50 protein-coding genes and 1 tRNA gene are annotated in these 57,604 nt (G+C 46.1%); 17 read left to right on the forward strand and 34 right to left on the reverse strand.

What is annotated here, in order from left to right; translation table 11 throughout:
• Window positions 1-291: 291 nt before the first annotated feature.
• The 4 genes from ACE3T3_RS12475 (at window position 292) to ACE3T3_RS12490 (ending at window position 4,589) form a co-directional block, all read left to right on the forward strand.
• Complete coding sequence (locus ACE3T3_RS12475; protein WP_374667406.1) at window positions 292-1,851, forward strand: hypothetical protein; 1,560 nt, start codon at window positions 292-294, stop codon at window positions 1,849-1,851.
• A gap of 195 nt (window positions 1,852-2,046) precedes the next feature.
• Complete coding sequence (locus ACE3T3_RS12480) at window positions 2,047-3,027, forward strand: hypothetical protein (protein ID WP_374667408.1); 981 nt, start codon at window positions 2,047-2,049, stop codon at window positions 3,025-3,027.
• A 100-nt stretch (window positions 3,028-3,127) separates the two neighbouring features.
• Window positions 3,128-4,207, forward strand: coding sequence for a patatin-like phospholipase family protein (locus tag ACE3T3_RS12485; protein WP_374667409.1), 1,080 nt, complete (start codon window positions 3,128-3,130; stop codon window positions 4,205-4,207).
• A 64-nt stretch (window positions 4,208-4,271) separates the two neighbouring features.
• Window positions 4,272-4,589, forward strand: coding sequence for a hypothetical protein (locus tag ACE3T3_RS12490; protein ID WP_374667410.1), 318 nt, complete (start codon window positions 4,272-4,274; stop codon window positions 4,587-4,589).
• A gap of 52 nt (window positions 4,590-4,641) precedes the next feature.
• Here ACE3T3_RS12490 and ACE3T3_RS12495 read toward each other — a convergent pair whose 3' ends face one another.
• Window positions 4,642-7,005 carry a Tex family protein gene (locus ACE3T3_RS12495; protein ID WP_374667412.1) on the reverse strand — a complete coding sequence of 788 codons (2,364 nt, stop codon included), beginning with the start codon at window positions 7,003-7,005 and terminating at the stop codon, window positions 4,642-4,644.
• A 330-nt stretch (window positions 7,006-7,335) separates the two neighbouring features.
• Here ACE3T3_RS12495 and ompR point away from each other — a divergent pair, with 330 nt between their 5' ends.
• The 9 genes from ompR to ACE3T3_RS12540 all read left to right on the forward strand — a co-directional run bounded on the left by ompR (window position 7,336) and on the right by ACE3T3_RS12540 (window position 16,705).
• The gene (ompR, locus tag ACE3T3_RS12500) at window positions 7,336-8,100 is read left to right on the forward strand and encodes a two-component system response regulator OmpR (protein ID WP_180059384.1); all 765 of its coding nucleotides are present in this window, start codon (window positions 7,336-7,338) and stop codon (window positions 8,098-8,100) included.
• A 293-nt stretch (window positions 8,101-8,393) separates the two neighbouring features.
• Entirely contained in the window at window positions 8,394-9,854 is a 1,461-nt protein-coding gene (locus ACE3T3_RS12505; RefSeq protein ID WP_374667416.1) for an ATP-binding protein, read from the forward strand.
• Between the two features lie 206 nt (window positions 9,855-10,060).
• On the forward strand, window positions 10,061-11,578 hold the full coding sequence (locus tag ACE3T3_RS12510) for an acetyl-CoA hydrolase/transferase family protein (RefSeq protein ID WP_374667418.1): 1,518 nt from the start codon (window positions 10,061-10,063) through the stop codon (window positions 11,576-11,578).
• Between the two features lie 219 nt (window positions 11,579-11,797).
• Window positions 11,798-12,484, forward strand: a complete 687-nt coding sequence (locus ACE3T3_RS12515) for a DsbA family oxidoreductase (protein ID WP_374667420.1) — start codon at window positions 11,798-11,800, stop codon at window positions 12,482-12,484.
• A gap of 320 nt (window positions 12,485-12,804) precedes the next feature.
• Window positions 12,805-13,035, forward strand: coding sequence for a DUF456 domain-containing protein (locus ACE3T3_RS12520; protein WP_374667423.1), 231 nt, complete (start codon window positions 12,805-12,807; stop codon window positions 13,033-13,035).
• Between the two features lie 227 nt (window positions 13,036-13,262).
• The gene (locus ACE3T3_RS12525; protein ID WP_374667425.1) at window positions 13,263-13,454 is read left to right on the forward strand and encodes a hypothetical protein; all 192 of its coding nucleotides are present in this window, start codon (window positions 13,263-13,265) and stop codon (window positions 13,452-13,454) included.
• 336 nt (window positions 13,455-13,790) lie between these two features.
• Complete coding sequence (locus tag ACE3T3_RS12530) at window positions 13,791-13,970, forward strand: hypothetical protein (RefSeq protein ID WP_374667427.1); 180 nt, start codon at window positions 13,791-13,793, stop codon at window positions 13,968-13,970.
• A 14-nt stretch (window positions 13,971-13,984) separates the two neighbouring features.
• Window positions 13,985-15,463, forward strand: a complete 1,479-nt coding sequence (locus ACE3T3_RS12535) for a hypothetical protein (protein ID WP_374667429.1) — start codon at window positions 13,985-13,987, stop codon at window positions 15,461-15,463.
• 93 nt (window positions 15,464-15,556) lie between these two features.
• Complete coding sequence (locus ACE3T3_RS12540; RefSeq protein WP_374667431.1) at window positions 15,557-16,705, forward strand: hypothetical protein; 1,149 nt, start codon at window positions 15,557-15,559, stop codon at window positions 16,703-16,705.
• A gap of 78 nt (window positions 16,706-16,783) precedes the next feature.
• Here the strand turns inward: ACE3T3_RS12540 and htpG are convergent, their stop codons facing one another.
• The 5 genes from htpG to ACE3T3_RS12565 form a co-directional block, all read right to left on the reverse strand.
• Window positions 16,784-18,703 (reverse strand): molecular chaperone HtpG, encoded by a 1,920-nt coding sequence (gene htpG / locus ACE3T3_RS12545; RefSeq protein ID WP_374667433.1) that lies wholly within the window; start codon window positions 18,701-18,703, stop codon window positions 16,784-16,786.
• 96 nt (window positions 18,704-18,799) lie between these two features.
• Window positions 18,800-19,144, reverse strand: coding sequence for a lysozyme inhibitor LprI family protein (locus ACE3T3_RS12550; RefSeq protein WP_374667493.1), 345 nt, complete (start codon window positions 19,142-19,144; stop codon window positions 18,800-18,802).
• Window positions 19,145-19,327: 183 nt separating this feature from the next.
• Entirely contained in the window at window positions 19,328-19,951 is a 624-nt protein-coding gene (locus ACE3T3_RS12555) for an OmpW family protein (protein ID WP_374667436.1), read from the reverse strand.
• A 746-nt stretch (window positions 19,952-20,697) separates the two neighbouring features.
• Complete coding sequence (locus ACE3T3_RS12560) at window positions 20,698-22,065, reverse strand: Na+/H+ antiporter family protein (protein ID WP_374667438.1); 1,368 nt, start codon at window positions 22,063-22,065, stop codon at window positions 20,698-20,700.
• Window positions 22,066-22,170: 105 nt separating this feature from the next.
• Window positions 22,171-23,043, reverse strand: a complete 873-nt coding sequence (locus ACE3T3_RS12565) for an alpha/beta fold hydrolase (protein ID WP_374667440.1) — start codon at window positions 23,041-23,043, stop codon at window positions 22,171-22,173.
• 116 nt (window positions 23,044-23,159) lie between these two features.
• Here ACE3T3_RS12565 and ACE3T3_RS12570 point away from each other — a divergent pair, with 116 nt between their 5' ends.
• The gene (locus ACE3T3_RS12570) at window positions 23,160-23,642 is read left to right on the forward strand and encodes a DUF4442 domain-containing protein (RefSeq protein ID WP_374667442.1); all 483 of its coding nucleotides are present in this window, start codon (window positions 23,160-23,162) and stop codon (window positions 23,640-23,642) included.
• A 40-nt stretch (window positions 23,643-23,682) separates the two neighbouring features.
• On the opposite strand, the gene ACE3T3_RS12575 is transcribed toward ACE3T3_RS12570, so the two are convergent.
• From ACE3T3_RS12575 to ACE3T3_RS12660, 18 genes are all read right to left on the reverse strand, one after another.
• A complete protein-coding gene (locus ACE3T3_RS12575; RefSeq protein WP_374667444.1) occupies window positions 23,683-24,039 on the reverse strand; it encodes a DNA transfer protein p32 in 357 nt (118 codons plus the stop codon).
• Between the two features lie 110 nt (window positions 24,040-24,149).
• On the reverse strand, window positions 24,150-24,698 hold the full coding sequence (locus tag ACE3T3_RS12580) for a hypothetical protein (protein WP_374667445.1): 549 nt from the start codon (window positions 24,696-24,698) through the stop codon (window positions 24,150-24,152).
• Window positions 24,699-24,786: 88 nt separating this feature from the next.
• A complete protein-coding gene (locus tag ACE3T3_RS12585; RefSeq protein ID WP_374667447.1) occupies window positions 24,787-25,050 on the reverse strand; it encodes a hypothetical protein in 264 nt (87 codons plus the stop codon).
• Between the two features lie 18 nt (window positions 25,051-25,068).
• Window positions 25,069-25,518 carry a prolyl oligopeptidase family serine peptidase gene (locus tag ACE3T3_RS12590; protein WP_374667449.1) on the reverse strand — a complete coding sequence of 150 codons (450 nt, stop codon included), beginning with the start codon at window positions 25,516-25,518 and terminating at the stop codon, window positions 25,069-25,071.
• A gap of 245 nt (window positions 25,519-25,763) precedes the next feature.
• Entirely contained in the window at window positions 25,764-29,966 is a 4,203-nt protein-coding gene (gene rpoC, locus ACE3T3_RS12595) for a DNA-directed RNA polymerase subunit beta' (protein ID WP_374667451.1), read from the reverse strand.
• A gap of 172 nt (window positions 29,967-30,138) precedes the next feature.
• Complete coding sequence (rpoB, locus tag ACE3T3_RS12600) at window positions 30,139-34,227, reverse strand: DNA-directed RNA polymerase subunit beta (RefSeq protein ID WP_374667453.1); 4,089 nt, start codon at window positions 34,225-34,227, stop codon at window positions 30,139-30,141.
• Between the two features lie 306 nt (window positions 34,228-34,533).
• Window positions 34,534-34,902: a 50S ribosomal protein L7/L12 gene (gene rplL, locus ACE3T3_RS12605; RefSeq protein ID WP_374667455.1), complete on the reverse strand. Its 369-nt coding sequence runs from the start codon at window positions 34,900-34,902 to the stop codon at window positions 34,534-34,536.
• Between the two features lie 48 nt (window positions 34,903-34,950).
• On the reverse strand, window positions 34,951-35,457 hold the full coding sequence (gene rplJ / locus ACE3T3_RS12610) for a 50S ribosomal protein L10 (protein WP_374667457.1): 507 nt from the start codon (window positions 35,455-35,457) through the stop codon (window positions 34,951-34,953).
• Between the two features lie 348 nt (window positions 35,458-35,805).
• Window positions 35,806-36,501 (reverse strand): 50S ribosomal protein L1, encoded by a 696-nt coding sequence (gene rplA, locus ACE3T3_RS12615; protein ID WP_374667459.1) that lies wholly within the window; start codon window positions 36,499-36,501, stop codon window positions 35,806-35,808.
• A 3-nt stretch (window positions 36,502-36,504) separates the two neighbouring features.
• A complete protein-coding gene (gene rplK, locus ACE3T3_RS12620) occupies window positions 36,505-36,933 on the reverse strand; it encodes a 50S ribosomal protein L11 (RefSeq protein ID WP_004868049.1) in 429 nt (142 codons plus the stop codon).
• Between the two features lie 116 nt (window positions 36,934-37,049).
• Entirely contained in the window at window positions 37,050-37,583 is a 534-nt protein-coding gene (gene nusG / locus ACE3T3_RS12625) for a transcription termination/antitermination protein NusG (protein WP_005006980.1), read from the reverse strand.
• 7 nt (window positions 37,584-37,590) lie between these two features.
• Window positions 37,591-38,031, reverse strand: coding sequence for a preprotein translocase subunit SecE (gene secE, locus ACE3T3_RS12630; RefSeq protein ID WP_374667462.1), 441 nt, complete (start codon window positions 38,029-38,031; stop codon window positions 37,591-37,593).
• A 76-nt stretch (window positions 38,032-38,107) separates the two neighbouring features.
• Window positions 38,108-38,183 (reverse strand) — tRNA-Trp (locus ACE3T3_RS12635).
• Between the two features lie 49 nt (window positions 38,184-38,232).
• Window positions 38,233-39,423 (reverse strand): elongation factor Tu, encoded by a 1,191-nt coding sequence (gene tuf / locus ACE3T3_RS12640; protein ID WP_374667464.1) that lies wholly within the window; start codon window positions 39,421-39,423, stop codon window positions 38,233-38,235.
• A gap of 95 nt (window positions 39,424-39,518) precedes the next feature.
• Window positions 39,519-41,654 (reverse strand): elongation factor G, encoded by a 2,136-nt coding sequence (fusA, locus tag ACE3T3_RS12645; protein WP_374667466.1) that lies wholly within the window; start codon window positions 41,652-41,654, stop codon window positions 39,519-39,521.
• 130 nt (window positions 41,655-41,784) lie between these two features.
• Window positions 41,785-42,255, reverse strand: coding sequence for a 30S ribosomal protein S7 (rpsG, locus tag ACE3T3_RS12650; RefSeq protein WP_005011815.1), 471 nt, complete (start codon window positions 42,253-42,255; stop codon window positions 41,785-41,787).
• Window positions 42,256-42,434: 179 nt separating this feature from the next.
• A complete protein-coding gene (gene rpsL / locus ACE3T3_RS12655; RefSeq protein ID WP_000246374.1) occupies window positions 42,435-42,809 on the reverse strand; it encodes a 30S ribosomal protein S12 in 375 nt (124 codons plus the stop codon).
• A gap of 156 nt (window positions 42,810-42,965) precedes the next feature.
• Window positions 42,966-44,447 (reverse strand): EcsC family protein, encoded by a 1,482-nt coding sequence (locus ACE3T3_RS12660; RefSeq protein WP_374667469.1) that lies wholly within the window; start codon window positions 44,445-44,447, stop codon window positions 42,966-42,968.
• Window positions 44,448-44,717: 270 nt separating this feature from the next.
• Between ACE3T3_RS12660 and ACE3T3_RS12665 the strand changes: the two genes are divergently transcribed.
• Together ACE3T3_RS12665 and hemJ are read left to right on the forward strand one after the other, a co-directional pair.
• Window positions 44,718-45,947, forward strand: a complete 1,230-nt coding sequence (locus ACE3T3_RS12665) for a beta-ketoacyl synthase N-terminal-like domain-containing protein (RefSeq protein WP_374667471.1) — start codon at window positions 44,718-44,720, stop codon at window positions 45,945-45,947.
• A 66-nt stretch (window positions 45,948-46,013) separates the two neighbouring features.
• A complete protein-coding gene (gene hemJ / locus ACE3T3_RS12670) occupies window positions 46,014-46,466 on the forward strand; it encodes a protoporphyrinogen oxidase HemJ (protein WP_374667473.1) in 453 nt (150 codons plus the stop codon).
• A gap of 49 nt (window positions 46,467-46,515) precedes the next feature.
• Here the strand turns inward: hemJ and ACE3T3_RS12675 are convergent, their stop codons facing one another.
• The 6 genes from ACE3T3_RS12675 to ACE3T3_RS12700 form a co-directional block, all read right to left on the reverse strand.
• On the reverse strand, window positions 46,516-47,793 hold the full coding sequence (locus tag ACE3T3_RS12675; protein ID WP_374667475.1) for a hypothetical protein: 1,278 nt from the start codon (window positions 47,791-47,793) through the stop codon (window positions 46,516-46,518).
• Window positions 47,794-48,010: 217 nt separating this feature from the next.
• The gene (locus ACE3T3_RS12680; protein WP_374667477.1) at window positions 48,011-49,114 is read right to left on the reverse strand and encodes an acyltransferase family protein; all 1,104 of its coding nucleotides are present in this window, start codon (window positions 49,112-49,114) and stop codon (window positions 48,011-48,013) included.
• Window positions 49,115-49,374: 260 nt separating this feature from the next.
• Window positions 49,375-50,802 (reverse strand): amino acid permease, encoded by a 1,428-nt coding sequence (locus ACE3T3_RS12685; RefSeq protein ID WP_374667479.1) that lies wholly within the window; start codon window positions 50,800-50,802, stop codon window positions 49,375-49,377.
• 128 nt (window positions 50,803-50,930) lie between these two features.
• The gene (locus ACE3T3_RS12690; RefSeq protein ID WP_374667495.1) at window positions 50,931-51,293 is read right to left on the reverse strand and encodes a RidA family protein; all 363 of its coding nucleotides are present in this window, start codon (window positions 51,291-51,293) and stop codon (window positions 50,931-50,933) included.
• Window positions 51,294-51,406: 113 nt separating this feature from the next.
• Entirely contained in the window at window positions 51,407-52,558 is a 1,152-nt protein-coding gene (alr, locus tag ACE3T3_RS12695; RefSeq protein ID WP_374667481.1) for an alanine racemase, read from the reverse strand.
• Window positions 52,559-52,630: 72 nt separating this feature from the next.
• Complete coding sequence (locus ACE3T3_RS12700) at window positions 52,631-53,890, reverse strand: D-amino acid dehydrogenase (RefSeq protein WP_374667483.1); 1,260 nt, start codon at window positions 53,888-53,890, stop codon at window positions 52,631-52,633.
• 140 nt (window positions 53,891-54,030) lie between these two features.
• On the opposite strand from ACE3T3_RS12700, the gene ACE3T3_RS12705 reads away from it, so the two are divergent.
• Complete coding sequence (locus tag ACE3T3_RS12705) at window positions 54,031-54,498, forward strand: Lrp/AsnC ligand binding domain-containing protein (RefSeq protein ID WP_374667485.1); 468 nt, start codon at window positions 54,031-54,033, stop codon at window positions 54,496-54,498.
• 645 nt (window positions 54,499-55,143) lie between these two features.
• Here ACE3T3_RS12705 and acpP read toward each other — a convergent pair.
• From acpP to rpmF, 4 genes are all read right to left on the reverse strand, one after another.
• Entirely contained in the window at window positions 55,144-55,380 is a 237-nt protein-coding gene (gene acpP, locus ACE3T3_RS12710) for an acyl carrier protein (protein ID WP_067669528.1), read from the reverse strand.
• A gap of 83 nt (window positions 55,381-55,463) precedes the next feature.
• The gene (fabG, locus tag ACE3T3_RS12715) at window positions 55,464-56,198 is read right to left on the reverse strand and encodes a 3-oxoacyl-ACP reductase FabG (protein ID WP_374667487.1); all 735 of its coding nucleotides are present in this window, start codon (window positions 56,196-56,198) and stop codon (window positions 55,464-55,466) included.
• Window positions 56,195-57,181: an ACP S-malonyltransferase gene (fabD, locus tag ACE3T3_RS12720; protein WP_374667489.1), complete on the reverse strand. Its 987-nt coding sequence runs from the start codon at window positions 57,179-57,181 to the stop codon at window positions 56,195-56,197. Before fabD ends, fabG begins: the two co-directional genes overlap by 4 nt.
• Before the next feature lie 205 nt (window positions 57,182-57,386).
• Window positions 57,387-57,569: a 50S ribosomal protein L32 gene (gene rpmF / locus ACE3T3_RS12725; RefSeq protein WP_004279227.1), complete on the reverse strand. Its 183-nt coding sequence runs from the start codon at window positions 57,567-57,569 to the stop codon at window positions 57,387-57,389.
• Window positions 57,570-57,604: the final 35 nt, after the last annotated feature.

Genomic DNA, 57,604 nt, shown 5'->3' on the forward strand with positions numbered 1-57,604 from the left:
AGAAAGTAACTTAGACCAGTGTTGATCATTCAGCATTGTACGAGGCATAGCGAGAAGTAAATTTGGTTTGGCGATTAAATTTTACTTTCTCGCTATTTTTTTGAACAGAAAATGTCAACAGGCCCTAATTATTAATATTTACTGATAAAAAAATATAGAATTAAAATTAGTCAAAATCACTATTTTTAATTCTTAAAATTAAATGAAAAATAAAGCTTAACTTTTTTATAATTTTTTTTTTGATATAAGTAACCAGTCTAAATAATCACCGCTTTAATTTAGGGGAATTTAATGCTTTTTAATAAGTCCATAAAATACACATTGCTAACAACATCCATCATTACCTTGTTAAGTGCTTGCGGCGGCGGAGGCGGCAGTGATAATAGCCCTTCAACGCCGTTTACCCCTAAAGATGTGAGTGGAACTGCTGTCGATTTTTACTTAGCGGATGCCACCGTGCAATTTGATGACTGTAAAGATTCAGCAGGCGCGCCTATTTTTGTTAAGACAAATGCTGCTGGCGAATTTAAATTTACAACCACTGCCAACTGTCAAAATTCAGCTATTACAGTTACTGGCGGTACTGATATTGCAACAGGCTTAACCTTTACTGGGACACTAAAGCTGAAAAAGACCAACTTGCAAGCCATTAATAATACTGCGGTAATCAGTCCGCTCACAACGATCCAATCTTATCTAAACTCAAGCAATAATGCTGATATCAAGCCTATTTTAGAAAAATTAGGGCTTAGTGCTGATACTATTGCAAAACTTCAAACAGCAGATTTTGATTTATCTAAATTTGATCCAGCAAAAGAAGCAAGCGCGCAAGATATGGCCATTATTTTTGCGGTACAGCAGCTGGCTAATCAAATTGAAGACAATTTGCAAGCTGTAAGCAAAGGAGATGGAACTAATCCGCTTAATCAAGCTCAGGCAGCAAACATAGCATTCAGTTCAATCATTGATCAGCTTAAAACTGATCAACTATTTACTGCCGGCAGCCTTTCCATTAATTCTGCAACTCTTGATGCAATTCTAGCCCAAGCAGTTTCGAAAGCAGATACCGCCATTAATGACAGTACAGTTGAAATTGATCCAACGGTCATCACGCAAATCAACGAAAATATCACTGCTATTGCAGATACTCTAGATACTATTGCAAGCAGTGGGTTAACTGCTGCTGAACTGCAGAATGCTATCACCAGCGATCCGAGCATCAAGGACAGTATTACAGATAATCTCAAAACCCCAGTTTACTCAGGTTTTAGCCTTGCAAACTACTCGATAAGCGAATTGAAAGGCTCTAGCAGCGCATTACCGCTAAATATAGATTTAGGTGCGCTCAACACCACACTCAGTATAGATTTTAAACTAGACAATACCAGCACCGAGCTAAGTGATACCGTTAAAGTAGCGTTTAAACTCACAGGTCAAAGCGGTGTTCAGCAGGAAACACTGAATGTAAGCATCAGCAATATCAGCTTAGCCTTTAATGCAGACGGCTCTGTCAAACAAGCAACTATTCCAAGCGGTACAACAGTGAGTATTAATACAACCCTGAAAGGCGTAACACAGTCTTCATTTACCTTAAATTCGCCTGTCAATATCCTTTCATCAAATGGCTCAATTTCATTGCAAAACTTAATTGATAGCAATGCAAAACTCAAAGAATACTACACACAATATGCAACAAAACTGAAAGTAAACGATACCGTACAAGTATCCGCTTATGTTTTGCCAATTACCTATGTCATTGATGCTAGTTTAGGCCTTCAAACCGGCTCTGTGGACTTTGGCGGAGATAACTATTTAGCCAATACACTGACTGCCTATTTCAAACTGAATTAATTGCTTCACCCTTAAGCCAGTTTCCGAACTGGCTTTTTTTATTTTCAAGTTCAATTTTTAGTGATATCCAATATGCACAATAAATTTGCATTATTTTGCGGCTTCGCGCTAGTTTCGCACCAATGCCTGGCGGCACCTAATGATTTATTCCTACAGGCGAAAGACTTAAACAGCACTTCAAATACAGCGCTAAAGGTGACCATTTCAGCTGATGCTGTCAATGATACCCTAGACGTTTTTGACATCCGCAAAAGCGAAGGTGTAACAGATCAATCTGCAGGCGATTATCAAGGATTCAATATCGCAGCGCTTTACCGATTTACGCCCAATTGGGCTGTGGAAGCTTCATTTTGGCAGCGTGAAATTGAATACACTCAAGATACCAATAAGTTACAAAGTGCATTGCTCGGTGTACGCTTTACTCCGCAATTAAGCTTGCAACCTTCAAGCGGCTTAACCTTCCGCGGAAGCATCTGGGCAAACCGTGCAGATGCACTAAGTAAAACCAGTCCGACTCGCGTCAATCAGCATACGTTTAATCAAGTTAATGTTGAGAATCCTGAAGATCTGCAAATCCAACTGGATGCAATATTTTCAAAAAAACTGGATCATATGAACCAGCTCAATGCTTTCGCCAGCGCAGGCTACAGTAAAGTAAAAGTCAATGCTGTGAATATTCAAGCCAAACAGCAAGGCTGTTTAATGAATATTGCCATCGACAGCAGCAATCAATATTTTGGAAATTTAGCGCAGCCCTGTCTGAGCGGCAACATCACACTGACCGATCTTTATGTTCAGGGCAATGCCAATGAATATGGACTGGATATCCAGCAAGACCTGAATTACGACAGCTATTTTGCCAGTCTAGGCGGATCTTGGAACTGGCGTTATGCCAAATTTGAAAGCCAGCTGGCTTATCAATATCAATACTTATGGCGGGATGCCATTGATGACCGCGTCAAAAATTTTGGCAATCAATCCATCAGGGATAATCATAGTTTAGGCTTAAAGCTCAGCTACGATATATACCCCAAAATCACAGGTTTTTTAAAAGGGGAAATGTATCAGCATAACTTTGTTGGGCAAATTCCTTTTTTATATAATGGCATCACTGCATCCCGCCTAGATAAACGCTATGGAATCGCATCGATCGGCCTAAATTTTCACGGTTTCTAAAGTTCAATGACTCCAGAGTCATTGTTGGGCAGTTCCCGCCATTGGGTCGATGATTCATTCCACTACAATAAATGCACATATGTATTTTTCAGGCAATGTCATGACCCAAATTCTGCAGAAGCGGCCTCCTGCCCTGACCATCCGTGCAGGCGCCGCAGCGCGCCAGCTGATTGAACAGGAAGGCTTGCAAGCTGGCCAAGTCGATATTATTCCAGGCGCAGCAGGCGGCCCGAAAGGCATCGGCATACAGGGGCTGGATCAAGCGGTCTTTGGTGATTTTCTGCTGCGCGCGCCGCGGCAGCGGACAGTGATTGGCTCATCCATTGGCGCATGGCGCTTTGCCAGCATTGTCGCCTGGGGCGCAAAAGCAGGAACTGAACGGCTTGCTGAGCTGTATACCCAGCTTAGCTTCCATAAAAAAATGACCCGCGAAGACGTCGCGGCTGTATGCAAAGGCATGCTGACGGACTTGGTCGGCAGCCAGCAGGAGCAATTAATCAATCACCCTGAACTGCATTTAACTGTGCTCTCGGTCAAAGCGCGCCATCTGTTTCAAAGTGATAAAGCCCTGCCCTTGCTGACTTCAGTTGCAGGGATTGTCAGCAGCAATGCTGTTGCCCGCAGGCATAGCCGCTATTTTATGGAACGGGTCATCAGCCAGCCAGCTTCCGGCCAGCAGTTTCAGGTGCAGGATGACTTCACCACACATTATCAGACCTTGAACACAGGCAATGCGCTGGATTGGCTCATGGCTTCCGCTTCCATTCCCGGCGTCATGTCTGCAGTGCGCGGCATTCAGGATGCACCGCAAGGCAGCTACCGTGACGGCGGCTTGATTGACTATCATCTGGACTTGCCTTTTAACAGCCAAGGCATCGTGCTGTACCCGCATTTTACCGACACCATTACCCCCGGCTGGTTTGACAAAATGTTTAAAAACCGCAAAGCCAATCCGGAAAATCAGACGCGTACGCTTTTGCTGTCGCCTTCGGCAGAATATCTGCAAAGCCTGCCTTTGGGCCGGCTGCCGGACCGTAAAGACTTTACCTTAAAAGGCTTAGACCAGCAGCAGCGGATTCAAATGTGGAACCAATGCACTGCAGAAAGCCAGCGCATGGGGGACGAATTTTTAGAGATGGTGGAGAAGCAGAACTTCCTGCAATTTATGCAGCCTTTGTAAGGATTAATGCAGCCGTCGCAATTGGCTTGTATAATTGAACCACTTTTAAATTTTTAAGATGTTTATGCGGATTTTTCTTCTTATTTTGCAGTTTGCCTGCATCGCTTTTGCCCTGTTTCTTTGCTATCAGATGGGCGTAGCGCTAAGTACGCCGCATTATGATTTAATGGAAGTTGTTGCGGATGCCGGCACCATTTTAATCTGTATCGATTTAGCGGTTTTCCTGTTCAGCAGCAAAAAGCAGCAAGGCATGAGCTTGGAAGATTATGCCAAGCAGCTGGAGCAGCCGCCCAATAAGCTGGTCTATGTCACCCGTAAATTGGGCCATTTGGGCATTATGCTGATTTTAGTCAGCTGGATCGTACCGATGATTCACGCATAAATTTGCGCAATAAAAAACCTCCCAATTGGGAGGTTTTTTTAGAGCTTAAAGATTACTTCGAACCTTTAATCCCTGCTTGCAATAACAAGGCACCCAAACCGCCGATTTTATTTTCCTGCGGTTTAGCCGCCTGCGGCTTCTTATGGTGATTCTGCGCACGATCGCCTTGAGGACGCGCATTTTGCGGACGCTTGCCTTGAGGCTTGCGTTCACCGCGTTGCTCATTGCTATGCTCACGGCGCGGCTGACGCTGCGCTTTAGCTGGCGCTGCTGAGCCTTCAGGACGCATCGACAAATTCACGCGGTTGCGTTCAGCATCCACAGTCAGTACACGCACTTGCACGATTTGACCCGGTTTCACCACTTTATGCGGATCAGACACGAATTCATTGGCCAATTCAGAAATATGCACTAAGCCATCCTGATGCACGCCGACATCCACAAATGCGCCGAAGTTGGTCACATTGGTGATCACGCCCTCCAGCTGCATGCCTTCGGTGAGCTGTGATACTTCAGTGATGTCTTCACGGAACTTCGCTGTGCGGAATTCTGGACGCGGGTCACGGCCCGGTTTTTCCAGCTCAGACAGTACGTCCTGAATAGTTGGCAAACCGAATTTTTCATCTGCAAAAGCAGATGCATCCACTTGGCGAATAATTTCGCTGTTGCCGATAATGTCTTTGACTGTCGTTGCTTTCGCTTCAACAATTTTATTCACCAAACCATATGATTCAGGGTGAACAGCAGACGCATCCAGCGGCTCAGAACCTTCTTGAATGCGCAGGAAGCCTGCAGCCTGTTCAAACGTACGTTCGCCTAAACGCGGTACGTTTTTCAAGGCTTGGCGGTTGTCAAAACGGCCGTTTTCTTTACGGAAATCGACAATCTGCTGCGCGATGGATTTATTCAATCCCGCAATGTAGCCCAAAATCGCCGCAGAGGCCGTGTTGACATCAACGCCTACAGCGTTCACACAGTCTTCAACCACGGCATCCAGCGTATTGGCTAAACCAGTTTGATTCACATCATGCTGATACTGGCCCACACCAATCGATTTTGGATCAATTTTCACCAATTCTGCCAAAGGATCTTGCAGACGGCGCGCAATCGAGACTGCACCGCGGATTGATACATCCAAATCCGGCAATTCGTTCGACGCCAATTCTGACGCTGAGTAAACCGATGCGCCTGCTTCAGACACTGAAACGCGGGTCAGCGGCAAATCACTGTTGGCAGCCATCATTTCAGCCACTACAGCTTCCGTTTCACGGCTGGCTGTACCATTGCCAATCGCAATCAGGTCAACATTGAATTCACGGCATAAGCGCGCAAGCTCAGCAATTGAACCTTCTTTATCATCTTTCGGTGCAAATGGGTAAATTGTGCTGTGAGCAACCACATCACCTGATTGGTTTACCACTGCCAATTTCACGCCGGTACGGATGCCCGGGTCAACACCCAGCGTGCAGCGCGCGCCTGCAGGTGCAGACAGCAATAAATGACGCAGATTTTCTGCAAAAACGTTCATCGCTTCAGCTTCTGCAGCCAAACGTTTTTCAGTCAGCAAGGAATGCTCAATGGCAGGACGGACTTTGCCAAGCCAGAACAATTTTGCGGTTTGCTTTAAGTAATCTTGACGGCTTTGCGGCTGAACCGTTTCCAAATCGTATTCCGTTTCAATGCGGGCCAATGGCGCAGTGTCTTCACCATCCACTTTTAAGCCCAAGACATTTTCCTGACGGCCGCGCAGCATCGCCAGCAAACGGTGTGATGGCACTTTGTTTAGATTTTCTGAAAAATCAAAGTAATCACGGAATTTCTTGCCGACTTCTTTTTTCTCATCCGACGCAACCAGGCTTTTCAGCACCGCAGTTTTAGCAAACGTCGATTTCAATTCTGCCGTCAGCGCAATATTTTGCGCCCAGTCATCAATTATGATGTGCTGAATGGCATCCAGCTGGCTTTCTGCATCTGGGTAATCTTCGTGGCTAAAGCCCGCTAAAGCGTCTGCTGGATCAACGGCTTCTGCCAGGATTTTTTCCGCAATCGGGCCAAGGCCGGCTTCTTTGGCTTTAAATGATTTGCTGGTGCGTTTCGGGCGGTAAGGCGCGTAGATTTCTTCTAATGCATTTTTTGTTTCTGCACCGTTCACGCGCGCCAATAAATCGTCAGATAATTTATCTTGTTCTTTCAGCGATTCAATGACTTTTTCACGGCGCTCATATAAATCACGTAAGTATGACAAGCGCGTGTCAAGCTGGCGCAACTGCGTATCGTCTAAGCCTTGAGTTACCTCTTTACGGTAACGCGCAATAAATGGAACGCTGGCACCTTCATCAATTAATTTAATGGCAGCTTCAACTTGATTTGGACGTACGGCAATTTCTTTTGCCAACTGCTGAACTAAGTCAGTCATCGTATGTGATCCCACAAGGATAAGTTCTAAAAGCCATGATTATAAAGACCAAGACTATAAAATCCACAATTGTTTTTATAAATTTGCATGCGGTTTTTATTGCCAATTCACTGCAATTTCATATTTTCGCCTTAAAGTTTTACTGAAACATGAATTTAGCCTCAAAAATGCAAGCAAATTATCCGCCAAACCATGTATACATTTGGTATCTATGTCTTGATTTTATCTGCAATATTTGTTGCTTTAGAGCATAGTCAACCGATACAAATGAATCGTATACTCAAGTGCATTACTTTTGTTACGAAGACAATAAAGAATAAGGAGCACATCATGAGTTTAGTGGTACCTGCTGAAAAGACTGATGCCGTACAAGCCGAAACTGACCGTGTAGAACGCATTCTGGTGGTGGACGATGATGTGCGTCTGCGCACGCTGCTGCAGCGTTTTTTGGAAGATAAAGGTTTTGTGGTGAAGACCGCGCATGATGCGACTCAAATGGACCGCCTATTGCAGCGCGAACTGTTCTCTTTAATCGTGCTGGATTTTATGCTGCCGGTCGAAGACGGCTTAAGCATTTGCCGCCGTTTGCGCCAGTCCAACATTGATACGCCGATCATCATGCTGACTGCACGCGGCAGCGACTCTGACCGGATTGCAGGCCTCGAAGCCGGCGCAGATGACTATCTGCCAAAACCTTTCAACCCGAATGAGCTGCTGGCGCGTATCCGCGCGGTGCTGCGCCGTCAAGTGCGTGAAGTGCCGGGCGCGCCGAGCCAGCAGATGGAAGTGGTATCGTTTGGCCCTTGGTCACTGGATTTATCAACACGCACCCTAACGCGTGAAGGCCAAGTGGTGACCTTGACCACCGGTGAATTTGCCGTATTGAAAGCATTGGTGCAGCATCCGCGTGAACCTTTGACCCGCGACAAGCTGATGAATTTGGCCCGCGGCCGTGAATGGGGCGCAATGGAGCGTTCGATTGATGTTCAAGTCTCTCGCCTGCGCCGCTTAGTCGAAGAAAACCCTGCCCGCGCGCGCTACATCCAAACTGTTTGGGGTGTAGGCTATGTCTTTGTTCCAGATGGCGCTGAGTAATTTTTTAAGTAATTGATGAACTCATTGTTCTGAATTACGTGACAGCTCATTCGCAACTGTTCGAGACAGGAGGCATACGATAAATTTGGTTTCTGCGATAAATAGATTTTATTGCTGTAAGAGAACGAGTTTTGCGAATGAAATGGTTTTGCCTACTTTTGCCGAAACAAAAGTAGGTCGAACCGAAGGTTATTCCATCACATCAAGTCAAATGGCAAGACGCCGCCGTGCTGTGCAATGGCATCTAAAAAATAAAAGCATAAAATAATGATGCATCAATTCAGGATTAATTCGTGAAACTTGAACCCATCGACCCGCAAGAATTTACCGACTACGCGGCCTATCAAGAAAAACACCGCACCCCCTGGGAACGCTTCCTCGACAAAATCAAGCCGCGCTCCGCCGCCATGCGCACTACGGTGCTGGTGCTGTTCATTGTCTTTTTCAGCCTGTTCATGTCGCTGTGGTTCTTTTGGCGCACGCTGTATTTGCCTGAAATTCAGCAGCATTCAAAATACTTGGCGGTAGAGCTGGAGATGATCAACAATCCAGACCTGCGGATTTTTCATAACAATGCCGAAGTCGATGTTGACGACTGGATGAAAAACCGCGTCGGCATTGAATACATCACCGATCCCAAGGAATTTCCGAAGGTCAAAGACAAGGTGATTGCCGAGTTCTTTACCAATCAAATTGAAAAAAAACTGGCTAAAGAAATGCGCATTGAAAATGCCACGGTGTATTTCCAATTCAAGCCCGACCCGCGCATCTGGATTCAAACCCCGGAAATGAATGGCAATTGGGTGCGTGAACCGCTTAAAACCTATGCCAACTACAGCCCTGAACTGATTCTGGGCTGGCTGCTGGGCATTCCATTGATTGCTGCGGTGATTATCTTAACGCTGGTGCGCCAGCTGAACCGCCCGCTGGCGCGCCTGCAGCATGCCGCCAACAGCTACAGCAAAACCGGCACTGCGCCCTATTTGGAAACCAATCACGGCCCGCAGGAAATCCGCGAGGTCAATCAGGCCTTTAACCACATGATCTACACGCTGGATCAAACGGAACGCGACCGGCGCATCATGCTGGCCGGCATTTCACATGACTTGCGCACGCCGCTGACCCGGATCCGCCTCAGTGCAGAAATGATGCCAGATGATGATTTCCTCAAAGAAGGCCTGATTTACGACGTTGAAGACATGGATGCCATCCTGAATCAATTCATTTCTTATATGCGCGACGGTTCGGATGAAGAGCCGCAGGATACTGATATCAATATGCTGCTGCAGGAATTGGTGATTCAGTTCAAACCGCTGGATATCCGATTCGAAGCGCAGGAGCTGCCGATCATTCAAGCGCGCAGCCTGTCCTTAAAGCGCCTGATCGGCAATCTCATCAACAACTCCAAACGCTATGGCGCAGAGCCGATAGAGCTTTCCGCCCATGTGGAAGAAGAACAGCTGATGATCAGCGTGGCAGATCATGGCGAAGGCATTCCGGATGATCAGATAGCCGACCTGATGCAGCCCTTTGTACGCGGCAATGATGCCCGCACAGTGCAAGGCAGCGGCTTAGGCTTAGCCATTGTCAAACGCATTGTGGATATTCATGAAGGTCATCTTTTGATCCATAACCGGCCGCAAGGCGGATTGGAAGCCATCATTTCACTGCCGCTGAAAAAACCCGAAGATGATGAAGTTTTAACCAATAGCCCATTGGAAAAAATTAAGCAAACTTTCAGTGAACGCTTCTAGCAAGCGTTCAAATATTGAACAAACAGTTTTGTTCAATCGTTAATCACCATTAGTTTTTGTTTTTTAAAACAATATCTTAAAATCCATAAAAAAATCTTATACCCGCATTTTTTCAAAAAATTAGACCTTAGCCTAACAGGTATGCAAAATAGCTTTTTTGATCGGTACAATCCGTATCAGTTTTGAGATTTCCCAGAGAGTAAAACATGTCTTTAGATCGCATTCGTTTAGCATCACTTCACGATAAAGTTATCAGCGCTGAACAAGCTGCTGCATTTATCAAAGATGGCATGACGGTAGGTATGAGCGGATTCACACGCGCAGGTGAAGCGAAAGCTGTTCCTCTTGCATTGGTGAAACAAGCAAAAGAAAACCCATTGAAAATCACCTTGATCACGGGTGCATCTTTAGGCAACGATCTTGATAAGCAATTAACAGAAGCTGGCGTGCTTGCCCGCCGTTTGCCGTTCCAAGTGGACAACACTTTACGTAAAGCCATCAACAAAGGCGAAGTGATGTTCATCGATCAGCACTTGTCTGAAACTGTTGAACAAATGCGCAACCTGCAATTGAAAAAACCGGACGTTGCAGTAATTGAAGCGGTTGCGATTACAGAAGACGGCGGCATCATTCCAACAACTTCTGTCGGCAACTCTGCAAGCTTTGCTATTTTTGCCAAAGAAGTGATTGTAGAAATCAACACCAACTTAAGCCCTGCTTTTGAAGGCCTGCACGACATCTACATCCCGTCTTACCGCCCGACCCGCCAACCGATTCCATTGACTCAAGTCGATGAGCGCATCGGTACGCAAGCGATCAATATCGATCCGTCTAAAATTGTCGGCATTGTATTCAACAACGAATTCCACGACTCTCCATCAACTGTGACTTTACCGGATGATGAGACTCAAGGCATTGCCAATCACCTGATCGCTTTCTTTGAAAAAGAAGTGGCGGAAGGCCGCCTGCCGAAAGACCTCGGCCCGCTGCAAGCAGGTATCGGTTCAATCGCAAACGCTGTATTGACTGGCTTGAAAGAATCAAACTTCGAAGATCTTGTCATGTACTCAGAAGTGCTTCAAGACTGTACTTTCGAATTGATCGATGCCGGCAAAATGAAATTCGCTTCAGGCTCTTCAATTACGCTTTCAGCGAAATACGGCGAAAAAGTATTCAACAACATTGAACAGTACAAAGACAAACTGGTTCTTCGTCCGCAAGAAATTTCGAACCACCCTGAATTGGTCCGCCGCTTAGGCATCATCGGCATCAACACTGCGCTTGAGTTCGATATTTACGGCAACGTAAACTCAACTCACGTATGCGGTACAAAAATGATGAACGGCATCGGCGGTTCAGGCGACTTCGCACGTAATGCGCATCTTGCAATCTTCGTGACTAAATCAATTGCGAAAGGCGGCGACATTTCTTCTGTTGTTCCATTTGCATCGCATATTGACCACGCAGAGCATGACGTAGACATTCTGGTCACAGAACAAGGCTTGGCTGACCTTCGCGGTTTAGCGCCGCGTGAACGCGCTCGCGCAGTCATCGACAACTGTGCTCACCCAATGTACCGTGACGCATTGAACGATTACTTTGAGCGTGCATGCGAAAAAGGCGGTCAAACTCCGCACCTTCTTCGTGAAGCATTGTCTTGGCACGTGAACTTTGAAGAAACTGGCCACATGTTAGCTGAAGAAAAAAAAGCTAAATCTGCTTAATGATCAGCAATAAAAAACGCCCTTCGGGGCGTTTTTTATTGCCTGCATCTTCGGCTTTGCCTTCACGAATGCTGTTTTAATGTTTGGAATCATTCAGGCCGCCTTTCACATTGGTTTTGAACCTGTGATGCGGCCCTTTTTGGTTTTTTCCATGTAAATGCGCTTTAAATTAAACAAATTGCCCCCACCATCTTTTTAGATAATCAATAGAGAAAAAATATGCGTGTAGATGTATGGTCTGATGTTGTTTGCCCATTTTGCTATATCGGCAAAAAACGTCTTGAATCTGCAGCTGAAGAAGCTGGCGTTGAACTTGAAGTGCACTGGCACAGTTTCCAGCTCGACCCAGAAGCGCCTGTACGCCAAGAGATTTCAAACTCTGAACGCCTGGCGCAGAAATATGGCCGCACCTTGGCTGAAGTGGAAGACATGCAGCGCAATATTGCCGAAATGGCAAAATCAGAAGGTATCGAGTTTAATTGGGAAAATGCGAACTCCGGCAATACCTTTAATGCCCACCGCCTGATTCATTTAGCGCAGAGCAAAGGCTTAGGCTCAGAAGCAGAAGAAGCGCTGTTCTACAGCTACATGACGCAAGGCTTGCCGATCGGCGAACGTGAAACCTTGGAAGACGTGGCTTCACGCATTGGACTCAACCCTGTAGAAGTCGATGACCTGCTGGATTCAGATGAATATGCAGATTTTGTTAAATTTGATCAGGACATTGCCCGTGATCAGCTAAAAGTCACCGGCGTCCCATTTTTTGTCTTTGATCAGCGCATTGCTCTCGCTGGCGCGCAGCCGAAAGAAGTCTTCCTGCAAGTGCTGGACAAAGCGCAAGAAGCGCCGGCAGCACAGCCAGCGCCAAACTGTTCTGATGATTCATGTGAAACGCCTGAAAAATAAATCTCAGCAGCCTCCATCTCCTGCAAAAAATCCCCGCTTTGTGCGGGGATTTTTTTATAGGCAATGCATGGAGGAACCCAAACGGATATTAAACAGAATGGCAGGGCTCAGCAGCCATTGCCGCACCTCCTGATCAGATGCAAGAGCCATCAGCCCAATATGCATTAGACTGCTCACAGCAAAACTTAAAACAAAAAATAGTTAAGTTATGCTTAATATTCAGCTTACAAATTGCTGCTCCTTTTTACATGCCGAAAACAGCGGCTGGATCTAAAAACCGATACGCTCGAAGTTGGTTTCCATCAGCTTTCGAGGACAGCATGACCACAGATCTTCAATCTCCAGCTTTAGACGGTGATGCGCTGCAAGATGCATCCGCCTCCAATACCACGGTATCCAAAAAATCATCCCGATTTTCACCTACAGTCAAAGGCCTGTTAATTGGCGCCGCTGCAGGCAGCGTATTGCCTGTGTTCGGCACATTCAGCGGCGCGCTGATTGGCGGAATTGCCGGTAAAATTTATCAAAAAAGATGCGCTAAAAACGCATAAATACAGGCTATTGCACACATCCTAAGTGGTCAGGCCGCAGGCTGGCCGCTTAGAACAATTACTCTAAATTATTGTTTTACCATAATAAAAATTATCTATTTTATCTTTTATTGCCGAATTGATCATTTTCTATTAAATGCATTTTGCTATCATTTTACATGAACTTTAAAGCATTAAATGCCTCTCCCACCCAGCACTGCTGGGCTGTCATTTGAAAGGAAATAATCATGAATGCACTTAAATCTGCAATTGCTGTGGCTGCTTTTGCCATGTCTGCAACTGTTTCTGCTCAAATTGTTTATATACCTGATTTTCCGGTTAAAAAAGCTGCGCCTGCCCAAACAGCAAATGCATCCGCTCAAGCGCCTGCTTCTGAAGCAGCTGCGCAAGATCAAGCAAAAGCGGAAAAAGCGGCTTAATTCGACAGCCTGTCCGCCAGATAAAAAGCAGGCCTGAAAACAGCAGGCCTGCTTTTTTCATCTTGATTTATTAACTGAACTTAATACCTATACTCGATTCATGTGCTCAACTGCGCTGAATCGGCATTTACCTTTAAATTTAAATCCAGCTATGCCGGCATTCAAAACATCCAGCAAAAGCTGAAACAGCAGCATTAATTTTCACCAAAACTCACCCTTTTTGGTCATTTCCGTAAACTATTCGTCAAAACATGACCTTTTTTTTCATGCATTTTTTTTCAGAACCCCTATAATCAATTCAACATAACTTTTTTCATCAAATACATAGGTCTTCCTATGCAAAATTTTCAGGCACTGATACAAGGGAAAATTTCTCCGCAAGCCATCGATCTTGATGAATTAATTGAAATGGCCAAAAAATACCAACAGCCGAATTCTGCAGAATATAAATTAATTGAATTGGCGGCCAATCTTGTGTTGGCGGCATATTTAGACAAAGCTCAAAAAGTTCTTTAGGGGAAACGATTAAGATGAATGCGTTAGAAAAAGCGCTTCTGATTAAAGAATTGCATCTATTGACCGCGGCCTTAGAACATCAGGCGCTGTCTTTTTATGAAATCGCCAAAACAAAAAAACGCATCAAAGAGATCTTTGCATTATGCGATGAACCTATTTTTCAAAAGCAGCTCCTGTCTTATAAAGCGCTGACAGAGCCTCAAAGCGCAGCTTATGCATTTGCAGCCGGCACGCCTTTTGCGCAAAGCTTCCGCGGCTATTTCAATGATGACCATGCACTTGAAAAACAGCTGTATTTAAAGCCTGAATCCGGCTGGGGCTTTATGCATCAGCCGCCTAATCACTGGCAAATCTGGCTCATTCCAGCACCGCAGCGCACTGCGCTGATCAGCGATTGGGGCAATTTTGAAGACAATTACGCATGGATGCTTGCAATGCAAAAGCAATATCATTGCTTAAGCACCGATGCTGAACTGGATATGCAAGCCCTGCAGGCCGAAGAACAACCTGCATGCGCGCAGCCTGAACACATGGAAGCAGGCCCTACGCCTCATCCAGACAGCCAATTAACTGAACCCTCAGAGCCTCCTGCGCCGCAAACCCAGCCTTCCCTTGTAGAAGTTTCTGCAGGCCAGGACGTGCTGCTGGAAACCAGCTCTGAGCATAAGGAGGAGCTGCCTGAACGCCGCATAGCCGATCCCGCTGCAGCAAGCGTTCAGCCGGCTCCGCCCGATGCCGAAGCGCCAGAAGCCGTATTGCCCCCTGAAGCGCCTAAGCCGCAGTCCATCCTCTTTCATCAGATGCAGGGCCAATTGCATGCCCTGACTGAGTCAGCAGACCATCCGCTTTACCGTGTGGTTCTACCTCCTGATGCAAAAACCTTGAATCAAAGCGATATTGCGCTGCATGCAGAACATATCGAAACCTGGCAAACGCAGCCGGTCTATATTGCAGAGCAAATCAATGCGCAGGGACAATTCATCCAGCATTTCATCCTGCTGGGCGCGGCTGATCCCGCACAAGCCACTGAACTCTGCCAGTTGTTTGTACAGCTGCATGCACGCCAGCTGGCATCGGTATATGCAATCAGCCTGCATGCTCTAGAGGCTCAGGACCAGACTGCGGATGCACTGTTTAAATGCTGCTATGAACTGGCGAAACCCGTTTGGCAGCAGGAACATTATCAGCGCTTCATTCCTGCGCAAGCGATCCATACGCAAAAATTCATTCAATTTGATGAGCAGGAAGCTGATTTCAGCACGCCGATTTTGCTGCTGGAAGAACGGCAAAAGGTCCGCATCATTCATGGTGAAAAGCGGCTGGCGCTGGCTGATGCAGAACAGGCTTATCCATATTTAATCCTGCACCGCAGGCATGGGCTGAATTGGCAAATGATTCAAGCTGCCATTTCCACCCTGCCAAAACCGGTCAATGTTTTAGAGCTTTACAACGCGATCCAGAATCCGCTTTCCGACACACCGGAAGCAAACTAGCGAAATGGTATTATTATTGCAGCATACGATTGCTTTTTTGCGGCAGATGAACCAAAACTAAGCTTAAATCAAAGATATAAAAGAGCTTAGAATATGATAATAAATAATATCTGTTTTGCTAAAAGTTTTTTGATTTCTGCTGCTCTGGGGATGATCTGCAACGCTGCAGTTGCCGATGAACTTCTAATTTATCCAACCTACTCCAACGCCTATATATTAAGCAATCAAGCGGCAGAGACGGACAAAGAAGATTCTGAACAAGGGCTGCTGTTTTTAATTCCGCGCATGATTGATGCCGTGCCCACCTTTTTGCCCGAACAGTCCGATACCAGCAGCGTTCCCTCGACAGCTGAAACCGAAGAGAGCACCTGGACAGACCGGCAGCAGAAAGGCATCCGCAATTGGGCTGACCGCACGGCCAATAAAATTGACAATTGGTTTGGCGACCCAGACCCTAAGCATCCGGCATCCGCTACCCTGCGGATCCTCGTGGACAGCAGCTGGAATAAGCATGATGGCTATGAAATCAAACCGCGTATTCGCGGCAAAATCAAATTGCCGACACTGGAACGCAAAGTCAGTTTAGTCTTCGGTGATGACTCTCTGGACAATGAGTTAGCCAATAACAATGCGATTACCAACGAAAACATGCCAAGCTCGGCAGATAAAAATTTTGACAAAGAGCGTGTGCGCGAAGACAACAGCTCCTTGGCCCTGCGCTGGTCCAATTTTTCCAAACGCTTGCCTTTCGAAACAGATTTTGATCTGGGCGTCCGTTCCGGAGATGATATCTATGTCCGCATGAAAGCAAAAAAAGATTGGGAACTGGACAATGATTTTAAATTTCATGCAGAACAGATCTACCGCTACGGCATCGACAGCGAAAATTATTTGCGGACCAACTTAGAGCTGGCGCAGCACAGTCCCAATAAAGCCCTCCTGTCCGACCAATTGAACCTGACCTATGCTGATGCTCAGGACGATGACCTGACTTGGGATAATTTCATCTTCCGCCAGCACCGTTTTTTCCATGAACATACCTTCAGCTATGGCGTTTACAGCGGCGGATTTTTAAACAATAAAGATCTGCGCTTAAACAGCTGGGGGCCCTATGTTTCATGGCGCCAGCCATTTTTAAGAGAATGGTTCTATATCCAAGGCGACTTAAACTATTTGAATGATCACCGCGCTGACCGCAGCCATTTCATTGGCGCACTTGTGCGTTTGGAAGCCCTCTTCTAAGCTGGCGGTACGCTAAAGCATAAAAGCAAAAAATAAAAAGCCTCCCGAAGGAGGCTTTTTATTTATGAAATTGCTGGATTATTTCAGCAGCAGGCTGTTGATCCGCTTGAGGTAAGCGGCAGGATCGTCCGGCAATCCGCCTTCCGCAATCAGCGCCTGATCAAAAATCACATTCGCCAAATCATCAAACTGATCGGTTCCGTCCAGTTTTTTCACCAAAGGATGCTCTGGATTGATTTCCAGAATCGGCTTGCTTTCCGGCACAGGCTGGCCCGCCTGCTTCAGCATGCGGATCAGCTGCGGCGACAGTTCACCATCGCCCGTTACTAAACATGCAGGCGAATCCACCAAGCGGGTGGTCACGCGCACTTCTTTGGTTTTGTCTTTCAATGCGCCTGACAATTTATCAACCACAGGCTTGAACTGTTCTGCAGCGGCCTCCAGCGCTTTCTTCTCTTCGGCATCCTGCAAATCACCCAAGTCGACTGCGCCCTTGGCTACGTTCTGCATTGGCAAGCCATCAAATTCATTGACGAATTCCATGGCCCATTCGTCTACACGCTCAGACATCAATAGCACTTCAATGCCTTTTTTCTTGAACAACTCCAGCTGCGGAGAGTTTTTAGCCGCCGCCAGGCTGTCTGCAGTGACATAGTAAATCGCTTTTTGGCCATCCTTCATGCGCGCTTTATAATCCGCCAAAGACGTAGCCACCTCATCATTCACAGAGCTGGCAAAACGCAGCAATTTCAGGATGCGTTCGCGGTTGCCCAAGTCTTCACCCAAACCTTCCTTCAGCACTGAGCCGAATTCGGCATAGAAGGTTTTGAATTTTTCCTGATCCTGCGCATCTTCAGATTTGGCCAAACCATCCAGCAAGTTCAGCACACGGCGCGCATTGCCCTCACGAATGGTTTTAACATCACGGCTTTCCTGCAATAGCTCACGGCTGACATTCAGCGGCAAATCGGCGCTGTCCACCACCCCTTGCACAAAGCGCAGATAATTGGGAATCAGATTATCCGCATCATCCATAATGAAAACGCGCTTCACATACAGTTTGATGCCCGCTTTGGCTTCACGGGTGAAAATATTGCCCGGCGCTTTGCTTGGAATGTACAGCAGCTGGGTATATTCGGTGCTGCCTTCAACGCGGTTATGCGCCCACGCCAAAGGCGCTTCAAAATCATGGGTCGAATTTTTATAAAATTCGATGTACTGTTCATCCGTTACATCATTTTTATTGCGGGTCCATAAAGCGCTGGCCGTGTTAATCGCTTCCCATTCATCGGTTTTTACGTATTGGCCGGGTTTCGCCTCTTCACCCTCAGCCGCTTCTTCCTGCTGCCAAATCTCTTTTTGCATTTCGATAGGCAGGCTGATGTGATCAGAATATTTATTGACGATCTGCTTAACTTTATACGATTCTAAATAATCCAGCGCATCATCACGCAAGTGCAGGATAATATCTGTTCCGCGTGAAGCTTTATGAATCTGCTCCACTTCAAAATCACCGGTACCGCCGCTCACCCAGCGCACGCCTTCAGCCGCATCTAAGCCGGCACGGCGCGATTCCACCGTAATTTTATCCGCAACAATAAAACCTGAGTAAAAGCCGACGCCAAACTGGCCGATCAGCTGCGCATCGGACTTCTGATCTCCAGTCAGTTTCGACATAAAATCTTTGGTGCCTGATTTGGCAATCGTGCCTAAATGATCAATAGCCTCCTGCTCGCTCAGACCGATGCCGTTGTCTGAAATGGTCAGCGTTTTTTGATCTTTATCGAAAAGAATGCGGACATGCAGCTCGGGGTCATTTTCATAATAGTCAGCATGATTGATGCCTTCAAAGCGCAATTTATCGCAGGCATCCGATGCATTGGAAATCAATTCACGCAGAAAAATTTCAGGATTGGAATATAGGGAATGCGTTACCAAATGCAGCAGCTGCGCCACTTCAGCCTGAAAGCTGTGTTTTTTTGCGTTTTGTTCGCTCATCAGTTGCTCCTCACATATGAACAGTCTTTTATTCGCTGCTATATGAATGGAGCGCCTTACGCAATTTTCAATCCCATCTGCATGAAAAATTAAAGATTAAAACGGCCCCTGCTGATAAACCCGTTCCATATAGGTATCCAGCTTCTGCTGGCGCATTTTATAAACATCCGTTAAACAGCTGCTGTTGTCCCGGCACTGATCACGCAGCTGCAGCCATTTCACTTGCTGGTCCTGAATTGCGCCGCGGGTTCCCATAGGCACCAGCCGTTTAATAATCATATAGGTCGTTGCCATTTTGACATCTGCATCATTCAATGCCCGGTGATTACAAACCGCATGTTCGGTCAGCGTCTTTGCCTTATGGCAATCAAAACTGGCCGCACTGGCGCTATAGCTTGCGCAGCTCAGCAGCGTCAAAACTAAAAATTGCTGAATGTTCATCATTCCATCCATACCTTTGAATATGCTTTTAAAATTATTTCTGCAAATGACCTTTTTTTACAATACGGTTAAATACCCGCAGACTCAAGCGCGGGCATTTTGCTATTCGTTATCATTTTGTGCCCGCCATAAAAAAACCCCATCCAAGGATAGGGTTCAAGCGCCGATTTTATTTTTTTATTATTAGAATTTGTAGCTATAGCCAATTGTGTAAACAATTGGATCGATATCTAAATCAAATTTAGTAATACGGTTGCCTGCTGAATCCTTGATATCTACTTCTGGGCTGATTTGAGCATAGCGCACATCTGCGAACACGCCCCAGTTTTTCGCATCAGCAGGCTGGTAATTAAAGCCCACTTGACCGGCAAAGCCATAATCTTCTTTGACATTCACGCTGCTTCCCGCTAAGTCACCAGAAGCGTCTTCATCCCAAGGAATAAATACTGTAGCGCCAACGCCGATATATGGGGTAAAGCCAGTATTATTTTTGAAATTATATTTCGCTGTGATTGTTGGCGGCAAATGCTTAAGTTTCACACCAGCGTTCACACCGCCAGTCACATTAACATCATGGCTGATTGGCGCAGCAAGCAATAATTCGGTCGAAATGTTGTCATTAAAAAAGTATTCAACAGAAGGGGTAAATGCCAGTTCATTATCCGCTTCGACTTTTGCTGCACCATCTAAAATGCTTGAAGATTCAGTTGGCGCAACTGCAGAACCGCCAAGTTTCACCTGCCATTGACCCGCCATAGCCGAAGCGGAAAAACCCAATAGTGAAATAAGAGCAACTTGTTTTAACATTTTTAAAACCCTTTGGAAGAATAATAACACTAAATTTCAAACATTAATTAATGATAAACAATCATATTACAAATGCGCAATAGCTATTAATTATTTAAATTTTTATTTATTTTTAAACTATTGAATATATTAATAATTTATTTTATTCATACCATCTTGGTTGGTTTTAATACCAACTCTATTAATCAGATTAATTATTATATACCAAGTGCACAGCTTGGTTTTATTTTATAGATTATTTAATAAGGTTTATTTTAAATACATATTATAAATTTGGCAACAGCATAAATAAAAAACTCAATTCAAGTGCCCTGGCTGCCATTAAGAAAAACACCAATATAAGATATCAAAATAGATAAAAAACGGGCGCTGCACTGCCTTTCATGCAGTCATGCCGGCCATCCTTCGTTAAAACAGATGTCGGACCGAATATCGAATCAAGCGCAGAAAAAACTGCATCACCGCATTCTAAATAAAGAGCGGCTCATCAATCATCACAGGAATTAATATGCTAGAAAATAAAAACAAAATTATGAATAATTTAAATCATATTTATATTAAATGATTGAATATCATCACAATTTATTTTAATCAGACCAACATGGCTGGTTTTAATTCCAGCCATGTTAATCAGATTAATGATGATACTCCAAGTCTATTGCTTGGTTTTATTATAGGAATTACTCTATAACATGTATTTAAAATAAATATTATAAAGTGCGCAATAAAATAAATAAAAAACTCAATTAAAGCACCATGGCCGCAATCCAGCCAAATACCAATAATGGAATATTAAAATGGATAAACGTAGGCACTACACTGTCTTTCATGTGGTCATGCTGGCCATCCATATTTAAACCGGATGTCGGACCGAGGGTCGAATCAGACGCAGGAGAACCGGCATCACCCAAGGCTGCAGCCGTACCAATTAAGGCAATGGTGGCCATTGGACTAAAACCGAATTGAATGCAGAGCGGTACATAAATAATCGCCAGAATGGGCACAGTCGAAAATGATGAACCAATGCCGAGCGTAATTAACAAGCCAATCAGCAGCATCCAGAATGCGGCTAAACCTTGGCTATTGCCAATCCATTCGACAGATGCCTCCACCAATGCGGGCACTTGATTGGTGGCTTCAATCACGGAAGCAAAACCTTGTGCGGAAATCATGATAAAGCCCACCAAGGCCATCATGCGCATGCCGCTGACAATCACATCATCCGCTTCTTTCCACTTAAAGATGCCGGCAAAGCTTAAGATCCCCACACCGACTAAGCCGGCAAGAATCATGGAATCAGAAATCACCTGAACCGACAGCGTCGCAATCACCGCGATTGCGGCCATGATCAGCGTAAACTTCGCCACCAGAGGCTTGCCATCTGCGTCGCTTTTCACACTGGATGAAATGGTGTGATGAGATGCATTCACATGAAGATCGGCGTATTCACGCGGCTTACGGTAGCTGATGAACATTGCAATCAACAGGCCAACAAACATGCCGGATACTGGAATTGCCATAGCCGCTGGAATTTGCTCATAGCTGATATGGAAACCGTAAGGCTTGCCAAAAGTATTGATGTTTTGACCCAAAATATCATTCAGGAAAATAGCGCCAAAACCAAACGGCACCAGCATATAGGTTCCGACCAGACCAAAGGTCAATACACAAGTAACCAAACGGCGGTCAAGCTTGAGATGATTAAAGACGCTCAGTAAAGGCGGAATCAATACCGGAATAAACGCGATATGAACAGGAATCACGTTTTGAGAACAAACCGCAGCTAATGCGACAGTTGCAAATATCAGGTATTTCACACGATTTTGCGCTTTGGCATTGCTGCTGCCTTTCAGCTTGGTAATCAGTTGATATGCAAGCAAATCAGGCAAGCCTGAACGGGCCAGAGCCAATGCAAATGCCCCCAATACGCCATATGCAAGCGCAATTTGAGCCCCATTGCCTAAACCGCTGTTAAAGGCTTCGATGGTTCCATGAATACCAAGACCGGCCAGCAAGCCGCCTGTAACAGCACCGATAATCAGTGCAAACACCACAGGGACACGGGCCAGTGACAGTCCGAACATGACTGCAATTGCGGCAAGAATAGCGAACATAACAAAAAGAAGGATCTGAAAAAACCCGTATTTTATCAGAGTTTGCTCGCTATTTAGCCCTTACGGGCAAAACTGTAAGAACTATCTGCCCTCGCGGCATTGGCGTTAAGCTGCTTTCGCGAAGGCAAATTGTCGAATGTACTGTGCAATCGTTTCGGGCTGGCTCAAAATCGCCCAATGATTGGCTGCAACTTCAACCACGGACAGATCCTCTACCCATTGCGGCAAGATATCAATCAGCTCAGGGCTGACAAAATTATCATATTTCAAAACAATTGCTTGGACGGGACAAACGGCATGGCGCTGCCGCGGGCGGGTTAAGCAAGGAATAAAATTCGCGCGATATAAGCCGACACCATTTTTTCCATCCTGCTGAATATTGGCATTTAATGGCAGGTGCTTCGTGCGCTCCAATTCAGCAACTACTTTGCCCCAGCGTTCGGGGTTAAAGAACTGCCAAGCGGTCGGCGCTAAAAATGGCAACTGAAAAACTGCGATATACCACGACTTACTGATTTGTTTAAAAAATTTGGATTTTTGATGCTTAAACTGGTCACGCAGCCAAAATGCAGCATGATCCAAACTCGGCCCTGAAATGGTCGTATAGGATAAAATCCGGCCGCGGAATTTAGCCTCTGTGACTGACTCCCAAGACTGGATGGAGCCCCAATCATGCGCAGCCAGATGAAACCCTCGATCGCCCAATACCGCTTGCGTTACACGATCCAAATCCTGCGACAGCTGTTCTAAACGGTAATCTCGGACTTTGCGCGGCACGGAGGACTGCCCTGCACCGCGCACATCATAGGTCACAATATAAAAATCGGAAATGAGCTGTTGAATGACCGGTTCCCAGACTTCCTGATTGTCTGGATAGCCATGGACTAAAACCAAAGCTGGCTTCAGCTCGCTGCCCCATGTTTTCACATAAAGCCGCTGCTGATCTGAAGTATTTATCCACTGTGTGCACGCTTCCATGTCAGGACCCTTTTTATCATTGGCATTTTCTGCTGATGTGCCGGCAATCCGATCAATGCCAGCGATTTTATTCTGATCTAGTATGGTGAACGGACCATAAAAAGAAATTGACCGCTATGCGCTTAAAGCAAAAAATAATGACAATCCCTATTGTCTCTAAATTTTTACTGAATCATTATGCGCCTTATAAGGGCGCCGGCATTGAAATTGACCGCATAGATCTGGCCAATTACCACATCCGGGTCAAAATTCCCCTGACGCGCAAAAACCGCAACGCGGTTGGCGTGCATTTTGGCGGCAGCCTGTATTCAATGGTCGATCCCTTTTACATGCTGCTGCTCATGCATCATTTGGGCAGCAAATATATTGTGTGGGATAAAGCTGCATCCATCCAGTTTCTCTCACCAGGACGCGGCACAGTCTATGCTGATATCCGCCTAGATTTTCAGGAGATCGAACATATTAAAACGTTGGCGGCGAATTACACCCCAGTCATCCGAAATTATTCATTAAATATTTTTGATGATGCCGGACTGCGGATTGCAGAAGTGCAAAAGACCTTATACATCCGCCGCAAGCAATCCAAAGCGCGCGCATAAAAAAGCGCCTGAATATTCAAGCGCTTTTACTTTGCTGGATTTATTTTTTTTGCTCAATGGCAGCGCCTGCACCGCCGCCGATCGCGCCGCCAATCGCAGCGCCCGCGTTGCCGCCCAATACGCTTTTACCTACAGCAGAACCGATGGCACCGCCCACACCGCTATAAGTGGCGTTACGGTTTGAACCATGCTGGGTTTTACTACCGATAGCAGCGCCTGCACCACCGCCAACGGCAGCGCCTACACCGCCGCCGACATTGTTGCCCACACCGCCGCCAATTGCCCCGCCAAGTGCAGCTGCACCAATACGCTGTTCATTCGGTGACATACTTTCACAGCCGGCAAGCATCATAGTTGACATCGCGGCGACAGCCATCACGCTCATTAATTTTTTCATATTCAAATCCCCTTCCTTTTCTGCTTAGGAGTTCAGCATAACTTTATATTATGAAACCAATAACGAATGTGTGTTAAGTCTCAGGCAACATTTGCAGTATTTTGTAACACTTATTCTTCATCATCACTCAGCACAGTGACATCTTTGCTGACTGCGCCATTTTCAGTCAATACTGCATGCGACACTTTTGCCTTGCTGTCTGGGATGCGCTTTTGATCCAATTGCAATGTGCGCTTTACCGGTTCTTGCCCTTTTTTAAATTCCACACCTTCCGCATCAATCTTCTTCGTTTGGGAAATGACTTGGCCATCTTGTTTCAAGGTCTTATCCAGTTGAATTTTTGACGTCGGCACAATGACGCCGCCTTGCTTCAACACAGGGATCGACAGCTGTTTTTCTGAAAACTGGCCTTGATTGTCCTGCAGCTCAATTTCACGCGCGACAATATCTTTGCCTTGATTTCTCATCTCTAAAACCGTTGCCGTCACCTGCCGCACTGGCTCTTGCCCCGCTGTCCGGCGGATCACTTCAGTTTTCAACACCGGTACAACCGCCTTGTCTTGAACCACAATAGTATTCGGCATCGGCGCCGCGAAAGCCAAGCTTGACAGCACCATGGCTGAACAGGCCGCTGATACGATCCATGAACGTGAAAACATAGAATGCCCCTCAAAAATTATTAATTTTTAATGCTATTTTGCAATAGCATCATTTTACTATAAGCAGATTTTCATGTTCAGCCAAGGGTTAATTCGATAACTTTTGATCCAAGGCTTCCTGCATCACCGGGAGAAAAACGTCACCACGCGTCAAGTGCGGATAAATAATCCATTTCGCCTGAAGCTTTGGCTGATGAAGCTTCAGCGCGGCTTGCCGCAGCTGAACAATGCCGTTTGAAGACACATTTGGGCTGCGCAGCACCTGATTCCGCTGTTCTGAATCCCCTTCAATCAGCCGAAGTTTGTTATTTTCTGGATGGCGGATATTGGCCTGCATCGACGGCTTGAACATCCGATGATCCGCCCAGCCCTAAGACGGACTGGCGGCAAAATAATGGGGAAAATAATCACTGTGCAGCAGGCTATCGAGCACAAATAAGCCGCCATATGAATGCCCCCACACGCCTATGCGCTGAGAATCCACTTGAATCTCACTGTGCACCCAGACCGCCACCGGATCTGTAAGCAGATCGTGAAATGCCAAATTTCCGCCGCTCATCCGGCTGGGCGATCTTGGATTAGGTGCAATCTGGCCATCGCCTGTGCCCGGCGTATAATCAGCAGAACGCGCATCCCATAAAAGCGGCAAAGACGTGTCACAGCCTACAGCGACTAAAACGAGCGCATCATCAGCCGCCAGTTTGTTCAATATCGATTCTTCCAGCCAGTCCATCACCAAATTGCCATCCAGCAGATACATTACAACTTGAACTTTATCATGATTTTTAGGCACGGCCAGCCAGACTTTATAGCTGTGCAAATGGTCTACTGACTGAAATGCTTGATTTTAAATTCATAGTAGACCGATTGTTCATCGGCGATATTTTTCCCTAGCGGCGCTAGATTGAGTTTGGCGCCCGTGCTGTGTATGAATGCGCCTAAAATTCAACAGCAAATTTTTTCACTATTGAAGCATTCGCATCATTACAAATAATTCTTATTCTCCTTTATTGTTTTAGGCAAAAAAAAAGCGCCCGCAGGCGCTTTTTTATATTCACTCAGGACTTATAGACCGTTGTTAAACTCTTGGCTGAATGCTTCGCTCAGCGCTTGGTCTACGTCAGAGAAGTCATTGTGAAGCTCAAGCTCTGCAGCTTCCGCTTCCTGACGGCGGCGTTCCAAGTGGTAAGCCAAACCTGTACCCGCTGGGATCAGACGGCCCACAACCACGTTTTCTTTCAGGCCGCGCAAGTCATCTTCTTTGCCTGTTACAGCTGCTTCAGTCAACACGCGAGTTGTTTCCTGGAACGATGCAGCAGAGATGAACGAGTCAGTAGAAAGCGACGCTTTGGTGATACCCATCAATTGACGTTCAAATTTCGCAGGGAACTTGTTTTGCGCCTGAACTGCTTGGTTCTCTTGCATTACACGGATGAAATCCACTTGTTCGCCTTTGATGAAGCTTGTATCGCCGCCATCTGTGATGTCGACTTTACGCAGCATTTGACGCACGATCACTTCGATGTGCTTGTCGTTGATTTTTACACCTTGCAGACGGTATACGTCTTGAACTTCGTTCACGATGTAGTTAGTCAACGCCACTTCACCCTTCAGACGCAAGATGTCATGCGGGTTTTGCGGACCGTCAGAAATGGTTTCACCACGGTTTACATGTTCGCCTTCGAATACGTTGATGGTACGCCATTTCGGAATCAGTTCTTCATAAATTTCAGAACCGTCATCCGGCGTAATCACTAAACGGTTTTTGCCTTTCGTTTCTTTACCAAAGCTGACCACACCTGAAATTTCAGCAAGAATTGCATGCTCTTTCGGTTTACGCGCTTCGAACAAGTCAGCTACACGCGGCAGACCACCGGTAATATCACGGGTACGTGAAGATTCTTGCGGTACACGGCCGATAACGTCACCAACACCGATTGTTTCGCCATTACGGACAGAAAGAATGGTGTTTTGCGGCAAGAAGTAGAACTGTTCGCCGCCATCCACTGTATCCAATACCACAGCCGGACGCATATCTTTACCTGACGCAGGACGTGAAGTCACTGGCAGGATTTCGATCGTGGTCATACCTGTTGCATCATCAGTTTTTGATGTAACCGTCACGCCATCCGCAATTTGGCTGAAACGCACTTTACCGGCAACTTCGGTCACCAATGGATGTGTATGCGGATCCCAAGTCGCTACAATACCGCCTGCTTCTACAGCTTCACCATCTTTAATGATGATCGAAGCACCGTATGGCAGTTTATAGCGTTCGCGCTCACGGCCGATGTCATCAGCAATACCGATTTCACCTGAACGAGATGTTGATACCAAGTGACCTTTTGCGTGCTGTACTGTTTTCACATTATGGAAACGCACTGTACCTTTGTTGCGAACTTGTACGCTGTTGGCAGCAGAAGTTCGGCTTGCAGCACCGCCCACGTGGAATGTACGCATGGTCAACTGTGTACCTGGCTCACCAATAGATTGAGCAGCCATTACACCGACAGATTCACCTGGGTTCACCAAGTGGCCGCGCGCCAAGTCACGGCCGTAACATTTCGCACATACACCGAAAGTCGATTCACATGCAATGACAGAGCGGACTTTCACTTCATCGACACCTTGCTCTTCTAGGAAGTTCGCAAGTTTTTCGTCAATTAATGTGTTACGCGGAAGAACAACCTCATCCGAACCTGGACGTTTTGCATCTTCAGCCAAGACACGGCCCAATACTCGAGTACCTAAGTTCTCGATCACATCGCCGCCTTGAATGAACGGTGTCATAACAAGACCGCCAAGCGTGCCGCAATCCGGCTCAGTAATCACCAAGTCTTGCGCAACGTCTACTAAACGGCGAGTCAAGTAACCTGAGTTCGCAGTTTTCAATGCAGTATCGGCCAAACCTTTACGCGCACCGTGTGTTGAAATGAAGTACTGAAGTACGGTCAAGCCTTCACGGAAGTTGGCTTTAATTGGCGTTTCAATGATCGAGCCATCCGGTTTCGCCATCAAGCCACGCATACCCGCCAACTGACGGATCTGAGCTGCCGAACCACGGGCACCCGAGTCAGACATCATGTAGATTGAGTTGAATGATTTTTGCTTCTCATCTTCACCCTGTTTGTTTTTAACAGTCGTGAATGACAAGTTGTCCATCATCGCTTTTGCAACCTGGTCGTTGGTACGCGCCCAGATATCGACCACTTTGTTATAGCGTTCGCCGGCAGTTACGAAACCTTGCTCAAATTGCTGTTCGATTTCACGAACTTCAGTTTCAGCTTTATCGATAATCGTCTGCTTGGTTGGCGGAATCAGCATGTCTTCCATACCGACAGATACACCTGAGCGAGTCGCCTGACGGAAGCCCAAATACATCAATTGGTCAGCGAAGATAACGGTATCTTTCAGGCCTAATTTACGGTAGCAAGAGTTGATGATTTTAGAGATGTTCTTTTTGGTCATCTCAACGTTGATTTGCTGGAAGTCCATGCCTTCAGGAACAACTTCCCAAAGCAGGCAGCGGCCTGGAGTCGTATCAACAACAATAGTTTGCTGTTCACGGTTGCCATTTTCGTCAATGACCGTTTGGTGCACACGCGCTTTAACGCGAGCGTGCAGATCAACTTGACCTGTTGCCAATGCACGGTTGACTTCGTCAGTATCCGCAAACACCATGCCTTCGCCTTTGGCATTGATCGCATCACGCGTGATGTAATACAAGCCCAAGACCACGTCCTGAGAAGGTACGATAATCGGCTCACCGTTCGCAGGTGACAGGATGTTGTTGGTAGACATCATTAACGCACGAGCTTCTAACTGAGCTTCAAGTGTTAATGGTACGTGTACCGCCATTTGGTCACCATCGAAGTCGGCGTTAAACGCAGCACATACGAGCGGGTGAAGACGGATCGCTTTACCTTCAATCAGAGTCGGTTCAAATGCTTGAAGACCCAAACGGTGAAGTGTCGGCGCACGGTTCAGCATGATTGGATGCTGACGGATCACGTGAGCAAGAACGTCCCAAACTTCTGGAGTTTCACGTTCAACCATTTTCTTCGCAGCTTTAATGGTTGTCGCTTGGCCAGAGGCTTGCAGTTTAGCGAAAATGAATGGCTTGAATAATTCAAGCGCCATTTTTTTCGGAAGACCGCATTGGTGCAAACGAAGTGATGGACCTACAGTAATTACCGAACGGCCAGAATAGTCAACACGCTTACCAAGTAAGTTTTGACGGAAACGGCCTTGCTTACCTTTGATCATGTCTGCCAAAGATTTAAGCGGACGTTTGTTCGAACCAGTAATTGCACGGCCGCGACGACCGTTATCCAGCAATGCATCGACAGACTCTTGCAGCATACGTTTTTCGTTACGTACGATAATGTCTGGCGCTGCAAGGTCAAGAAGACGTTTTAAACGGTTGTTACGGTTAATTACACGACGGTAAAGATCGTTCAAGTCAGAAGTCGCAAAACGGCCGCCTTCAAGCGGAACCAGCGGACGAAGATCTGGTGGAAGTACTGGCAGTACATTCATCACCATCCATTCTGGCTTGTTGTTTGATTCTTTGAACGCTTCCATCAATTTCAGACGTTTAGAGGCTTTTTTCAGCTTCGTTTCTGAAGTTGTGTTTGGAATTTCTTCACGCAGGCGAGAAATTTCAGCTTCAAGATCGATGTCTTTCAACAAGTCCTGAACGGCTTCCGCACCCATTTTCGCTGTGAATTCATCACCGTGCTCTTCTAACGCATTGAAGTATTCTTCATCATTCAGAAGCTGGTATTTCTCAAATGGAGTCATACCTGGGTCAGTGACAACGTAAGATTCGAAATACAATACACGTTCGATATCACGCAGCGTCATGTCTAAAAGAAGACCGATACGGCTAGGCAGTGATTTTAAGAACCAGATGTGCGCAACTGGAGAAGCAAGCTCGATGTGGCCCATACGTTCACGACGGACTTTCGCAGTGGTTACTTCAACGCCGCATTTTTCACAAATGACGCCTTTGTATTTCATACGCTTGTATTTACCGCACAAGCATTCGTAATCTTTTACTGGACCAAAGATTTTGGCGCAGAACAGACCGTCACGCTCTGGCTTGAACGTACGGTAGTTGATTGTCTCAGGCTTTTTAACTTCGCCGTGAGACCATGACTTAATCATTTCTGGTGACGCAAGACCAATACGGATGCGGTCAAACTCTACAGGAGCGTGGCCGTCTGAATCCGTCTTTTTGCGCATGATATCGAGCAAGTCTTTCAATTTTTTTCTCCGTGTGCTGTCAAGATTTTCACTTCACAGCTGGGTCACAAATATTGTTTTTTAACTGAGTAATCCCCCCTCAATTCCGCCTTTTTAAGCGGGAAACTCCCCTTAAATTAAGAGGAGCAAATCCCCCCCTTTAAAAAGGGGGTTGGGGGGATTGAATGGTTACTTAGTCACCATTTTTCAGTTCAATGTTGATACCTAAAGAACGGATCTCTTTGGTCAATACGTTGAACGATTCAGGCATGCCCGGATCCATATAATGGTTGCCATCTACAATGTTCTTATAGATGCGGGTACGGCCTTCAACGTCATCCGACTTAACAGTAAGCATTTCTTGGAGCGTATATGCTGCACCGTAAGCTTCAAGTGCCCATACTTCCATCTCACCGAAACGCTGACCACCGAATTGTGCTTTACCACCAAGCGGCTGTTGAGTTACAAGTGAGTAAGAACCAGTAGAACGCGCATGCATTTTGTCGTCTACCAAGTGGTTCAGTTTCAGCATGTACATGTAACCGACAGTTACAGGACGGTCGAAACGCTCACCTGTACGGCCATCATACAATACAGTTTGACCTGTACGTGAGATGCCGCCAAGCTCCAGCAATTCTTTGATTTGACCTTCTTCCGCACCGTCAAATACTGGCGTTGCCAAAGGTACACCTTTACGCAAGTTGCCAGACAATACCAAGATTTCATCATCAGTCAAGCTGTCAAGATCTTCTTGCTCGCCGCCAACTTTGTTGTAAATCTTGTCTAAGAAGTCACGAAGTTCAAGAACGGTACGCTGCTCTTTCATCATCTTGTCGATCTTATCGCCAAGACCTTTCGCCGCCATACCCAAGTGAGTTTCCAGAATCTGACCCACGTTCATACGCGACGGTACACCCAGCGGGTTAAGCACCACGTCAACTGGAACACCGTTCGCATCATGCGGCATGTCTTCTACCGGCAAGATATTGGAGACCACACCTTTGTTACCGTGACGGCCCGCCATTTTATCACCCGGTTGGATGCGGCGTTTTACAGCCAAGTAAACTTTAACGACTTTCAATACGCCAGTTGTCAGTTCATCACCTGTAGAAAGTTTGCGTTTTTTCTCAGCAAATTTCTCATCAATTTCAGTGCTCTTCTCTTTCAAGAACACTTGAATTTGAGTCAGGCGTTCCGCAACACCTTCATCTGCCGGCTGAATTTCAAGCAGGTCTGCAAGTTCTAAACCAGACAAGACTTCGTCAGTCAGCTTATCACCGCGTTTCGTAGTGCCGCCGCCATTCGACTCTTGACCTTTCAGCAAGCGCACAATACGTTCACGCGCAGCTTCTTCGAAGATTTTGTATTCTTCTTTCAAGTCTTTGCGGTATGCATCTAATTGCGCTTTTTCAATTGCTTGAGCACGTTCGTCTTTTTCAAGACCGTCGCGTGTAAACACTTGAACGTCAATTACAGTACCTTTCACAGATGAAGATACGCGTAAAGATGAATCTTTTACGTCAGCTGCTTTTTCACCGAAGATTGCGCGAAGCAGTTTTTCTTCAGGAGTCAGCTGAGTTTCACCTTTAGGTGTTACTTTACCAACCAAGATATCGCCAGCAGTAACTTCAGCACCGATGTAAACGATACCTGATTCATCAAGCTTAGACAGTGCAGCTTCACCTACGTTTGGAATATCCGCAGTGATTTCTTCAGCGCCCAGTTTAGTATCACGCGCTACGCATGATAATTCTTGGATGTGAATAGACGTCAAACGGTCTTCTTGAAGTACACGCTCAGATAATAAGATCGAGTCTTCGTAGTTGTAGCCGTTCCACGTCATGAACGCGACACGCATGTTCTGACCCAGCGCCAGCTCACCGCCATCTGTTGATGGACCGTCAGCCAATACGTCACCGCGGCCAACTTTATCGCCCAAGTTCACCAGAACTTTTTGGTTGATACAGGTGTTTTGGTTCGAACGGGTATATTTGATCAGGTTGTAGATATCTACGCCTGCTTCACCAGCAACCATTTCGTCTTCATTGACACGGATCACGACACGTGATGCGTCAACAAATTCGATACGGCCGCCACGGTTCGCAATGACGCACACACCAGAGTCATGCGCTACGTTTGCTTCCATGCCTGTACCTACAAGCGGTTTGTCAGCAATTAACGTAGGCACAGCTTGACGCTGCATGTTCGAACCCATCAATGCACGGTTGGCGTCATCGTGTTCAAGGAACGGAATCAATGATGCTGCTACAGAGACAACCTGCTGTGCAGATACGTCCATATGCGTCACTTTTTCAGGAGGCATACGGACGAATTCACCTTGATGACGTACAGAAACGAATTCTTCTTGCAAGTTGCCGTCTTTATCGACGCCTGAGTCGGCCTGTGCAATCACAGTACCTACTTCTTCAATTGCAGATAAGTATTCAACGTCATCCGTTACACGGCCATCAACCACTTTACGGTAAGGCGTTTCCAAGAAACCGAAGTTGTTGCATTTAGCATAAACTGAAAGTGAGTTGATCAAACCAATGTTTGGACCCTCAGGAGTCTCAATTGGGCACACACGGCCGTAGTGGGTTTGATGTACGTCACGGACTTCGAAGCCTGCGCGTTCACGAGTCAAACCGCCCGGCCCAAGCGCTGATACACGACGTTTGTGTGTAATTTCAGACAACGGGTTGTTTTGGTCCATGAACTGAGACAATTGGCTTGAACCAAAGAATTCTTTGATTGCAGCAGCCACTGGCTTCGCATTGATTAAATCTTGCGGAGACAGGTTGTCAGTTTCAGCTTGTGACAGACGTTCTTTAACAGCACGCTCTACACGAACCAGACCGACACGGAATTGGTTTTCTGTCATTTCACCGACAGAACGCACGCGGCGGTTACCCAAGTGGTCGATATCGTCGACTTCACCTTTACCGTTACGGATCGCAACCAATGTTTTGAGTACATCAGTGATGTCGTCGTTAGACAGAATGCCTTCAACTTCACGAGACTTCTGATCTGTACCCACTTCGTAAGGACGGCCCAAACGGCGGTTGAACTTCATGCGGCCTACTGGAGACAAGTCATAACGTTCAGAAGAGAAGAATAAGTTGTTGAATAGGTTTTCAGCCGCTTCTTTTGTCGGCGGCTCGCCTGGACGCATTACTTTATAGATTTCAACCAGCGCTTCTTCACGGCCAGTGGTTGTATCTGCACGCAATGAATCGGCAATGAATGAACCGCGGTCAATGTCATTGGTGAACAGGATGTTGAATTGCTTCACGCCGCCTTCAGCCAATTTCACCATGACTTCATGGCTCAATACAGTATTGGCTGCAATCACTTCACCGCCGCTCAAGGCGACATCTTCAGCAATGATGCGTTCGTACAGGTATTCATCTGGAACAGACAGTTTTTCAAGGCCTGCTGCTTCCATTTGACGCACATGGCGCGCGTTGATACGCTTGCCTTGCTCTACAATCGCTTTGCCGTCGTTATCCACGATATCAAACTGAGCCATTTCACCACGCAGGCGTTCTGGCACAAGATCAATCTGATAGCTGCCCATGTCTAGATATACAGGCACTTTTTCGTAGAACAGATCGAGGATTTGAGAGTTGTTATAGCCCAGCGCGCGCAGGACAACAGTCGCCAGCAATTTGCGGCGGCGGTCAATACGCACATAAACCAGGTCTTTGGCATCAAACTCAAAGTCCAGCCATGAACCGCGGTAAGGAATAATACGCGCAGAATACAGCACTTTGCCGCTTGAGTGCGTTTTGCCTTTATCGTGATCAAAGAACACGCCTGGTGAACGGTGCAATTGAGATACGATTACACGCTCAGTACCATTGATCACAAAAGTACCGTTATCTGTCATCAAAGGCATTTCGCCCATGTAGACTTCTTGCTCGCGCACGTCTTTAATGGATTTGGTTTCGCGGTCTTTTAAGATCAGGCGAATTTTTACACGCATTGGCGCCGCATAAGTTGAGCCGCGGAGAATACACTCACGCACATCAAACTCAGGCTTACCAAGACTATACTCAACAAATTCTAAAGCAGCATTGCCAGAATAACTTTCTATAGGAAAAACTGAACGAAATGCGGCTTGGAGACCGATATCTTCGCGGTTTTTTGGAGTTTTGCCATCTTGCAAGAAAGTTCTGTACGAGTCGACTTGAATCGCGAGCAAGTACGGAACATCCATTACCTTGGGCAATTTACCAAAATTCTTACGGATCCGTTTCTTTTCGGTATATGAGTATGCCATCTGGAGTCCTCGGAAAGTAAACTAAACCCGCCTGCAGAACGGGTTCAGAAGGAATTACGCAGGCCGATATGGCCACCACTTTGACAAATGCTGCAATTTATAGTGGTATTAAAACGCTTAACAATATTTTTGAAAACGGAAAAATATTGGTAAGCGTTTGATATTTATCTTTATTTCTAATTTGTATGATTTTTATATCATGCAAACAAAAATCGAGCCGATTATTGTAACGCAAAAAGGCTGATGACCCAAGGGCCATCAGCCATTTTCTGGAGCCGATTATAAAAAAATCGGCTCCCCTTAAGATTACTTAAGTGTAACTGTAGCACCAGCTTCTTCAAGTTTTTTCTTAAGTTCTTCGCCTTCTTCTTTAGAAACAGCTTCTTTGATCACTGAAGGAGCGCCTTCAACGATGTCTTTAGCTTCTTTAAGACCAAGGCCAGTAGCTTCACGAACTGCTTTAATAACCGCAACTTTGTTCGCGCCGAAAGAAGTCAACTCAACGTTGAATTCTGATTGTTCTTCAGCAGCAGCAGCAGCGCCAGGAGCAGCAGCAACAGCTACAGCAGCAGCAGATACGTTGAATTTTTCTTCGAAAGCAGAAATAAGTTCAACAAGTTCAAGAACAGTTTTTTCAGCAACTGCGTTTAAGATTTCTTCGTTTGTTAAAGCCATGAGATTAACTCCAAATGGGTATTGAATGGTGTGTAAAGTGATTTAAGCTTATGCAGCTTCTGACTCGTTTTTCTCTTTGAGCGCTGTAATAAGACGGCCCAATTTCGAAATAGGAGCTTGAAGAACGTTTGCAAGCATAGTAAGCGCTTTTTCTTGGTTTGGAAGATTCGCGATAACGCTAACTTCAGCACCTTTATAAAGTTTGCCGTCAAATGCAGCAGCTTTAAGTTCAAATGCTTTGTTAGTTTTAGCAAATTCTTCAAACAAGCGAGCAGCTGCGCCCATGTCGTCTTCAGAAGTTGAGAAAGCTAAAATTGTTGGACCAACAAGGTCTTCGCTCAAGATATTGAATTGAGTATCTTGAAGCGCACGTTTAGCCAAAGTGTTACGCACGATACGTGTCTTAACACCTAGTTTACGAGCTTCAACACGTAAAGCAGTTAATTGCTCTACGGTTAAACCTTGGTAGTCAGCAACAACAGCAGCAAATGCAACAGAAGCAACTTCAGTTACTTCAGCTACGATCTGTTTTTTGCCTTCGATAAGAAGAGCCATTGTAAAACCTCCTAACGGTGATTTATGCATTCAAAAAATGCACTCCCAATTCGCCGGTTCATCGCTGAACCAGCACGCGGAGGAGGAACAAATCACACCACCGCGTCTACTCAGGCTGGTTGATTAAGAAGGAAGCATAAAACTCCCCTCGCCCGAGGTCTTTGACGCTGACAAATTTACATTTATCAATTCAAAGTTTGCCTGAGGGGCGATCAGCAAAGCAACGCTTTGCCGACCCGCAAGATGAGAAGCTATGCTTCGAGTGAAGCAAATATTCTTTCTTGCATAAAATTTGAAGCTACGCTTCAAACTTTACTCAGGGCTTTAAAATTCTTTAATAAGTCAAGCTTATTTAGAAACGTTTGCTACATCAACAACAAGACCAGGACCCATAGTTGAGCTCAAAGTGATCTTTTGAATGTAGATACCTTTAGAAGTAGCAGGTTTTGCTTTCTTCAGGTCAGCAACAAGTGCTTCAACGTTTTGACGAACAGCTTCAGCAGTGAAACCTACTTGACCGATCGCAGCGTGGATGATACCCGCTTTGTCTACACGGTAACGTGCTTGACCAGCTTTAGCGTTTTTAACAGCGCCAGCTACGTCAGGAGTTACTGTACCCACTTTAGGGTTCGGCATTAAGCCGCGTGGACCAAGGATTGTACCTAACTTACCTACAACGCGCATTGCATCCGGAGCTGCAATTACTACGTCAAAGTCAAGGTTGCCCGCTTGAATGCTTTCAGCAAGGTCATCAAAACCAACGATGTCTGCGCCTTCAGCTTTAGCAGCTTCAGCAGCAGCGCCTTGAGCAAACACAGCAACACGTACAGTTTTACCAGTACCTGCAGGAAGTGTAGTCGCGCCGCGGACAACTTGGTCAGATTTACGAGGGTCAACACCTAGGTTTACAGCAACATCCAAAGATTCTTTGAATTTTGCAGCAGGAAGGCTGCTAAGAACTTGAACTGCTTCTTCCAAAGTGTAAACTTTGTTTGCTTCTACAGCAGCAGCAATGGCTTTTTGACGTTTAGTTAATTTAGCCATGTCTTATAGCTCCACTTCCAAGCCCATAGAACGCGCAGAACCAGCAATGGTACGTACACGTGCGTCTAAATCAGCACCAGTTAAATCTGGTTCTTTAGTAGTCGCAATCTCTTCTAATTGAGCGCGAGTCAACTTACCAACTTTGGTTTTGTTCGGTACAGCTGAACCCTTTTGGATGCCGGCAGCTTTCTTAAGAAGAATCGCAGCAGGCGGAGTTTTCATGATGAATGTGAACGACTTGTCGTTGTACACAGTGATCACGACTGGAATTGGAAGACCAGCTTCAACTTTTTGTGTCGCAGCATTGAATTCTTTACAGAATGCCATGATGTTAACACCGCGTTGACCTAGTGCAGGACCAATCGGTGGAGATGGATTTGCTTTACCAGCTGGAACTTGCAGCTTGATATAGCCGTCAATCTTCTTAGCCATTTCAATTACCTCTGGGTACAAACGCCGTTAGGCTCCCCATATATTTAAAGTAACGATACCGTTACAACAACAATGCCCGATTCATAAAAAATCGGGCGTTTACCAGCCAGCTTAAATTAAACTGATTTTTCGACTTGGCGAAATTCCAATTCAACTTGCGTTGGACGGTTAAATACATTAATCGTCAGCGTTAAGCGCGATTTTTCGTAAAGAACTTCTTCCACCACGCCTTTAAAGTCGGTGAATGGACCGTCAATTACCAATAATTCTTCGCCTGGCTCAAACATCGTCTTCGGACGAGGCGCTTCACCAGTATTGCGTACACGTGCAAGAATCGCATCAGCTTCTTTTTGCGTAATCGGTGCAGGCTTTTCTGCTGTACCGCCGATGAAACCCAATACTTTTGGACATTCTTTAACAATGTGCCAAGTTTCATCATTCATTTCCATTTCGACTAGGACATAGCCAGGAAAGAATTTACGCTCTGATTTGCGCTTTTTGCCATCCTTCATTTCCACCACTTCTTCAGTAGGGACAAGGACTTCACCAAAGCTATCGGCTACAGCGCTGCGCTGGATTCGATCATTAAGCGAGCGTAACACCTGTTTTTCATAACCTGAATAGGCATGAATAATGTACCAACGTTTCATAGCTCTCTTACCCGATAAAAAACTTCATTAACCAGCCTAAAACATAGTCAAAGCACCATAAAACAATGGATGCAATAATGACTACAGCAAGAACTTGCCAAGATGTGGTCACAGTTTCCTGCTTGGTAGGCCAAGTCACACGACGCAACTCAATCCGCGCATCTTTCAACAGACGGATAAAGCCTTTGCCTTGATGGGTGGCGTATAATAAACCTAAAGCCACGATGATACAAGCCAAAATTACCCCAACGCGCACCCAAATATCATTTGCAGGCGCCCAATACGCTGGAAGGTGCTGATTCGCAAGCATTGCTCCGACCAATAAAGTCAAAGCGATGACCCAGAGAACTATATCTAAGGGAGAACCGGAATTTACCACTTCAGCTGAATTATTTCTTTGAGGAATTGGCGCGTCGCTCAATGCGTCACGCGATTTATCATTCGACATTTTTGTACTCGTCGTAGGATTCGCGACTTATTATATGACCAGTTTAGCCAGCATCAAGCTTCTTTTTAAAAAATTTTGGCAGGCCAGGAGGGACTCGAACCCCCAACATTCGGTTTTGGAGACCGACGCTCTACCAATTGAACTACTGACCTGCAGAATAAATCGAGAGCCTAAGCCCTCGATTCATGTTTACAACTTGTATTATGCAGTAACTTTAGAAACTACACCAGCACCAACTGTACGGCCGCCTTCACGGATCGCGAAGCGTAAGCCAGCGTCCATAGCGATCGGGTGGATAAGCTCTACTGACATTTCTACGTTGTCACCAGGCATAACCATTTCAACGCCTTCTTTCAATTGAATAGCGCCAGTTACGTCAGTTGTACGGAAGTAGAACTGTGGACGGTAACCGTTAAGGAATGGAGTATGACGGCCGCCTTCTTCTTTAGAAAGCACGTATACTTCTGCGTCGAATTTAGTGTGCGGTTTGATTGCACCTGGTTTAGTCAATACTTGACCACGTTGAACGTCTTCACGTTTAGTACCACGAAGAAGAACACCACAGTTCTCGCCCGCACGGCCTTCGTCAAGAAGTTTACGGAACATTTCTACGCCAGTTACAGTTGTTTTAACTGTATCTTTGATACCAACGATTTCAACTTCTTCGCCAACTTTAACGATACCAGATTCAACACGGCCAGTTACTACTGTACCACGGCCTGAAATTGAGAATACGTCTTCGATTGGCATCAAGAATGCTTTGTCGATTGCGCGTTCTGGTTCTGGGATATAAGTGTCAAGCGCTTCAACAAGAGCTACAACAGCATCTTCGCCATACTGGCCAGATTCGCCGTTCAACGCTGCAAGAGCAGAACCGCGGATTACTGGAGTGTCGTCGCCTGGGAAGTCATAAGTAGAAAGAAGTTCACGAACTTCCATTTCTACCAATTCAAGAAGCTCTTCGTCGTCTACAAGGTCACATTTGTTCAAGAATACAACGATGTATGGAACGCCTACTTGGCGAGAAAGAAGGATGTGTTCACGAGTTTGCGGCATTGGACCGTCAGTCGCAGCACATACAAGAATCGCGCCGTCCATTTGAGCAGCACCAGTAATCATGTTTTTAACATAATCGGCGTGGCCCGGGCAGTCTACGTGAGCGTAGTGACGGATTGGAGAATCGTATTCTACGTGTGAAGTATTAATTGTAATACCACGTGCTTTTTCTTCTGGAGCAGAGTCAATCGCTGCGTAATCACGCGCTTCACCGCCGAATTTTTTAGCACAAACAGTTGCGATAGCAGCTGTTAAAGTAGTTTTACCATGGTCAACGTGACCAATTGTGCCCACGTTAACGTGTGGCTTATTACGTTCGAACTTAGCCTTAGCCATGAGATCTTCCTTTTAAACTGCTTATGGAGGGAAAACTCCATAAGCGATTTTGGTTTTTAACTATGAATTAGTTTGGGCTTATAGTAATCGAAAGATTACTCGTCGTCACCTTTTTTACCGCCATTTTGGAATTTAGAAATGATGCCTTCTGCCACGTTACGTGGAGTTTCAGCATATTTAGCAAATTCCATAGAGTATGTTGCACGGCCTTGAGACATAGAACGCATTTGAGTCGCGTAACCAAACATCTCAGCAAGCGGAACTTCAGCGCGGATCGCTTTAGTGCCGCCAGGCAAGTCATCCATACCTTGAACCATACCGCGGCGACGGTTTAAGTCACCCATGATATCGCCCATGTAGTCTTCTGGAGTTTCCACTTCAACTTTCATGATCGGTTCAAGCAGGATAGGATCCGCTTTCATGAAACCGTCACGGAAGGCATAAGAACCTGCCATTTTGAACGATAATTCGTCAGAGTCGACATCGTGGTAAGAACCGTCGAACAATGTCGCTTTGATACCCACAACAGGGTAACCAGCAAGTACACCATTCTTCATGCGTTCTTGAATACCTTTGTCAACCGCGCCAAAGAATTCTTTAGGTACTACACCGCCAACAACTTCTTCAGCGAATTCGTAGTCTTTGCCAGCATCTTCTGCAAGCGGTTCAAGACGTACGTATACGTGACCGAATTTACCTTTACCACCAGTTTGACGAACGAACTTACCTTCTTGCTCAACTGATTTTTTAATCGTTTCGCGGTAAGAAACCATTGGCTTACCAATGTTCGCTTCAACACCGAATTCACGCTTCATACGGTCAACGATGATGTCAAGGTGAAGCTCACCCATACCAGCAATAATTGTTTGGCCAGATTCTTCGTCTGTGCGAACACGGAACGATGGATCTTCTTTCGCCAAACGGCCTAAAGCAACTGACATTTTTTCTTGGTCAGCTTTAGTTTTAGGTTCAACTGCAAGCGCAATTACTGGCTCAGGAAATTCCATGCGCTCAAGCGTAATGATATTGTTTTCATCACAAAGCGTATCACCAGTTGTTGTATCTTTAAGACCAACACATGCTGCGATATCGCCCGCACGAATTTCTTCGATGTCGTGACGGTCGTTTGCGTGCATTTGCACGATACGGCCAATACGCTCACGCTTCATTTTCACTGGGTTATAAACAGGGCTGCCTGCTTGAAGAACGCCAGAGTAAACACGTACGAATGTCAAGTTACCAACGAATTTGTCGTTCATGATTTTGAACGCAAGCGCAGAGAACGGCGCTTCGTCAGACGCTTCACGAGAACCTTCAGTTTCGTCTTTGTCGTCAAGAATACCCTTGATCGCTTCAACGTCAGTAGGTGCAGGCAAGAATTCAATTACAGCGTCCAACATACGTTGAACACCTTTGTTTTTGAACGCAGAACCACACATCATCGGCTGAATTTCGTTCGCCAATGTACGTGTGCGCAGACCGCCAACAATCTCTTCTTTAGTAAGATCGCCTTCTTCCAGGTATTTGTCCATGAGTTCTTCTGATGCTTCCGCAGCAGCTTCAACCATGTTAGTACGCCATTCTTGCGCCAATTCTACTAGGTCAGCTGGGATCTCACCGTATTCAAACTTCATACCTTGAGATGCTTCATCCCAGATAATCGCTTTCATTTCGATAAGGTCAACAACACCTTGGAAGTTTTCTTCAGCACCGATTGGAACAACGATAGGCACTGGGTTTGCACCCAAGCGAGTTTTCATTTGTTCAACTGCGCGGAAGAAATTCGCGCCTGTACGGTCCATTTTGTTAACGAACGCAATACGCGGAACTTTATATTTGTTTGCTTGACGCCATACAGTTTCTGACTGAGGCTGAACACCGCCTACAGCACAGTAAACCATGCACGCGCCGTCAAGAACACGCATAGAACGCTCAACTTCGATTGTGAAGTCAACGTGTCCCGGGGTGTCAATTACGTTAATACGGTGTTGATCAAACTGGTTGCCCATACCTGACCAGAAGCATGTTACTGCTGCTGAAGTAATGGTAATACCACGTTCCTGCTCTTGTTCCATCCAGTCAGTAGTCGCAGAACCTTCGTGAGTTTCACCAAGTTTGTGGCTTTGACCTGTATAGAACAAAATACGTTCTGAAGTGGTTGTTTTACCGGCATCGATGTGTGCAGAAATACCAATGTTACGATAACGAGAAATTGGGGTTTGACGAGCCATGATTTCTTGCATTCCTAAATTTTGTTATTAAAACAGGACGCTTTAAGCTGCATAGCAACTTAAAGCGCTTTGATGACAAAACAGTGACAACTGATTTGCCACCCTCCTGATTAGGGCCTGTTTTATCCGCTTAGAAACGGTAGTGAGAGAAGGCTTTGTTGGCTTCAGCCATACGGTGCACATCTTCACGTTTTTTGATCGCTGCGCCTTTGCCTTCAGCTGCATCAAGCAGCTCGCCAGCAAGACGTAAAGCCATAGTTTTTTCAGAACGCTTAGCAGCAGCATCTACTAACCAACGCATAGCTAAGGCAGTACGACGGGATGGGCGCACTTCCATAGGTACTTGGTATGTAGCACCGCCGACACGGCGAGCTTTTACTTCGACCATAGGACGAACTTTTTCAAGAGTAGTCTCGAAAAATTCAACTGGGTCTACTTTAGATTTTTCTTGAACGCGGTCTAAAGCACCGTAAACGATACTTTCAGCAATAGATTTTTTACCATCTTGCATTACGTGGTTCATGAATTTAGCGATTGTTTGGCTGCTGAACTTAGGATCCGGAAGGATTTCACGAGCAGCGACTACGCGACGTCTTGGCATTTTAATCTACCTAATAAATATGACACTTCAGGTTTATCCAGCATCTGCACAAAGTGTCATGTGCTATTCGCTGGCCTTACTATACGTCGCTTGAATTTCACAAATTAAATGCAGAAATCAGACAAGCGAGACGATAAAGGATTGCAGTTCTAATGAACTAAGAGCTTAATCTCGAAAGATTATTTCTTAGGACGTTTAGCACCGTATTTAGAACGAGACTGGTTACGATCTTTAACACCAGCACAGTCTAAAGAACCGCGAACGGTATGGTAACGTACACCTGGTAAGTCTTTAACACGGCCGCCGCGGATAAGAACAACACTGTGCTCTTGCAGGTTATGGCCTTCACCGCCGATGTAGCTAGAAACTTCGAAACCTGAAGTTAAGCGAACACGGCAAACTTTACGCATTGCTGAGTTAGGTTTTTTAGGTGTAGTTGTGTAAACACGTGTACAAACACCACGACGTTGCGGACAAGCCTTCAACGCAGGAACTTTAGATTTTTCAACTAAAGTTGTGCGACCCTTACGGATCAACTGATTTGTTGTTGCCATGTGGCAATTCTCCCGTTAATAAAAAGCCCCAAAAACATACTGCTTTTTGAGGGCATGCAATTGTAATTCAGGATCTATAAATGGTCAAGATTCAGCACGCTGCCAATTCTTGACCGGACTATGTTTTGATCATTTTTTCAGCGCAGAATAAACAGCTTATTCAGGCTGCTCATCGATAGGCTTTTTTGTAACTCTTTTTCTTGCAGGTTTTTTGACCGTTTCCGGCGCTTTTGCCGCTTCAAGTTCTGGCTGAACGTCTGCAGCCGCAGTATTTTCTGCCGCGGCAAAATAGCTGTCCTCAGGCTCATCTGCATCAGCCGCTTCCGCTAAAGTTTCAGATAAAGCCGGTTTTTGCGGCGGAACCGCATCGCTTGGCGCAACTTCTTTTTTCGCCAAAGCGTCCAGCTCTGCAGATACCTGCTCATCTGTTTCTTCAGGCTCTGCTTTGGCCGCCTGGCCTTTTTTCAGCACTTTTACCCGTCTGATCGTTGGACTGCCGGCTATTTCAATGGCCTGATCCAGGACAGGCTCAATCAAGCCCTGTTCAAGCTCTTTCAATGTGCCGAGCAATTTAGGCGCAGCCTGCGCCAGCAGTTCCAATGACTTTTCATAGGCAGCCAATGGCGACAGCTGGTGATCGGCATGCTGAATCAGGTATTCACGCGCGTGAGAAAACACCTCTTGCGCCTTTTGATTGGCTTCATCCACTAAACGGCGGCTATATACAGCGCCGATGCCTGCGCTGGCCAGCGGCGTCAGTTTCGCCAGCTTATCCAGCATGGAGATTTTCGGCATTTGATTCAGCCATGCCCATTTATACTGGCCATTGCCATCCAAGAAGTATTTTTTCAGCACTTCAGCATCGTTGCTCGAACCCAGCATTTGCTGCAATTGGCTGATATCGCTGTTTTGAATGGTGCTGGAAAATGCCTTTAACGCCATCAGCAAGGCTTGCTTCTCTGCAATAACGCCCAGATCAATCTGCTTGAAGATATGCTGCACAATGTCCTGATCGCTTTCTTTGCTCAAATCAAATCCGTATGAACGGCCGACTTGATAAATTACCCGCAGGGACATGACCAGCGATGCAGGAATATCAACCGCTGAACCCAGCACGCCTGTTGCGCCAGTTACCGCGCCCTGCAGCGAGGCAATCCATTTGTTTTGCTCCGCCAAGGCTTGGCTGAGGCGTCTGGAGCGGTCGACATCCTGCGTCAATTCTTCCAAATCGCGCACGCCGGCCTGATCCAGCACATCATCCACAGAGCTGACGCGGTTGCTGAATTGATTCAGCTGTCCAAATAGATAATCTGAAAGCTTGTCTGAAAATTGCGGCGAGACAAAATTCGCGACATTATTCAGTTTGCTGTAGTGGCTTCCCAGCAGCTGCCGCGATACAGCCGGAACATGTTCCCGCAGCACGTGCTGCGGGCTGTCATAGCTTTTGACATTGAATAGGCCTTTATCCTGCGCGGCGCCTTCAATCGCCTGCGCTTGATTTTCAGCAGGCACATACTTCGCCACGGAGTCCGGCGCCACATGATTCAGCATGGACACACCGGTCTTGCTGAGCTTTTTAGCCACTCCAAAGGCATTTGATAAGAATCCAGCTGACTGTTTATTATTAGAATCCGCCATTCACTCCCCCGCATCTTCAATTCTTGAAATTATTGATAAATACTAGGTGCTGTCTGAGTTTATCTCAATATCATTGTGTATCTTTTAGTTAATTTATCGGCCAACTCTGCACCATTCTGCACCGGCATCAATAGGCATAGGATTTGCCATAAGAATTCAAAAATCTTTCTGCTATCATAATTGCAATTGAACAACATGAGACGCGCACCGCTGCAGTGTTTGCAACACGCAGGGCTTGCGCCTCTCTACCTCACATAAAGGGATCTGTAGATGAAACGTGTTGTAATCACTGGTATGGGGATCAACTCATGCATTGGTAATACATTGGAAGATGTGACGAACTCTTTGCAAAACGGGATTTCAGGCACACGTTTTAATCCGACTTATGCGGAACTGAATTTTAAAAGCCATGTCAGCGCAGCTGCTGAGCAAGACTTTGACGGCATTGACCGCCGCTTAAAGCGCTTCATGGGCGTGTGCGCAATGTATGCCTACAATGCAGCCGTTGCTGCCGTAGAGCATGCAGGCTTGACGGCTGAACAAATCGGCGGCAATCCGCGTTACGGCATTGCCGGCGGTTCAGGCGGCGGTTCTACAGCTTCTGTCGTTGAAATGAAAGAACTGCTGGACACTAAAGGCGCGCGTAAAATCGGCCCGTTCTTTGTGCCGCGCAACATGACCAACACCATTACTGCCAACGTGGGCGTAGCCTTCAAAATGCAAGGCGTTGCACACACGATTACCAGCGCATGCGCAACTTCTGCAGATGCAATTGGTTACGCATACAACCTGATCCAATTAGGAAAACAGGATTTGATGCTGGCGGGCGGCGGTGAAGAAGATCACTGGTCTCAAAGCTTATTGTTTGATGCGATGGGCGCACTGTGCTCTAAATACAATGACACACCTGAAACAGCATCCCGTCCATATTCTGCGGACCGCGACGGTTTCGTGATTGCAGGCGGCGGCGGTTTCGTGGTGCTTGAATCTTTAGAGCATGCTCAAGCGCGCGGCGCGAACATTCTGGCGGAAGTGGTCGGCTATGCCGCAAACTCTGACGGCGCAGACATGGTTGCTCCATCTGGCGAAGGCGCAACACGCTGCATCCTGATGGCTTTAGACGAAGCGAAACAGCACGGCGTAGACAAAATTGACTATGTGAACACACATGGGACGTCTACTCCTGCGGGCGACGTGACTGAGCTTAAAGCGATGGAGCGCGCATTCGGTGAAGGTCAAGTGCCTCCTCTAAGCTCAACTAAATCGATGACAGGCCACAGCCTTGGCGCTGCCGGCGTGCAAGAAGCGATTTATTCTGTCCTGATGATGCAAAATGACTTTATTGCACCGAACATCAACGTGACTGAACTCGACGAAGGCGCAAAACCATTTGATATCGTGCTTGAAAAACGCGACGCAAAATTGAATACTGTGATGAGTAACAGTTTCGGTTTTGGCGGTGTAAACGCTTGCCTCATTTTCAAAAAATGGGAAGGCTGATTTAAAGCCTGCTATTTGGCGCTTCGGTGCCAAATAGCATGCCCACCGCCCTTTTAAGGGTACATTATGGATGCTCCATCAGATGCTTTCCTCTGGGTCAAAGCATTACATATCATCGCCGTTGTATGCTGGTTTGCAGCGCTGTTTTATCTCCCCCGCCTTTATGTTTACCATGCCATGAGTGATGATGCCGTCAGCCATCAGCGCTTTGAAGTGATGGAACGCAAGCTGTACCGCGGCATTATGTGGCCTGCAATGGTCGGCACACTGATCACGGCGCACTTTTTAGTGGATTGGGGCGATGCAACGCGGCACTATCATGAAGCGCTGTGGTTTTACCTTAAAGTCGGCTTGGTCGGCTTGCTGGTGATTTACCACTTTGTCTGCGGCTATTACCGCAAAAAGCTGATTGGCAATGCGCATTACAAATCGCATAAGTTCTGGCGCTTCTTTAATGAAATGCCGACGCTGATTTTATTTGCCGTGGTGATTTTAGTGGTGGTCAAACCGACGTTCTAAGTGCAAATCTATAAAACAAAAAACCTCCGGCACGGAGGTTTTTTATGCCCTAAATATCAACACAGCTGTCTGTTTTCAGCTGCAGGCCGGCAATTTTTTCCTTTGGATATGGCGGCTCGATACACAGCTTGCCGGCTTTCTCGAAATACCGCCGGCCCTCAGCAGGATCATTCAGTTCAGCCATGCTTCGGTACCCCTGATTCACGGCATTAAAGGCCAAAATCTTATTATTGAGCACCTGTGTCATCACCATATAGCGCTCATAGTTCGGCGCGCTGACTTGCGACAAAATATGCCCGACTGAATTTTTCAACCGCCATTTTGATTTCACAGGATGCTCAATTGCGCCGAGTTTCTGTTCCAATTCCGTGTACGGCACAGCTGAGAATGACCAATACAATGCGTTCTGCTCTGCAATCGCATTGAAGGTTTTATTCGGCAAATACACCCACGACATCTTCTTCCCATCGGCAGCATAAAATTGCGCCAGATATTGCGTGACTAAATATTGCGCGGCCAGTTCATTTTCCAAACTTGCCTGCAAACTTAATTGCTCCGGGCTTAACGCTAGCAAATTCGTTTTCGCCTGTATCCGCTGCTGTTCTCGCCGGATCTGATCAATCATCTGGCTCATCCAGTTTTGCATGAGCATTTTCTCAATGAGCGACAGCCGGTTTTGGGTGAAATCATGCGCCTGCTGGAATTGCGCCCTGTACTCAGACAGCTGATCTGCGGCATTCAGTTCAATATTCGCCAAGGTCAAAATCTGCAAGTGGCGAACATAGCTGTAATTGGGAGAGACCGCTTGCGGCGGCAGCACCAAAGAAACATATTGATTCTGCTGGAGCAGCCCAGAAAGGCGCTTTAAAGGAACGGCTTCCCGCTTGATCAGCTTTTGCAGCGCGGTTTGATTGTCCAAGATACGCTGTTCAAATTCATCCGAAGCCTGATGCAAATCTTGCTGCAATTGGTGAAGCAGCTGTTTTTCCGCATCAGAAAGATCTGCACGTGTGAGGCTCTGATTCAATCCTTGATCAATTTCAGGCTGCTGCAGGGCGTTCTGATTTTGAATGTAGTTGGCCCATTCCTGATGGTAACGGTAGCGGCCTAACGCATCAGCGTCCGCCTGATCCTTGGCATCCAGCCCCAAGAACGCAAAATAAGGATGCTGTTCAGTATCTGGATGATAAAGCAGATCTGTTTTTAAGTGTTTTTTTGAGCTTGCGCTTAAAGGCTCATCGGTGATCATCCACTTGGCCGCAGCCGCAATGAGCAAACAGATCACTATAAAGAAAGCACTCAGTCCAGCCCAAAGCTTATGTTTCATTTTTAATTTTTTTATCGCTTATCATTTATCCTATATTATTCAACAATAAGAAAAATTCAATGCACCCAAACATTTCCGATTGATTCTTCCTGTCAATCCGCTCCCGTTTTAAAACCGCTTTGCACAGCGACGGGCGCATTGTGGCCGTACAATATTTTCAAGATGGAATATTCTGCCCTCAGCAATCCACCGTACCGCTCAAGCTTGCGATTGAGCTTCAATGCAGCCATGTTTTGCGAATTTTTACATTCAGCGGCGTTGAATAATATTTTTCTATCGCCCAGCTCAGCAGGAATACCGCAATAAAATATGCCGGCAGCAGCATCAATTTTTCAATCGGCAGGGTTTCTTTAGGAAAATACACCACTTTCATCAGCCCCAAAATAATCAAATGAAACAGATACATTTCATAGCTGCGCTGACCGATCCACACCAAGGCGCGCGAACCGAAAGATTGCGCCTGCGTTTGCGGATCTTGCGCAAAACAGAATATCAGCACAGCTGTCAGCCCAGCAAAGGCACTGATCCCCCATGTGCTGACTTCTTTAATCGGCGCATGCAGATACAGCGCGCACATCAGCAGCGCAGTGAAAACAACAATCAGCTTAGAATGCCGCAGCGCGCCTTTAAAATGCTGCGCATACAGCGCGGTCAAACAGCCGATTGCGATGCCGTCAAAACTGGAAAAATAATGATACAGATAGGCGCCGCTTTCTTCGCCAAAATGCAGCCAGCGGAAATACGGCGCATAAGCGATAACCGCCAGTAAAAAAATTATCCAGCCTTTGCCGCGGCCCAAGCTCAAACACAGCAAAGGAAAAACCAGATAAAAAACTTCTTCGACAGACAACGACCACAGCACGCCCAAGGCATAATTCACCCAGCCGTATTCAATAATCAGCAGATTCATCCAAAAGCTGAAAGCGGACAGCACTGTCAGCCCATAAGACACTTCAATGCCATTGGGCGCCTGATTGATAAACGGCTTCAGGCCTAAACTGCCTAAACACGTGACCATCGCCACGAGCAGCACCAGGCAAGGGATAATCCGCGCAATCCTGCGCACATAAAAATCTTTCAGCCGAATGTGCGCCAAGGATCCGCTGCGCTGCAGCGTATGCTGGGTAATTAAAAAGCCGGAAATGACAAAAAACATGGTCACACCATAATTGCCGTTGCGGGCAATCAGCGTACTGAGGCTTTCACCCAAAATCTGGACGCCTAAAAAGGTATCGTGCAATTTGTAAGGAATATTAAAATGATGCAGCAGCACCAAAAGGATGGAAATGCCTCGAAGAAGATCTATTTTTTCATTGCGCATAAGATGCTGAATCTGTTATTGAATTTTTACCGAACTATTAAAAGCTAAATTGAAGGAAAATACAGTTTTTAATTATTACCAATGATGTATCTCTTCTTGTTAATAATATCTGGCGGATAGAGCCTAGAAGATTCATTCTCCCTCTCTCACGCATTCACTCTATAACCAATAAATATACTGCACTTCGCTGCAATCCCAAAAATCAAAGCCCGCATGATGCGAGCCTTGATGATAAGATTTCTGTACTGCGCAAAAATCAATCAGAGCTGTTCCAGCATCCGCCGTTTCACACGCGGCAAATACAGAACACGATAAGTAACTGCCAAAATCACCAGCCACAGCGGACTGATCATCAGCGCTTTAAGCGTATCCGGCTCCAAGCTCAAAATAACCAAAGCAAAGAATAGAAAGGCTAAAACGATATAGCTCATCCATACACCGCCCGGCATTTTAAAGGTCGATTTGGCATGATTCTCCGGCTGCTGTTTACGGTAGCGCAAGTAGCAGACCATGATCAGCGCCCAAATACTGATAAATAAAATCACGCACAGTGAACTGGCCAAAGTGAAGGCTTCAATGGTATTCGGTACAAAGTACTGCAGCCCCGCACCCGCCATAATAAAGAAGCAAGAGAAAATTAAGCCTTGAGCAGGGACAGCACGCTTAGATAATCGCGCCAACGCTTGCGGTGCCTGACCGCCTCGCGCCAAACCAAACAGCATACGTGAAGTTGAAAACACCCCGCTATTCATGGATGACATGACCGATGACAGCACCACCAAGTTCATAATAATGGCTGAAACTGGAATACCCGCATGCAGGAACAGCGATACAAATGGACTTTGATCTGCTGGAATTTTATCCCACGGTGTTACCGACATCACCACAAACAAAGACAGCACATAAAACAGGATAATTCGGGTTGGAATCGCATTGACGGCTTTCGGCAAGTTCTTTTCGGGGTCTTTGGTTTCAGCAGCCATGGTGCCTAAAAGCTCAACCCCGACAAAAGCAAACAGCGCAATCTGGAAACCAGCAAGGAAACCGTCTGAGCCTTTGGGAAACATGCCGCCATGCGACCAAACATTGCTAAAACTCGATGCAGTGCCATCTGGCGAATGAAAGTGACTAAACACCATAAAACCGCCAATCACAATCAGGCCTAAAATCGCCAAAATTTTGATTAAGGCAAACCAAAACTCCACTTCACCAAACAGCTTGACCGTCAGCAAGTTCAAACCTAAAACCAGCAGCACACAGCCTGCACTAATCAGCGCCTGCCCCATCGGGGTAAAGCCGACATCGGGCGGCAGCCAAAAGCCTAAATAGTTAATAATGGCAGCCAAATCTGCAATACCGACTAAAACCCAGCCCAGCCAATACGACCAGCCAATATAGTAGCCTGCGCCCGGTCCAATCAGATCATGCGCCATATCGATAAAGGATTTATAGTGCAAATTCGACAGCAGGATTTCACCTAGCGCGCGCATCAAAAAGAAAAACATCAGACCAATAATCATGTAAATGAACAGAATGGATGGTCCAGCCAAGGAGATGGTTTTACCCGAGCCCATAAATAGGCCCGTGCCGATAGCGCCGCCAATGGCGATCAGCTGTAAATGACGGTTAGACAGCTTGCGCTGTAGTTCATGAGGCGACGATTGCACGTCATCTTGATGTGTAGCCATAGTTGATGTCCTTATAATACTTGCAGCGGCGCAGTTCTCGATTAACGCTAACTGCCCTGCCCAATGTCCTATTGAGCTAAAACTGCCGAAGCAAGCATGGAAGATTCAAAAATAAAAAACTGCACAACTTAAGGTTGTGCAGCAGTGACCGCAATTTCAATCAGCCAGTCTGGATTAACCAGCTCCGCTTGGATGGTGGCACGTGCAGGTTTTGGTGAGTCTTTCAGCCATTCTGCCCACAGCGCATTTACAATTTTAAAATCTGAAAGATTTTTCAGGAAAAGCTGTGCAGATAACATTTTAGATTTGTCACTGCCCGCTTGAGCCAGCAATTGATCAATGGTGTTCAGCACATCCAAAGTCTGCGCTTCAATCCCTGCTTCCGAATTTTTCGGCACTTGTCCAGAGAGGTAAACCACTTGGTTAAACACTGTGACTGCGCTCATAAAATCATTGCTGCCGAATCGTTGAATAGGGTCTGACATGGTCATGCTTCCTTGTACATTTTCATCTTTAGGCACTAAGGCAGTGCCCGTTATAGACTGGTAAAATTAAAAATATTCGACTGAATTTTCAGTCTTTGAATAATCTGTTGAATCGATGATTAGGCTGCAGACTCAGCTGGAATACGCCCTGCATCGACCGTAAAAGGGACGCGCTGAGTCACAGCGCACATCAGTTCATAACCAACTGTGCCTGAGGCTTTTGCAATATCATCAATCGGCAGTACTGCGCCATTTGCAGCCTTGCCCCACAGCACCACTTCCGAACCAATGTCACTGTCAGGCAAATGGGTTAAATCCACCGCCAGCATGTCCATACTGACGCGGCCAATCAGACCTGATGCCTGACCATCAATCAGTACAGGCGTACCCGTTGGCGATACACGCTGATAACCATCAGCATAGCCACAAGCGGCAATACCGATACGCATGGTTTTTTCTGCCACAAAGTTCGAGCCATAGCCGACACTTTGCCCAGCCTGCAAAGTCTGCACACCGATAATTTCGGTACGCAGCGTCATCGTTGGCTGCAGCTGCCAATCGTGAATCGTATGCTGTGGATAATCAGGAGAACTGCCGTAAAGCATGATGCCACTGCGGGCAATATTGGACTGCAGCGCCGTTGAATGGCGCAAAATTGCAGCACTGTTACTGACAGTAACTGGTGCAGGAAACTGCTGAACCATCTGCTGGAAACATTGATATTGATACTGAATACCTGATTCACCAAAACGCTCACCATCTGCATCTGAAAAATGCATCATGTGTGTCAGGCTACGGACAATACTCATTTTTTGCAGCTCGACCCATGCTTCAGCATAGGCTTCAGGAGTAAAACCCAAACGATTCATACCTGAGTTCATTTTGACAAAAACATCAAACTGCGCCTGCGGATAGCTGTATTGAAATTGGCGCAGCCAGTCGATTTGATGTGCGCTATGCACGCTGAAACTCAATTTAAGCTGATGGCAGTCCAGTAAATCTTGCAGACTGAAAATACCTTCCAGCAGCAAAATATCCCCTTGCCAACCCAAAGCGCGCAGGCGTTTAGCTTCGGCAATATCCAGCAAAGCAAAACCATCTGCGTGTTTGAACGCCTCATAGACGCACTCTATGCCGTGACCATAAGCATTGGCTTTAACCACCGCATAAACGTGTGCATCAGACACATTCTGTCTAGCAAATTGCTTCGCCACCTGCAAATTATGCGCTAAGGCATCTAAATGAATGACAGCTTGTATCGGCCGTGACATGCTCTTCTTCCTTGAATCTATAAATAACAAAAATGCGGTTTGCCGAGCTACTTACCCTGCAAACCGCATTCTTTATGCTGCATGCGCGTAACGCTGCAGCGATAAGCCTTCTGTGCTGATCTCGGCCTGTTGTCCCAGTACAAGATCACTAATCAATTTTCCTGAACCGCACGCCATAGTCCAACCCAATGTGCCATGACCGGTATTTAGGAAGAGATTGTTGTACTTTGTCCGCCCAATAATCGGTGTGCTATCCGGTGTCATCGGACGTAAGCCGGTCCAGAACGAGGCTTGTTCTAAATCACCGCCTGGGAACAAGTCACGAGTGACCATTTCCAATGTGCCGCGGCGGTCTTGATTCAAGCCTAAATTAAAGCCGCTTAATTCCGCCATACCGCCTACGCGGATACGGTTGTCAAAGCGGGTAATGGCGATTTTATAGGTTTCGTCCAATACGGTAGATTGCGGTGCATGGCTTGGATCCACAATCGGCACAGTTAATGAATAACCTTTCACTGGATAAACTGGCAAATCCAAATTCAGCGGTTTTAAGAAATCACGTGAATAGCTGCCAAAAGCCAAAACATAGCGGTCTGCCGTCAGAACTTTGCCATTGACCAACACACCTTTAATTTCACCGCCTTCTACAATCAGTTTTTCAACATTTTGATTAAACTGAAAATCAACACCAAGTGTTTTAGCCTGTTCAGCCAAAGCATTGGTAAATAGGTAGCAATCACCGGTTTCATCATTTGGCAGATGCAGACCACCGACCAATTTATCTTTAGCTTCTGCCAATGCAGGCTCAACTTTGCTTAAACCATCACGATCCAGCAATTCAAACTCTACACCCGTTTCTTTTAATACTTCGATATCACGCTGCACCGCTTCCAGCTGTGAATCTTTACGGAACAACTGCAAAGTACCTTTTGAACGGTTTTCATAGCTGATGCCCGTTTCATCACGCAAAGTACGTAAGCAATCACGGCTATATTCCGCAACACGCACCATACGTTCTTTATTGATTGCATATTGGTCCGCACCACAGTTTTTCAGCATTTGCATCATCCACTGCAATTGCCACATGCTGCCATCCAACTGCACAGCCAATGGCGCATGATGCTGGAACATCCACTTCACCGCTTTAAAAGGAATACCCGGCGCTGCCCATGGAGTCGAATAGCCCGGAGAGATTTGGCCAGCATTACCAAAACTGGTTTCTTCTGCAGGTCCAGACTGGCGATCCAATACGGTGACTTGAGCACCTTGTTTTGCCAAATAATAAGCGCTGGTAACACCAATCACACCGCTGCCTAAAACAATTACACGCATAGTCTTGACCTTGACCTTATCCCTAGTTTATTTAACTAGTATATTTTGGGTTAAATAGTTAATCTTACTGTTTTAAAGACTTTATTTCAGTTGATTCACATGTTTTGTCGTGTAATTACAAAAAAGACAGGGAAAAATAAATGCGTAAATTAGACCGTATTGACCGCATGATTTTAGACATTCTGCAAAAGAATGGGCGCATCGCGATCAGCGAGTTAGCATCCCAAGTCAACCTCTCCACAACCCCCTGTTCAGAGCGGGTCAAACGGCTGGAGCGCGATGGCATCATCATGGGCTACTATGCACGGCTGAATCCAGAATTAGTCGATAAGCGCCTGCTGGTTTTTCTGGAGATTAAACTCTCGGCAAAATCAGGTGATGTTTTTGAACAAGTCGCGCGGGATTTATCTGAAATTCCTGAAGTGCTGGAATGCCACCTGATTTCAGGAGACTTCGACTATTTAGTTAAAGCGCGTTTAAAAGAAATGAGCACCTACCGCAAACTGCTGGGCAATCTTTTAAAAAAACTGCCGGCATCGGCATCTTCTCATAGCTATGTGGTGATGGAAGAAGTGAAAGAAGGCTTATATTTGGATCTGGACGCTTAAAGCAATCTGCTCACGCAAGGCAAACAACCAAGTCAAACAGCATAGCAGCCATCTTCAATTGACTGATTCGCCCCAAAAACCGCTGAATCTTCGGCAGTTTTTTTTAATTTTGAACAGAAATCCAGGCGGGAATATACTGTATCTGATCCTTAAAAAAACAGCATCCGTAGTTTCCAGCAATCGCCGGTTAGCGCCAAAATTTTGCAGCATGGATCGGCTGCATCATCAATTTTGAGCGTTTGAATCTGCTGCTATCTGACGTCAGCGTATAAAACTTGTTTTCAATCTCTGGCAACGTCTTAATCCGCGGGACATGAACCGGCGCGGCTTGATTCAGCTGACGCCGCATTCTTTTGCCAAGGCCTGAGGCAGAACCCAAAGCGTCTGATGGTTTGCAGCTTCCTTTTCAGCTTCCTTTTTGAATTCTGGCTTTTAATCGCAGAGTTTGAATTGGCTGGAACAGGCTGAAGCTTTATTTTATAGAGGAAAACAAACCGGCTGATATATAGCTTTAGATAGTTATGACTTTATATCGCCATGAGCGGAAGAGCCTTCGTCTCAAATAAAAGCAGCCATAAAATTCAGCCGCAAAAAAACCGCCAAAATTGGCGGTTTCTTGTTTCAGCAAAGCTGAAAAATCAGAAATTAACCCAGTTTCTTAGAAACGTAGTCAATTGCAGATTGAACAGTTGTGATTTCGTTAGAATCTTCATCTGGAATAGTGATGTCGAAGTCGTTTTCGAAAGACATAACAAGCTCAACCAGGTCAAGAGAGTCAGCACCTAAGTCATCCATGAAAGATGCTTCGTTTTTGATTTCTTCAACTTTAAGGCCCAGTTGTTCAGCTACTGCTTGTTTAACGCGTAGTTCGATATCGCTCACAGGAATTCTCCTCATTGCTTGTGGCGTTTTTAATGCCGTTAGTTTAATTGAATATAAAAAATTTGGGAAGTTTATACTTAGCCTTAAGCCATGTATAAACCGCCATTTACATGTAACACTGTACCAGTAATGTAACTTGCTTTGTCTGAAGCTAAGAAACCTACGGCATCAGCAATATCCTGAGGCTCACCTAAACGGCCTAAAGCCACCTGATCGCTCATTTTCTTACGAATTTCTTCGCTCAACTGTTCTGTCATTTCTGTTGCAATAAAGCCAGGCGCCACACAGTTCACTGTGATTTGACGGCTGCCCATTTCTTTTGCAAGGCTGCGGCTGAACGCTTCAATGCCGGCTTTGGCCGCTGAATAGTTCGCCTGACCTGGGTTGGCAAAATGCGCAACCACAGAACTGATATTAATAATGCGGCCAAAACGCGCTTTGGTCATGCCTTTCAGCACACGTTTAGACAAATGGTAGACAGCTTTCAGATGAATGTTCAAAATATCATCCCAATCGTCTTCCGACATGCGAAGCAGCAAGTTGTCTTTGGTAATGCCGGCATTGTTCACCAATGCAAGCACTGGGCCATAATTTTGCTCAATGTCAGACACCAATGCATCAATCGCTGCACCATCACGCACATCCAGCACTTTGCCTGCACCGTTGCCGCAAAAAGCAGCTGCCAGTTTTTCTGCGCCTGATTCAGAAGTTGCTGTGCCAACAACAAAATAACCGTCTTGAATCAGCTGCTGAGCGATGGCTGCGCCAATCCCCCGGCTTGCACCTGTAACCAGTGCAACTTTGCGTTCTTGTGTCATGCAATTTTCCCTTCAGCCATTAAAATGGCGTTTAGTGCATCTTCCAAGCGACCAGTAGAGTCGAGTGGAAATGCTTTTTCGATGTTCGGCAGGCGTTTCGCCATATTCGCAAGCACATTGCCCGGACCGCATTCAGCCACATACTGAACCCCTTGATCCTGAATGAACTGCATGGTTTTAGTCCATTGCACAGACTGATACAGCTGCGCAGTCAATGCCTGACGCAATTGCGCCGTATCAGCAGCAATTTCCGCGTTGACATTTTGTATTACAGGTATGCCCGGCAGCTCAATGGCAGTTTGTTCCAAAGCTTCTGCAAACTTCTCAGCGGCAGGCTTCATCAATGAACAGTGCGATGGCACAGATACCGGCAAGGCAATCGCTTTGCCTGAGTTTTCTTTCGCCAAAGCAATCACAGCATCAACCGCATCTTTAGTGCCGGCAATCACCACTTGGCCTTGCGCATTAAAGTTCGCCGCTTCAACACTGCCTTGGCCTAATGCGCTGGCTTGCGCGCACAGCTCAATGACTTTGTCATCATCAAAGCCCAAAATTGCAGCCATTGCGCCCGCGCCTTGCGGTACTGCATCCTGCATCAGCTTGCCGCGCAGGTTCACCAATTTCACAGCATCACCCAAGGTCATGGCGCCAGCAGCCACCAATGCGCTGTATTCACCCAAAGAGTGGCCTGCCAAGTATTTCGGCACTACACCGCCCAGCTCCAGCCACACGCGCCATAACGCAATGCTGGCTGTCAGCAGTACCGGCTGAGTAAATTCAGTCTGATTCAGCCCTTCACCGCTTTGCGCGATATGCCATAAATCAAAACCAACCGCTTCCGATGCTTCAGCAAATGTCGCCTGAACACCGCTAAACTGTTCTGCAAGATCAGCCAGCATGCCGACTTTTTGTGAACCTTGGCCAGGAAACAAAAATGCAGTTTTCGCTGCCAGGGCCGCTTGCTCGAGTTGTTTAGCAGACATAAAAAAATCCTTTAATTAAGATATGCTGAGACATGACTAAATGTTCATTATTTCAGCAAGACCTCATATGAGTTCATATGTGGGCGGAAATTTAACATTTAAATTTGCATTAGGTAATTGCCAAATACAACAAAAATCGGCACAAAAAAAGGGAGCTTAACGCTCCCATTTTTTCTACTAAGCTTGACGCTTAATACATCATCAATTATTCAGCAGATGCTTTAGCGAATAATTGACGACCACGGTAGATACCATCTTTAGATACGTGGTGACGACGGTGAGTCTCGCCAGTAGCTTGGTCTACAGTTAATGCATTCTCGGTTAAAGCGTCATGTGAACGGCGCATGTCACGGCGAGAGCGACTTTTACGGTTTTGCTGAACGGCCATGATGGCTCCTTACAAAGATCGAAAAAATGGATCAG

Origin of the sequence: Acinetobacter sp. (genome assembly GCF_041919735.1) — a bacterium.
In the GTDB taxonomy this organism is placed as follows: domain Bacteria; phylum Pseudomonadota; class Gammaproteobacteria; order Pseudomonadales; family Moraxellaceae; genus Acinetobacter.

What these genes read in the sequence shown, in the direction of transcription:
- ACE3T3_RS12475 (WP_374667406.1), top strand. Translation starts at nt 292, where the DNA reads ATGCTTTTTAATAAGTCCATAAAATACACATTGCTAACAACATCCATC.
- ACE3T3_RS12485 (WP_374667409.1), top strand. Translation starts at nt 3,128, where the DNA reads ATGACCCAAATTCTGCAGAAGCGGCCTCCTGCCCTGACCATCCGTGCA.
- ACE3T3_RS12490 (WP_374667410.1), top strand. Translation starts at nt 4,272, where the DNA reads ATGCGGATTTTTCTTCTTATTTTGCAGTTTGCCTGCATCGCTTTTGCC.
- ACE3T3_RS12495 (WP_374667412.1), bottom strand. Translation starts at nt 7,005, where the DNA reads ATGACTGACTTAGTTCAGCAGTTGGCAAAAGAAATTGCCGTACGTCCA.
- ompR (WP_180059384.1), top strand. Translation starts at nt 7,336, where the DNA reads ATGAGTTTAGTGGTACCTGCTGAAAAGACTGATGCCGTACAAGCCGAA.
- ACE3T3_RS12510 (WP_374667418.1), top strand. Translation starts at nt 10,061, where the DNA reads ATGTCTTTAGATCGCATTCGTTTAGCATCACTTCACGATAAAGTTATC.
- ACE3T3_RS12515 (WP_374667420.1), top strand. Translation starts at nt 11,798, where the DNA reads ATGCGTGTAGATGTATGGTCTGATGTTGTTTGCCCATTTTGCTATATC.
- ACE3T3_RS12520 (WP_374667423.1), top strand. Translation starts at nt 12,805, where the DNA reads ATGACCACAGATCTTCAATCTCCAGCTTTAGACGGTGATGCGCTGCAA.
- ACE3T3_RS12525 (WP_374667425.1), top strand. Translation starts at nt 13,263, where the DNA reads ATGAATGCACTTAAATCTGCAATTGCTGTGGCTGCTTTTGCCATGTCT.
- ACE3T3_RS12530 (WP_374667427.1), top strand. Translation starts at nt 13,791, where the DNA reads ATGCAAAATTTTCAGGCACTGATACAAGGGAAAATTTCTCCGCAAGCC.
- ACE3T3_RS12535 (WP_374667429.1), top strand. Translation starts at nt 13,985, where the DNA reads ATGAATGCGTTAGAAAAAGCGCTTCTGATTAAAGAATTGCATCTATTG.
- ACE3T3_RS12540 (WP_374667431.1), top strand. Translation starts at nt 15,557, where the DNA reads ATGATAATAAATAATATCTGTTTTGCTAAAAGTTTTTTGATTTCTGCT.
- htpG (WP_374667433.1), bottom strand. Translation starts at nt 18,703, where the DNA reads ATGAGCGAACAAAACGCAAAAAAACACAGCTTTCAGGCTGAAGTGGCG.
- ACE3T3_RS12550 (WP_374667493.1), bottom strand. Translation starts at nt 19,144, where the DNA reads ATGAACATTCAGCAATTTTTAGTTTTGACGCTGCTGAGCTGCGCAAGC.
- ACE3T3_RS12555 (WP_374667436.1), bottom strand. Translation starts at nt 19,951, where the DNA reads ATGTTAAAACAAGTTGCTCTTATTTCACTATTGGGTTTTTCCGCTTCG.
- ACE3T3_RS12560 (WP_374667438.1), bottom strand. Translation starts at nt 22,065, where the DNA reads ATGTTCGCTATTCTTGCCGCAATTGCAGTCATGTTCGGACTGTCACTG.
- ACE3T3_RS12565 (WP_374667440.1), bottom strand. Translation starts at nt 23,043, where the DNA reads ATGGAAGCGTGCACACAGTGGATAAATACTTCAGATCAGCAGCGGCTT.
- ACE3T3_RS12570 (WP_374667442.1), top strand. Translation starts at nt 23,160, where the DNA reads ATGCGCTTAAAGCAAAAAATAATGACAATCCCTATTGTCTCTAAATTT.
- ACE3T3_RS12575 (WP_374667444.1), bottom strand. Translation starts at nt 24,039, where the DNA reads ATGAAAAAATTAATGAGCGTGATGGCTGTCGCCGCGATGTCAACTATG.
- ACE3T3_RS12580 (WP_374667445.1), bottom strand. Translation starts at nt 24,698, where the DNA reads ATGTTTTCACGTTCATGGATCGTATCAGCGGCCTGTTCAGCCATGGTG.
- ACE3T3_RS12585 (WP_374667447.1), bottom strand. Translation starts at nt 25,050, where the DNA reads ATGTTCAAGCCGTCGATGCAGGCCAATATCCGCCATCCAGAAAATAAC.
- rpoB (WP_374667453.1), bottom strand. Translation starts at nt 34,227, where the DNA reads ATGGCATACTCATATACCGAAAAGAAACGGATCCGTAAGAATTTTGGT.
- rplL (WP_374667455.1), bottom strand. Translation starts at nt 34,902, where the DNA reads ATGGCTTTAACAAACGAAGAAATCTTAAACGCAGTTGCTGAAAAAACT.
- rplJ (WP_374667457.1), bottom strand. Translation starts at nt 35,457, where the DNA reads ATGGCTCTTCTTATCGAAGGCAAAAAACAGATCGTAGCTGAAGTAACT.
- rplA (WP_374667459.1), bottom strand. Translation starts at nt 36,501, where the DNA reads ATGGCTAAATTAACTAAACGTCAAAAAGCCATTGCTGCTGCTGTAGAA.
- rplK (WP_004868049.1), bottom strand. Translation starts at nt 36,933, where the DNA reads ATGGCTAAGAAGATTGACGGCTATATCAAGCTGCAAGTTCCAGCTGGT.
- nusG (WP_005006980.1), bottom strand. Translation starts at nt 37,583, where the DNA reads ATGAAACGTTGGTACATTATTCATGCCTATTCAGGTTATGAAAAACAG.
- secE (WP_374667462.1), bottom strand. Translation starts at nt 38,031, where the DNA reads ATGTCGAATGATAAATCGCGTGACGCATTGAGCGACGCGCCAATTCCT.
- tuf (WP_374667464.1), bottom strand. Translation starts at nt 39,423, where the DNA reads ATGGCTAAGGCTAAGTTCGAACGTAATAAGCCACACGTTAACGTGGGC.
- fusA (WP_374667466.1), bottom strand. Translation starts at nt 41,654, where the DNA reads ATGGCTCGTCAAACCCCAATTTCTCGTTATCGTAACATTGGTATTTCT.
- rpsG (WP_005011815.1), bottom strand. Translation starts at nt 42,255, where the DNA reads ATGCCAAGACGTCGCGTAGTCGCTGCTCGTGAAATCCTTCCGGATCCT.
- rpsL (WP_000246374.1), bottom strand. Translation starts at nt 42,809, where the DNA reads ATGGCAACAACAAATCAGTTGATCCGTAAGGGTCGCACAACTTTAGTT.
- ACE3T3_RS12660 (WP_374667469.1), bottom strand. Translation starts at nt 44,447, where the DNA reads ATGGCGGATTCTAATAATAAACAGTCAGCTGGATTCTTATCAAATGCC.
- ACE3T3_RS12665 (WP_374667471.1), top strand. Translation starts at nt 44,718, where the DNA reads ATGAAACGTGTTGTAATCACTGGTATGGGGATCAACTCATGCATTGGT.
- hemJ (WP_374667473.1), top strand. Translation starts at nt 46,014, where the DNA reads ATGGATGCTCCATCAGATGCTTTCCTCTGGGTCAAAGCATTACATATC.
- ACE3T3_RS12675 (WP_374667475.1), bottom strand. Translation starts at nt 47,793, where the DNA reads ATGAAACATAAGCTTTGGGCTGGACTGAGTGCTTTCTTTATAGTGATC.
- ACE3T3_RS12680 (WP_374667477.1), bottom strand. Translation starts at nt 49,114, where the DNA reads ATGCGCAATGAAAAAATAGATCTTCTTCGAGGCATTTCCATCCTTTTG.
- ACE3T3_RS12685 (WP_374667479.1), bottom strand. Translation starts at nt 50,802, where the DNA reads ATGGCTACACATCAAGATGACGTGCAATCGTCGCCTCATGAACTACAG.
- ACE3T3_RS12690 (WP_374667495.1), bottom strand. Translation starts at nt 51,293, where the DNA reads ATGACCATGTCAGACCCTATTCAACGATTCGGCAGCAATGATTTTATG.
- alr (WP_374667481.1), bottom strand. Translation starts at nt 52,558, where the DNA reads ATGTCACGGCCGATACAAGCTGTCATTCATTTAGATGCCTTAGCGCAT.
- ACE3T3_RS12700 (WP_374667483.1), bottom strand. Translation starts at nt 53,890, where the DNA reads ATGCGTGTAATTGTTTTAGGCAGCGGTGTGATTGGTGTTACCAGCGCT.
- ACE3T3_RS12705 (WP_374667485.1), top strand. Translation starts at nt 54,031, where the DNA reads ATGCGTAAATTAGACCGTATTGACCGCATGATTTTAGACATTCTGCAA.
- fabG (WP_374667487.1), bottom strand. Translation starts at nt 56,198, where the DNA reads ATGACACAAGAACGCAAAGTTGCACTGGTTACAGGTGCAAGCCGGGGG.
- fabD (WP_374667489.1), bottom strand. Translation starts at nt 57,181, where the DNA reads ATGTCTGCTAAACAACTCGAGCAAGCGGCCCTGGCAGCGAAAACTGCA.
- rpmF (WP_004279227.1), bottom strand. Translation starts at nt 57,569, where the DNA reads ATGGCCGTTCAGCAAAACCGTAAAAGTCGCTCTCGCCGTGACATGCGC.